The sequence below is a fragment of the Plantibacter sp. MMLR14_011 genome (assembly GCF_001865025.1).
GTDB lineage: Bacteria > Actinomycetota > Actinomycetes > Actinomycetales > Microbacteriaceae > Plantibacter > Plantibacter flavus_A.
This window is the reverse complement of sequence record NZ_MJGW01000017.1, coordinates 1-57,179: the sequence shown is the minus strand read 5'-3', so window position 1 is coordinate 57,179 and position 57,179 is coordinate 1. Positions and strand designations below refer to the sequence as shown.

Sequence of the window (57,179 nt, the reverse complement as noted above, 5' to 3'; positions counted from 1 at the left end):
CGGCCGAGCGCCGTGCGAGCAACCCACGGGATTCCACCCCCAGCACCTGCAGTGATTGAGAGTGACGTGTCAGACGAGCGCAACACCGACGACCGCCGAGACGGCGAGCGGTACGACTTCCAGGCGATCCAGGAGAAGTGGCTTCCCGTCTGGGACGAGCTGAAGCCCTTCGCAGCAGGAGATCCTGCCGACAAACGTCCGCGCAAGTACGTGCTCGACATGTTCCCGTATCCCTCGGGCGACCTGCACATGGGTCACGCCGAGGCGTTCGGTTTCGGCGACATCGTCGCGCGGTACTGGCGTCACCAGGGCTTCAACGTCCTGCACCCGATCGGCTGGGACTCGTTCGGTCTCCCCGCCGAGAACGCGGCCATCCAGCGCGGTGTCGACCCACGCGAGTGGACCTACGCGAACATCGCGCAGCAGAAGGCCAGCTTCCGTCAGTACGGCCCCTCGTTCGACTGGGACCGCGAGCTCCACACGAGCGACCCCGAGTACTACCGGTGGAACCAGTGGCTGTTCCTCCAGCTGTTCGAGAAGGGCCTCGCGTACCGCAAGGCGAGCCCCGTCAACTGGTGCCCGAACGACCAGACCGTGCTCGCGAACGAGCAGGTCGTCGACGGACACTGCGAGCGCTGCGGCGCCGAGGTGACGAAGAAGAAGCTCACCCAGTGGTACTTCCGCATCACCGACTACGCGGACCGCCTGATCGACGACCTCAACCAGCTCGAGGGCACCTGGCCGGCCAAGGTCCTCAGCATGCAGCGGAACTGGATCGGTCGATCCAACGGTGCGGACGTCTCGTTCTCGATCGAGGGTCGTTCAGAGCCGGTCTCCGTGTACACGACCCGCCCCGACACACTGTACGGCGTGACGTTCATGGTCGTGGCGCCCGACTCCGAGCTCGCAGCCGAGCTCGTCGCCGACACCTCCGACGAGGTCAAGGGGCGCTTCCAGGCCTACCTCGACAGCGTCAAGGGCGAGAGCGAGATCGCGCGGCTCGCGACCGACCGCCAGAAGACCGGCGTGTTCCTCGAGCGCTACGCGATCAACCCGCTGAGTGGCGAGCGCCTGCCGATCTGGGCGGCCGACTACGTCCTGGCCGACTACGGTCACGGGGCGATCATGGCGGTTCCCGCGCACGACCAGCGCGACCTCGACTTCGCGCGGGCGTTCGACCTGCCCGTGCGTGTCGTGGTGGACACCACCCAGCCCGTCACCGGTGCCATCCCGATCATCGTCGACGGTGAGCTGCCGGAGGACCTCCCGTCGATCGATCCCGCCAAGACGGGTGTCGCGCTGACGGGCGACGGTCGCCTGACGAACTCCGGCCCCTTCGACGGCCTGAGCAAGGCGAACGCGATCCCGAAGGTCACGGCTGCGCTCGCGTCGAGCGGTCTCGGCGCGAAGACGAAGAACTACCGCCTCCGCGACTGGCTCATCTCGCGACAGCGCTACTGGGGCACGCCGATCCCGATCATCCACTGCGACGCCTGTGGCGAGGTGCCGGTCCCCGAGGACCAGCTCCCCGTGCGGCTGCCGGACGCCGCGGGTCTCGACCTGCGTCCGAAGGGCATGAGCCCGCTCGCGGCGGCAGAGGACTGGATCAACGTGGACTGCCCGTCGTGCGGGAAGCCTGCGAAGCGCGACTCCGACACCATGGACACCTTCGTCGACAGCTCGTGGTACTTCCTCCGGTTCCTGAACCCGACCTCCGACGAGATCGCGTTCGACCCGAAGGAGGCCGACAAGTGGGCCCCGGTCGACCAGTACGTCGGTGGTGTCGAGCACGCGATCCTGCACCTGCTCTACTCGCGGTTCATCACGAAGGTCCTGTTCGACCTCGGCAAGGTCGGCTTCACCGAGCCCTTCAGCGCGCTCCTCAACCAGGGCATGGTCATCCTCGACGGTTCGAAGATGAGCAAGAGCAAGGGCAACCTGGTGGAGTTCGCCCAGGAGCTGCGGTCGTACGGCGCCGACGCCCTGCGCGTCACGATGGCGTTCGCCGGTCCTCCGGAGGACGACATCGACTGGGCGGACGTCTCGCCGGCCGGTTCGGCCAAGTTCCTGGCACGCGCCTGGCGGGTCGCGCACGACGTCACCAGCTCACCCGACGTCGCCTGGAAGGACGGCGACGAGAAGCTGCGGAAGGTCACGCACCACTTCCTCGCGGAGGCTCCAGGGCTCATCGAGGCGGGCAAGTTCAACGTCGTCGTGGCACGGCTCATGGAGCTCGTCAACGCGACGCGGAAGGCGATCGACGCCGGGCCCGGCGCGGGCGACCCAGCCGTGCGAGAGTCCGCCGAGGTCACGGCCATGGCGCTCGACCTCTTCGCGCCCTTCACCGCCGAGGACATGTGGGCCAAGCTCGGCTACCAGCCGTCCGTCTCGCTGGTGCCGTGGCGGAAGGCCGACCGGTCGCTGTTGGTCGAGGACCAGGTGACCGCGGTGGTCCAGGTCGACGGCAAGGTCCGCGAACGGCTCGAGGTGTCGCCGAAGATCTCCGGCGAGGAGCTCGAGCAGCTCGCACGCGCGAGTGCGGCAGTGCAGCGTTCCGTGGGCGACCGCGAGATCGTCAACGTCGTGGTGCGTGCGCCGCGCGTGGTGAGCATCGCCACGAAGGGTTGATGCGGTTCGGGGCGGGCCCTGTGGCCCGTCCCGAACACGCTCGGAGCGCTGGGCGCCACCCTCGAGTCCGATCCGCTTGTCCCATCCGGCGGCAGTCTGCCCTGCTTCCTCGGTAGCATGACCGGGTGATCGCTCCCGCCCCAGCCGTACGAACGCTCCGCGTGTTCCAGATCCTGTGGGTGGTCGGCTTCCTCGTCGGGACGACGACGCACACCGCGGATCTGATCCTCGGCGGGTTGGACGTCTACGGCGGCTTCCCTCCCGGCGTCCGGCTGTTCTGGGTGACACTCACGGTCTTGGACCCCATCACCGCGGTGCTGATCATCCTTCGACGGCGCTCCGGCATCGTGCTCGGTATCGCGGTGATCGTCGCCGACATCGCCGTGAACTGGACCGTCTTCGTGCTGCTCGGCGGACTCTCGTGGTTCGGCGTCATCAATCAGAGCCTGTTCGCGGTGCTCATCGTCGTGACCGCTCGCCCGCTGTGGATCTGGTTCGGGCAGTCTTCGACGCGAGAGCGGGCTGAGCCAGCCAGAGTGGCCTGACCCCCCGGTCGGAAGACGACCAGTCAACACCGAGGCGCTCGGTGAGCTGACTGCATTCTGCATCCCAGGCGAACGCGCTCCACAGGGGTCGTCGCGGTGCGGTCGGTGCCCATGGCGACGGCGAGCGTGTGGTGCGGGGCGTCCGGGCTCGTAGCGTTCGAGGATGACCATCGAACCGGAACCCACGTCCCACCCGGTGCCGTCCAGGCGTTCGTCCACGCGCCGTTTGCTCGGTGAGCTACCGCGCCCGGAGTTCCGCGCCGGGGCGGTCGTCGTGCTGGTGATCGCGGCGCTCGTGGTCGCCATCCTCGTCTCGCTGTTCACCTCAGGCGGGGCGGTCAGGACGATCGGTGGGGTGGAGCTGTCGGCTGACGCGAGCGCCGTGCCCGCCGTCACACCGGGATCGACCGCGCCCGCCGGCTCGGCGGCCGGGGAACTGTTCATCCATGTACTCGGAGCGGTCGCGGCCCCTGGTGTCTATCGGCTGCCGGACGGATCACGTGCGTTCGATGCGGTGGCGTCCGCCGGCGGCCTCCTACCGGAAGCGGACACCAGTGCCGTGAACCTCGCACGGTTCGTGAACGATGGCGAGCAGCTCTATGTCCCCGTGGTCGGCGAGGTGCCACCTGGCGGAGGCGCGAGCGGGTCGGCTGCCGGGAGTCCGTCCGGCTCGCAGCTCGTCAACGTGAACACGGCATCCGCGGCCGAACTCACCGCACTCCCGCGGATCGGGGAGGCCCTCGCTGCACGCATCGTCGACTGGCGGGAGGCGAATGGACCGTTCGCCACCCTCGACGACCTGAGCGCCGTCGAAGGCATCGGCGCGAAGACCCTCGAGGGGCTTCGCGCGGCGGCGACGGTGTGACCGTGGACGCGGACACCGGACCGACATCCGGGCGAGGTGGGAGCGCGACGCGGTTCCCACGCCTGCTGATCTCGGCGGCGGTCACCTGGGTCGGTGCGGCCGTCTGCAGCGCGGCTCCGACGCTGGCCTGGGGTGCGGTACTGGTCGCGTTCGTCGTCGCCTTCGCCTGCCTCGGGTGCAGCACGGTCGTCCGGCGTCGCCGTGCGGAGCATCGCCCCGGGGAGCGTCGGACAGGGGCTGTCATCATCACGACACTCTTGCTCTGCGCCTGCGCCGCGGCGCTGTTCGGCATGGTCGCCGCGTCGATCGCCGCACGCGCGCCTGACCGGCAGCCGGAGGCGCTGCTAGCGCTCGGGAGCACGCCCGTGGATGCCGAGGTCGTGGTGACCGGTGACGCGGTTCCTACCGGGTCGGTCACGGCTGCACCCACGGTTCGGTTCGCAGCCGACCTGGTGACGGTCTCGGACGACAGGGGAGTCCTGGAGGGACTCTCGGTCCCGGTCCTCGTCTTCGCGCCGGTGCCGGCGGATCGGGCGCCGAGGATCGGTGAGCGCTGGCGCGTCGACGGCCCCCTCCGATGGAATGCACCGGGTGATGCGCGGGCAGCGCTGCTCTTCGCGCGGGAGGAACCCGAGCTGCTGGGGGAGCCGCCGGCGATCCTCGACTGGTCGGCGTCGCTCCGTTCCGGCCTCGTCGGGCTCGCGTCCACCTTGCCCGGCCCGGGCGGGGAACTACTGCCCGGCCTTGCGATCGGCGATGTGAGCCAGGTGAGCGACGCGGTCACGGAGTCGATGCAGCGCAGTTCACTCTCACATCTGACGGCCGTGTCGGGCGCGAACTGTGCGGTCATCGTGTGGCTGGTCAGCGCAGCGGTCGCAGCGGTCGGCGGTGGGCGGAAGCTCAGGATCTCGTGCGCCCTGTTGTGCCTCATCGCCTTCGTCGTCCTCGTGACGCCCCAACCGAGCGTGCAACGGGCGGCACTCATGGCCTCCTTCGTGCTGGTGCTGGGCGGCTTCGGGCGGCCGATCAGGGGCCTCGCCGCGCTGTCGTTGGCAGTGGTCGTCCTCCTCGTCGCCGACCCTTGGCTGGCCGGGCAGTACGGCTTCGGGCTCTCGGTGCTCGCCACCAGCGGTCTGCTGCTCCTGAGCGGACCCCTGACGGACCTGCTCGGTAGGTGGCTGCCGCGGGGGATCGCGGCTCTCATCGCGATCCCGGCGGCCGCCCAGCTCGCCTGCCAGCCGATGCTCGTCCTCCTCGACCCAGCGATCCAGCTCGGCGGTGTCCCCGCGAACCTGCTCGCGGGTCCGGCCGCCGCGCCCGCGACCATGCTCGGGCTGCTCGCCTGCCTGCTGGTCCCGTTCGCACCACCACTCGCATTGCTCGTCGCGTGGCTCGGGTGGGTGCCCGCGACCTGGATCGCCGCGGTGGCCCGGTGGTTCGAGGGTGTCCCTGCTGCGCGGGTGCCGTGGCCGGAGGGGCCGCTGGGCGTCGTGCTCGTCACCGTGCCGACGGCCCTGATCGCCACGCTCCTGCTGTTCCGTCGGGGTCTGCCTCCGCGGTGGTCGAGGACGATCGGGGTGGCGGTGGTCGTGTCGCTCGTGGCACTGTGCGGTCGGGCGGTCGGGGACGGACTCGGCCCGGCCCTGCACCGGCCGGGCGACTGGATCGTCGCCGCCTGCGACGTCGGTCAGGGCGACGCGGTCCTCCTGCGACAGGGCACCGCCACCGCGCTCGTCGACGTCGGGCCCGACCCAGAACCGCTCCGCGCGTGTTTGGACGAGCTCGGGGTCTCTCGCATCGAGCTGCTCGTCCTCACCCACTACGACCTCGACCACGTCGGAGGCCTCGACGCGGTCGTCGGGAGGGTCGACGAGGTGCTGCTCGGGCCGGTGGACGACCCGGAGGACGAGCGCATCGCCCGAGTGCTCCGAGCGGCCGGTGCCGAGGTGCGACAGGCCGGCGCCGGAGACCAGGGGGTGCTGGGGGATCCGGAGAGCGCGGCGCCATGGCGCGTCCTGTGGCCGGACCCCGCGGCAGGCGGCGTCGAACCGGGGAACGACGCGAGCGTGGTGGTCCGGTTCGACCTGCTCGCCACATCGGTGCTGCTGCTCGGCGACCTCGGTGAGGAGGCACAGGACCGACTGCTCGGACGGCACGCACTCGGGGATGCTGTCGACATCGTCAAGGTGTCGCATCACGGTTCGGCCGATCAGAGCGACCGCCTGGCGCGCCGGGTGGGCGCGACGGTGGCGCTCGTCTCCGTCGGGGCCGACAACGGCTACGGGCATCCGACACGCTCAGCGCTCGAGCTCTACGAGGCCACCGGGGCCGAGGTCCTCCGCACGGACGAGTCGGGGACCATCGTCCTCGGCCCAGGCGACGGCGGCGGGTTCCGCGTGTGGTCGGAGCGCGGCGGGTGAGCCGCCGACCGCCCCGCCTGGCGTCGGCGGTCGCCGGTAGACTCGGACGGTCGAGAGGAGCCGCTGTGGCTGCACCACGTTCCGCCGGTCGCGGGAAGGCGAAGACGGCGGCCAAGGCCTCGGCGGCGATCCCGCAACTCGGCTGGTCGGAGATCCGCCCGGCGCCGATCGTGTTGGTGTCCGGCACGGAGTCCTTCCTGGCCGACCGGGCGATCCGCCGGCTGCGCGACTTCCTCGTCTCCGAAGACCCCTCGCTCGAGGTCAACGACGTCGCCGCCGACAGCTACGCCCCGGGCGAGCTGCTCACCGTCGCGAGCCCGTCGCTCTTCGGCGAGCCCCGGCTCGTTCGCGTCAGCCAGGTCGAGAAGTGCTCCGACCAGTTCCTCACCGAAGCCATCCGGTATCTCGAAGCACCGCCGGAGGGCGCCTACCTCGTGCTGCGGCACAACGGAGGCGTGCGCGGCAAGAAGTTGCTCGACGCCATCCGCTCAGGCACCGGTGGTGGTGTCGAGATCGTCTGCACCGAACTCAAGCGGGACAGCGACAAGGCCGACTTCGCCGCGGCTGAGTTCAAGACGGCCGGTCGGCGGATCACGCCCCAGGCGCTCCGTGCACTCGTCGGCGCCTTCTCCGACGACCTCGCCGAGCTCGCAGCCGCGTGCAGTCAGCTCATGGCCGACGCGTCCGAGGAGATCACCGAGCAGACGGTCAACAAGTACTACGGCGGTCGTCTCGAGACGAGCGCGTTCGACGTCGCCGACGCCGCGATCGCCGGGCGCCACGGGGAGGCGCTGCTCGCCCTGCGGCAGGCGCTCGACTCGGGTGCCGACCCGGTGCCGATCGTCGCCGCGTTCGCGATGAAGATCCGCACGATGGCCAAGGTGTCGTCGGCACGCGGCGGGTCCGGGCAGATCGCCCAGCAGTTCGGTCTCGCGCCGTGGCAGGTCGACCGCGCCCGTCGGGACCTGTCCGGTTGGACGGACGCCGGCATCGGCCGCGTGGTGCAGATGCTCGCAGAAACCGACGCCGGCGTGAAGGGCGCGAGCCGCGACCCGGTGTTCGCGCTTGAGCGGCTCGTCGGCGTCATCGCGGCACGCGGGGTCGATCTCTCAGAGCGGTAACCCGTCGAGGCGGTAGAACGTCGAGCTGGCCGTGGTGGCGGGCGGCCCTTCGACAAGCTCAGGGACCCGTGTGCGCTCAGGGACCCGTCTGCGCTTAGGGACGGGTGTGCGCTCAGGGACTGCGGTGTGCTCAGAGACGAGCATGCACCGGGGACGCGAAAGGCCCCGCACGTTCCGAGGAACGCCGGGGCCTTGCAGCTGGTGTCGCTTAGAGCGCGTTGACCTGCTTGGCGATGGCCGACTTGCGGTTCGCTGCCTGGTTCTCGTGGATGACGCCCTTGCTCACGGCCTTGTCGAGCTTCTTCGAGGCGAGCTTGAGTGCGGACTCGGCCTGAGCCTTGTCACCGGCGACGACGGCCTCACGGGTTGCGCGGATGGCAGTCTTCAGCTGGCTCTTGACGGCCTTGTTGCGCTCGTTGGCCTTCTTGTTGGTGCCGATGCGCTTGATCTGCGACTTGATGTTTGCCACGTTGGGTCAACTTTCGGTTCGAGGAAATGATGTTCGGTGCCGTCGGACGGAAGAGGGCGTCTTCAAGCGAGTTCTCGTGTGGTCTCAACTCACACGCAAGCCAACAGGCAACATTACCAGTCGGGCAGAGTTCTGGCAATCCAGGGTACCGCAGCGCGGGTGCTCCCCGCCGTGGGACAATGAGGGTTGCCCGATTCCACCCCTGACCCCGAGGAACGCGTGAGCCCCCAAGCAGTGAAGGCCCTCGAGCCGGCATCGACCGACCCGGCGTTCATCCGGAACTTCTGCATCATCGCCCACATCGACCACGGCAAGTCGACCCTCGCGGACCGTATGCTGCAGATCACCGGGGTCGTCTCGGACCGCGACATGCGGGCGCAGTACCTCGACCGCATGGACATCGAGCGCGAGCGCGGTATCACCATCAAGAGCCAGGCCGTGCGCATGCCGTGGTCGCTCAACGGCGAGACCTTCGCGCTCAACATGATCGACACCCCCGGGCACGTCGACTTCACCTACGAGGTCTCGCGGTCGCTCGCCGCGTGCGAGGGCGCGATCCTCCTCGTCGACGCCGCACAGGGTATCGAGGCGCAGACACTCGCGAACCTCTACCTCGCTCTCGAGAACGACCTCGAGATCATCCCGGTGCTCAACAAGATCGACCTCCCGGCGGCCGACCCCGACAAGTACGCGAAGGAGCTCGCGAGCCTCATCGGCGGCGAGCCCGAAGACGTCCTGCGGGTGTCCGGCAAGACCGGCATGGGTGTCGAGGACCTCCTCGACCGCGTCGTCGGACGCATCCCGAACCCCGTTGGCGACCCGGACGCACCCACGCGCGCCATGATCTTCGACTCCGTCTACGACACCTACCGTGGCGTCGTCACCTACGTCCGCATGATCGACGGCCAGCTGAGTCCGCGTGAGCGTATCCAGATGATGTCCACGCGCGCGGTGCACGACCTCCTCGAGATCGGCGTCAGCTCGCCGGAACCGACGCCCACCAAGGGCCTCGGCGTCGGTGAGGTGGGCTACCTCATCACGGGCGTGAAGGACGTCCGGCAGTCGAAGGTCGGCGACACCGTCACGACCGCGGTGAAGCCGGCGACCGACGCCCTCCCGGGCTACACCGACCCGAAGCCGATGGTCTTCTCCGGTCTGTACCCGATCGACGGCAGCGACTACCCGATCCTCCGCGACGCGCTCGACAAGCTGAAGCTCTCCGACGCCTCGCTCAACTACGAGCCGGAGACCTCCGTCGCCCTCGGCTTCGGGTTCCGCGTCGGCTTCCTCGGCCTCCTGCACCTCGAGATCGTGACCGAGCGGTTGCAGCGGGAGTTCGACCTCGACCTCATCGCCACAGCGCCGTCGGTCACCTACGAGGTGAAGACGGAGGACAAGCAGGTCGTCACGGTCACCAACCCGAGCGAGTTCCCCTCCGGCAAGATCCTCGAGGTGTCCGAGCCGATGGTCAAGGTGGGCATCCTCGCCCCCAAGGACTACGTCGGCACCATCATGGAACTCTGCCAGAGCCGTCGAGGAGCGCTGCTCGGCATGGAGTACCTCGGCGAGGACCGCGTCGAGCTGCGGTACACGATGCCGCTCGGTGAGATCGTCTTCGACTTCTTCGACCACCTGAAGAGCCGCACGCAGGGGTACGCTTCGCTCGACTACGAGCCCTCCGGCCAGCAGGCCGCGGATCTCGTGAAGGTCGACATCCTCCTGCAGGGCGACCAGGTCGACGCGTTCAGCGCCATCGTCCACCGCGAGAAGGCGTACGCCTACGGTGTGCTCATGACCGAGCGCCTGAAGAAGCTCATCCCGCGCCAGCAGTTCGAGGTGCCGATCCAGGCCGCCATCGGTGCGCGGATCATCGCCCGCGAGTCGGTCCGTGCCATGCGCAAGGACGTCCTGGCCAAGTGCTACGGCGGCGACATCACCCGCAAGCGCAAGCTCCTCGAGAAGCAGAAGGAGGGCAAGAAGCGGATGAAGATGGTCGGCAAGGTCGAGGTGCCTCAGGAGGCGTTCATCGCAGCGCTCTCCGGGGACGTGGAGACGAAGGACAAGAAGTGAACGCACGACGCAGTTCGTTCGAGGACGAAGCGGTCGACTACGCGGCCGTCGGCGCCACCCAGCGGACCGACCTCATGCAGTACCCGCCGGAGGGCTACGTGCCGTCGGAGGACGAGTTCCGCCTCGGGAGCGGTGATGAGCGGTTCGCCCTCGCGAGCAGCGCCCTCCTCACCTGGGGACTGCACCGCTCGAGCGGCGTGGAGATCTCCGAGGTGCACCCCGGCACGGGCGTGCAGTACGGCGGCATCGCCTTCGCCGAGGACGGTACGCCGCTGGAGCCCATCGAGACGCACGAGGAGCAGCGCTTCGCCGAGGACGGCACGCCGTTCATCACCCCGGGCACGACGGTCGTCTTCGCCGGCGCCGTCGGCGGGGAACCGCTCGTCGGGCCGCATCGCGTCATCTCCGTCACCGAGGAGCCGGGTCACGTGAGCCTGGCCATCGGCACGATGGAGGGCGATCCGGAGAGCGGCGAGCAGTCCTTCACGATCGAGCAGCGCGAGGACGACTCCGTCTGGATCGTCGTGCGCTCGTTCTTCCGCCCGACGAAGGGTGCAGCGAAGCTCGTCGGCTCCAAGCGTCGTCGCAAGACCATGAACGACGCCTACCTCCGCGCACTCCTGCCGTCGCGCGGCGTCTGAGCGACGGACCGTGCCGAGCGCCCTCCCACTCGCCGATCCGGCCCCGTCCGACGGACTCCTCCCGGAGACGGCGGCCGTCGGAGCCCACGAGCGCAACTTCGGGGTCTACCTGCACGTCCCGTTCTGCCGGGTCCGATGCGGCTACTGCGACTTCAACACCTACACGGCGACCGAGCTCCGCGGCGCGAAGCAGTCTGACTACGCCGACGAGGCGGTCGCGGAACTCCGCTTCGGCAAGTCCGTCCTGGCGTCATCGACCGTCCCCGACCGACCGGTCTCGACCGTGTTCTTCGGTGGCGGCACGCCGACCCTCCTGCCTGCTGACGACCTCGTCCGGATGCTCCGTGGCGTGACGGACAACTTCGACCTCGCGCCCGGCGCCGAAGTGACGACCGAGGCGAACCCCGACTCGGTCGACGCCGCCTACCTCCGCACGCTCGCCGAAGCCGGATTCACCCGGGTCTCCTTCGGGATGCAGTCCGCGGTGCCGAGCGTGCTCGCCACCCTCGAGCGCACGCACGATCCGGCTCGGGTGCCGCTCGTCGTGCAGTGGGCTCGCGAGGCCGGCCTCGGCGTCAGCCTGGACCTCATCTACGGGACGCCGGGGGAGACCCTGGCCGACTGGCGCGTCTCACTCGAGACGGCGATCGCCTGCGCACCGGACCATGTATCGGCCTATTCGCTCATCGTCGAACCCGGGACGAAACTGGCGCGCCAGATCCGCTCGGGCGTGGTGGGGACCCCCGACGAAGACCTGCAGGCCGACATGTACGAGCTCGCCGACGACCTCCTCACCGAGGCCGGCTACGGCTGGTACGAGGTCAGCAACTGGGCGACGGACGACACGCACCGCTCCCGGCACAACCTCTCCTACTGGACCGGCGAGGACTGGTGGGGTGTGGGCCCGGGGTCGCACAGCCACGTCGGCGGGGTGCGCTGGTGGAACGTCAAGCATCCAGCGGCGTACGCCCAGCGGATCGCGGCGGGGGAGTCGCCGGCCGCCGGGCGGGAGACCCTGGACGACGAGACCCGTGAACTCGAACGCATCCTGCTGCTCACCCGCACGCGGGACGGCATCCCCATCCGGACGCTCGCCCCCGAGGCTCGCACAGCGGTCGCCGGGCTCATCGCCGAGGAACTGGTCGACGCACGCCAGGCCCTGATCGGACGGCTGGAGCTCACGCGCCGCGGACGGCTCCTCGCCGACGCGGTCGTCCGCCGTCTGGTCGGCGACTGACGCCACCCGAGACGCAGAACAGCCCCGCCCGGCGGACCGGACGGGGCTGTTCTCAGGCGACTCGACGGATCAGGCCTTGATGAACTGGATCGTGAGCGGGTAGCTGTACAGCTCGCCCTTGTTCGCCTTGATCGCGGCGATGATGCTGAACACGATCACGACGACGTAGACGGCGATGATGATGAACAGACCCACGACGACGATCGTCAGGATCGAGCCGACCACGAGCGCGATCAGCATCGTCAGCTGGAAGTTCAGCGCGGTGAGCGTGTGCGCCTTGATGAACGGGCCACGGTCCTTGAGGACCAGGTAGCCGATCAGCGGGGGGATGAATCCGAAGAAGATCCCACCGATGTGGATGAGCGTCGACCAGAGCTTCTCGTCCGACGGGCTCATGGGCTGAGCGGCGGCGTACGGCTGCTGGTACTGCGGGGCGCCTGCGGGCGGCGGCGGGTAGGAGCCGGCAGCGGGCGGCGGCGGCGCGTAGCCACCGGCGGGCGGGGGCGGGTAGGCGCCTGCAGGCGGCTGCTGCGGAGCTGCGGGAGGGGGCGTCGCGCCGTCTCCTGCAGGCGGAACCGACCCGCCCTTCGCTGGGTCGACGGGCGGCTGAGCGTTCGGATCGGACATCTTCGCACCTTTCACGGAGAGTGATATTCAATTGGTCCAGCTGAGCGTATCGCACCAGGTGTCGCTCATCAGGGACCCACGCCTGCGGCCAACGGTATTCCTGGGGCACGGGGCCGCGCAAGGGACGGCTGCGCGGAGGCCACGATATGATTGGCAGTCAGGGTCTTCGAGTGCTGATGGTCGGCGCTCCGAGGTGGATGACGGGAGGAGATCGAGATGGTGTCGGATCGCGGTCTCGAAGTGCTCCGCGTCATCGTGCAGGACTACGTCGCCTCGCGAGAGCCCGTCGGGTCCAAGACGATCGTCGACCGCCACTCCTTCGGGGTCTCTGCAGCCACCATCCGCAACGACATGGCACAGCTCGAGGACGAAGAACTGATCGCCGCCCCGCACACCTCCTCCGGTCGGGTTCCGACCGACAAGGGCTACCGGATGTTCGTCGACCACCTCGCCGACCGCCGCCCGCTGAACAACGCCCAACGGACGGCGATCGAGACCTTCCTCGGTGCGTCCGGCGACCTCGACGAGGTCCTGCACCGCACGGTGCGGCTGCTCTCACAGCTGACGAACCAGGTCGCGCTCGTGCAGTACCCGATGTTCTCCCGGGCACGTGTCCGGCATCTCGAATTGGTGAGCGTCACCCCGAACCGCGTGCTCGCGGTCATCATCCTCGACAACGGCCGCGTCGAGCAGCGGCTCATCGAGACGGAGAGCCCGGTCGACGACGACCTCATCTCGCGTCTCCGCTCGCTGTGCAACGAGGCGGTCGCGGGCCGTCCACTCCTCGACGCCCACGACGCGATCGGCGACGTCCCCGCCGACATCGCCGATCTCGACCGCGCGGCGGCCGTCCGCATCGTCGACGCGGTGCGCGAACAGCTCTCGGCGCAGCGCCAGGACCGCCTCGTCATGGCCGGCGCCGCCAACCTCGCCCGCACCGAAGACGACTTCCCCGGCAGCATCTATCCGGTCCTGGACGCCATCGAGCAGCAGGTCGTGCTGCTCCGGCTCTTCGGTGAGATGGAGTCCGAGCGCGACGGCGTGGTCGCCAGCATCGGGCGGGAGAACGCGTCGTTCGGCCTCGAGACCACGAGCGTCCTCGCCGGGAACTACCGTTCCTCTGGTGGCGAAATCGCCCGGCTCGGCGTCCTCGGCCCCACGAGAATGGACTACGCGAGCAACATGGCTGCGGTCCGCGCCGTCGCCAGGTACCTCTCGCGCATCCTCGACGCCGAGTGACGCATCCTCATCGCGTCCCCCAACACCTTCCGCACCTCGAACGAAAGGCCCTCAGTGGCTGACTACCCCGACCACTACGCAGCACTCGGTGTCGCCAAGGAGGCGACGCCCGAAGAGATCAAGAAGGCGTACCGCCGCCTCGCTCGCGAACTGCACCCCGATGTGAACCCGGGTTCCGACGCCTCGGAGCGGTTCAAAGAGGTCACCCACGCCTACGACGTGCTGAGCGACCCCAAGCAGCGCCAGCAGTACGACCTCGGTCCGCAGGCGGGTGGGTTCGGCGGAGGTGACGCCGGGTTCGGCGGCTTCGGCGACATCTTCGACACCTTCTTCGGCGGGGGTGGCCAGCAGCGCGGACCCAAGTCCCGCCGCGCACGCGGCGAGGACGCCCTGTTGCGCGTCGAACTCGACCTCGACGAGGTCATCTTCGGCACCCACCGCGACCTCGAGGTCGACACCGCCGTGCTCTGCAGCACCTGCAACGGCTCCTGCTGCCAGCCCGGCACCTCACCGGTGACCTGCGACATCTGTCACGGCACCGGCTCCATCCAGCGGGCCGTCCGCTCGCTGCTCGGCAACGTCATGACCTCGGCGCCCTGCGGCACCTGCCGCGGCTACGGCACGATCATCGCGACCCCGTGCGTCACCTGCCAGGGTCAGGGCCGGCTCCGTGCCCGCCGCACCGTCTCGGTCGACATCCCGGCCGGTGTCGACACCGGTCTGCGTCTGCAGATGCCGGGGAGCGGCGAGGTCGGCCCGGCAGGCGGCCCGAACGGCGACCTCTACCTCGAGATGAAGGTCAAGCACCACGACGTCTTCAGCCGCGACGGCGACGACCTGCTGTGCACGCTCGAAGTCCCGATGACCGACGCCATCCTCGGCCGCCAGGTCACCGTCCACGCGCTCGACGGCGACGTCGAGGTCGAGCTGCGACCGGGCGTTCAGAGCTCGGAGGTCATCACGGTCAAGGACCGCGGCGTCACGCGCCTCCGCGGGAACAGCCGGGGTGACCTCAAGATCGGCGTCCAGGTCGTCACCCCGACGAAGCTCGACCACCGCGAACGCGAGCTGATCAAGAGCTTCGCCTCGGGACGACGCCAGGGTGCTCCGGCGCTCGCGCAGTTCCAGCAGGGCCTGTTCGCGAAGATCCGCGACCGCTTCCACGGCGTCGGTTGAGATGAGTTCGCTGTACCTCCGCGAGGACCTCGAATCGACCGGTGTCGGCGACTCGGTGACCCTCCGTGGGCCCGAGGCGAAGCACGCCGTCGCCGTGAGTCGGCTGCGGGTCGGCGAGACGACGTCGATCGGCAACGGTCGTGGCCTGATCGCGACCGGACCAGTCGTGCGCAGCGAGCCGGGCGAGTTGGAGATCCGCGTCGAATCGGTCGTGGTGCATCCGGAGAACCGTCCCGGGCTCGTCCTCGTGCAGGCGCTGGCCAAGGGCGATCGCGACGAACTCGCCATCCAGGCGGCAACCGAGCTGGGTGTCGACCGCATCGTCCCGTGGGGTGCCGAGCGCAGCATCTCCAGGTGGCAGGGCGACAAAGCGGTCAAGGGCCGTGCGCGCTGGCAGCTCATCGTGCGCGAGGCGTCGAAGCAGTCGATCCGCGCCCGGGTACCCGAGGTGGCCGAGGTCGTCGACACCCGTGGACTCGCGGCGATCGTCGCCGGCCGGACCGTCCTCGTCCTCGAACCCAGCGCGGCACTCGCGCTCTCGGAGCTCGACCCGTCGGCACTGCTCGCCGAGGAGCTCGTCCTCGTCGTCGGTCCGGAGGGCGGCATCTCGCCGACGGAGCGGGAGCGGCTCGAAGCGGCCGGCGCGATCGAGGTCCGGATCGGCTCGGGCGTCCTGCGCACCTCGACGGCAGGGCCTGCGGCGATCGCCGCGCTCAACGTGCTGCTCGGTCGGTGGTGACGATCCAACAGCCCGCGCACGAGGCCGCTACGAACCTTAGACTGGTGGACATGAGTGAAGCACCGTCGGTATTCAGCCGCATCGTGTCGGGGGAGATCCCGACGACCCTCCTCGCCGAGACCGATCGGGTGATCGCGTTCGCCGACATCGCACCACAGGCGCCCGTGCACCTCCTCGTCGTCCCGAAGACCGCCGAGTACCGCGACGTCGTGGAGTTGGCCGCTGGCGACCCCTCCTTGCTCGCTGAGATGGTCGAGGTGGCGTCGTCGCTCGCGAAGGAGCACACCGGTGGCGAGTTCCGACTCGTCTTCAACACCGGCGAGTCCGCCGGGCAGACGGTCTTCCACGTGCACGCGCATGTCCTCGGTGGTTCCCTGCAGGAGGGCACCCTTGGCGGAGCCTGAGTCCTCGAACCCAGACCACCCCACCGCCGCTCGGCCGGAGGAGGTCGAGCACGTCCTCCTGGTGGACGGGCTCGCCATGGTCCGTCTCCTCGGCCCACAGGACCGACTCCTGACGACCGTCGAGCGCGAACACCCCGGTGTCTCGGTGCACGTGCGCGGCAATGAGATCACCATCACCGGCCCGGCGCCGCAGGCCGACGCCGCCAGACGACTCGTAGAGGAACTCATCACCATGGTCCGAGAAGGTCACGACCCGGGGCCGGCGGAGGTCAGCACCTCCGCCCGCATGCTCGGGCAGGACGGCTCGGCCTCCCCGTCGGAGGTGCTCGGGCAGGTCATCCTCACCTCGCGTGGCAAGACGATCAAGGCGAAGACCGTCGGGCAGCGGGCGTACGTCGACGCGATCGACGAGAACACGATCGTGTTCGGCATCGGCCCGGCCGGTACCGGCAAGACGTATCTCGCGATGGCGAAGGCGGTGCAGGCGCTGCAACGCAAGGAGGTCAACCGGATCATCCTGACGCGCCCGGCCGTCGAGGCCGGCGAGCGACTCGGGTACCTCCCGGGCACCCTGACGGACAAGATCGACCCGTACCTGCGTCCGCTCTACGACGCGCTCAACGAGATGATGGACCCGGAGATCGTCCCGAAGCTCCTCGCGGCCGGCACGATCGAGGTCGCACCGCTCGCCTACATGCGCGGCCGGACCCTCAACGACTCGTTCATCGTCCTCGACGAGGCGCAGAACACCACGCCGGAGCAGATGAAGATGTTCCTCACCCGGCTCGGGTTCGGGTCCAAGATCGTCGTGACCGGCGACGTCACGCAGATCGACCTGCCGACCGGCGCGTCCGGTCTGCGACTCGTGACCCGCGTGCTCAAGGACGTCGACGACATCCACTTCGCCCAGCTCACGAGCGAGGACGTCGTCCGCCACACCCTCGTCGGTCGGATCGTCGACGCCTACGGCGAGTACGACGCCGTCCGACAGGCGCAGCGGTTCGAGCGCGAGCAGGCCGCCGAGTTCGCCAACCGCGCCGAGCGTCGCGGCGCCGCCAGAGACCACCAGCCGAAGCGAGGACGCTCATGACCATCGAGATCAACAACGAGTCCGGCGTCGCCGTCGACGAATCGCGCATCCTCGCCCTGGCGTCGTTCGCGCTCGACGCGATGCATGTGAGCCCCGATGCCGAGCTCGCCATCGTCCTGGTCGACGAGGGCGCCATGGAGCAGTTGCACGTCCAGTGGATGGACGAGCCGGGACCGACCGACGTCCTGAGCTTCCCGATGGACGAGCTCCGTCCCGGCACCGAGGAGAACCCGACGCCGCCCGGGCTGCTCGGCGACATCGTGCTCTGCCCGCAGGTCGCCGAGACGCAGGCGGCCGCCGCGAAGCACTCGACGATGGACGAACTCCAGCTCCTCACCTGCCACGGTGTGCTCCACCTGCTCGGGTACGACCACGCGGAGCCCGACGAGGAGAAGGAGATGTTCGGCATCCAGCGGGACATCCTCCTCGCCTTCGCGCTCCAGGAGAGACGACGCAGCAGCTGATGTCCCTCGTCGCCGTCTTCGTCATCGTCGCGTTCCTGCTCGTCGCGTTCGCGGGTCTCATGGCCGCAGCCGACGCCGCGATCGGCGTCCAGTCGGGTGCGGACATCCTCGACCTCGCAGAGGGCGCCCGCTCGGGATCCGCGCTCCGCGCCATCGCGGCCGATCCGGGTGCGCACGTCAACGCGATCAACTTCATCCGGATCCTGGCCGAGACCACGGCCGCCGTCCTCGTCACCCTCGCACTGGCCTCGTCGATCGACGAGTTGTGGCTCGTCCTCGTCCTCGCGGTCGTCATCATGACCGGCACCTCCTTCGTGCTCGTCGGTGCGAGCCCCCGAGGCGTCGGCCGGACCCACGCGAGCGGAGTGCTGCGTTTCAGTGCCCCCGCCATCCGTGCCGCACGCGTGGTCCTCGGCCCGGTCGCGAACGTCCTCGTCTCCCTGGGCAACCGGGTGACCCCGGGGTTGCCCCGTTCGGTCTCCTTCACCTCGGAGGAGCAACTGCTGAGCATGGTCGACGAGGCCGCCGCGCACTCGGTCCTCGAGGAGGACGACCGCGAGCTCATCCACTCGATCTTCGAGTTCAATGAGACGCTCGTCCGCGAGGTGATGATCCCGCGCACCGACCTCGTGAGTCTGCAGCGCGATCTCAGCGTGCGCGAGGCGCTCGAGGTGTTCCTGGAGACGGGGATCTCGCGGGCGCCCGTCAGCGACGGCGACATCGACGATCTGGTCGGCATCCTGTACCTGAAGGACCTGGTGCGCGCGATGTTCGGTGGCGACGGCGTCACCGAGGTGGGTTCGATCGAGCCGCTCCTGCGGCCGGCGAGCTTCGTACCCGAGTCCAAGAAGGCCGATTCGCTTCTGCAGCAGATGCAGAAGGAGTCCAACCACATCGCGATGGTCGTCGACGAGTACGGCGGCATCTCCGGTCTCGTCACCCTCGAGGACCTCATCGAGGAACTCGTCGGCGACATCTCCGACGAGTACGACACCGACACCCCCGAGATCACCGATCTGCACGACGGACGGTTCCGGGTCGACGCCCGCCTGCCGGTCGACGAGCTGGGGGAGTTGTTCGGCCTCGAACTCGACGACGACGACGTCGACTCCGTCGGCGGGCTCCTCGCGAAGGCCCTCGGGAGGTTGCCCGTGGTCGGATCGACGGTGTCGACCAACGGTCTCGAACTCACCGCCGAGCGGGTCGAGGGGCGGCGGGGACGCATCCTCACCGTCATCGCCCAGCGCGACGACCAGCTGCAGGACGCCCAGCAGGCGTCCACCGACCATCGGGAGCACCCATGAACGACACCACCCCTCCGTCCGACTTCCGAGCGGGGTTCGTGTCCTTCGTCGGGCGTCCGAACGTCGGCAAGTCCACGCTGACCAACGCCCTCGTCGGCGAGAAGGTCGCGATCACGAGTTCGAAGCCGCAGACCACGCGTCGCGCGATCCGCGGGGTCGTGCACCGCGACCACGGCCAGCTCATCGTCGTCGACACCCCCGGCATCCACCGCCCGCGCACCCTGCTCGGCCAGCGACTGAACGACCTCGTGCAGTCCACGCTCTCCGACGTCGACGTCATCGGGTTCTGCATCCCAGCCAACGAGAAGCTCGGCCCGGGCGACCGCTTCATCAACGAGTCGCTCGACGGCTTCCCGCGCGCGAAGAAGGTGGCGATCGTCACGAAGACCGACACCGCCAGCCGGACGACGATCGCGGAGCAGCTGCTCGCGATCTCGGGACTCCGAGACTGGGACGCGGTCATCCCGCTGTCCGCGGTGACCGACGACCAGCTCGACATCCTCGTCACCGAGGTCACGAAGCTCATGCCGCTGTCGGAACGCCTCTACCCGACCGAGGCCACCACCGACGAGACGGTCGTCGACCGCGTGTCCGAGCTCATCCGCGAGGCCGCGCTCGAGGGCGTCCAAGACGAGCTGCCCCACTCGCTCGCGGTGACCATCGACGACATGATCCCGCGCGAGGGGACCGACCTGCTCGACATCTACGCGAACGTGTTCGTGGAGCGCGACAGCCAGAAGGCGATCATCATCGGGAAGGGCGGTTCCAGGCTCCGAGAGGTCGGTGCCCGGGCCCGCGCCGGGATCGAGCCGCTCGTCGGATCTCGGGTCTTCCTCTCCATCCGCGTCAAAGTCGCGAAGGACTGGCAGCGCGACCCGAAACTGCTCGGTCGCCTGGGATTCTGACCGGGATCCGGTCGACCGTCGGCGCCGTGCGCCCGCGCGGGTCTGCGCGGGAGTTCTCCGTTACCTGAACGTGACTTGCGTGTCTGCTTTGGGCCCGCTGTGGAACCAGTCGTCTGGCCGACAGGCTCGCAGGCCCGCGGACATACTGGTCCTCGGGGTCGCGAGAAGGAGTCCGAGTGTTCGACTGGTTGCTGGCCATCAGGCTGGATCGTCCGGAGCTCCTCGTCTGGGTCGGCGGTGCCGCCGTTCTCCTGGCGATCGTCCTGTTGACCGGGCGCCGAACGGTTCGCGGCTGGATGACGATGCTGCTCGTGGCGAGCGGTGGAGCGCTCCTCGCCTATGCCACTGCCTGGTTGCTCGGTGACGTGTTCGACGTCTTCGGGATCGAACTGACGCCGGTCACCCGTGCGTGGGCGGCGGTCGGGTTCGCCGGTGCCGCCCTCGCGATCGCGGCGATCGTGCGGACCCGCGCGTGGCGGGTCGTCGTGGCGAGCCTCGCCATCCCCGCCTTCCTGCTCATCGGGGCGGTCGGCGTGAACCAGGACTTCGGTGAGTTCGCGACGGTGCGGGCGGCGCTGGGGATCAGCCCGTACCAGTCGTTCTCGGCCCTGCCGGCCGCCCGGGGGACGACCACGACGTGGCAGCGACCCGCCGACCTGTCGAGCGAAGGCCGGGTCGAACATGTCGACATCCCGGCCACGACCTCGGGGTTCGCCCACCGGGACGCGCTCGTCTATCTGCCACCGGCCGCCCTGACCGCCCACCCGCCGGCACTGCCGGTCATCGAGGCGTTCAGCGGTCAGCCGGGAGAGCCTGCCGACCTGTTCGCGTCGGCTGGGATCGCCGGGATCCTCGACCGCTTCGCCGCCTCGCATGCGGGTCTCGCACCGATCGTGGTCGTGCCTGACCAGCTCGGCGCTCCTGACCGCAACCCGATGTGCGTCGACGGGCCGCTCGGCAACTCGGCGACGTACCTCACGGTCGACGTGCCCGCGTGGATCTCGGCGCACCTCCCGGTGTCCGCATCGCGGACGGACTGGTTCATCGCCGGGTTCTCGCAGGGAGGGACCTGTTCCATCCAGCTCGGTGCCGCGCACCCTGGACGCTACGGCGGCATCCTCGACATCTCGGGGGAGGTCGTCCCGTCCATCGGACCGACGACGATCGCACAGGGCTTCAGCGGGTCGGCGACGGCGTACGAGGCTGCGGCCCCCTCCGCGATCCTCGCCGCACACACCCCGTACGCGGACACCGTCGGCGTCTTCGGCTACGGCAGCGACGACAGCCGCTACGGTCCCGGCGTCCGGCGGGTCGCCGCGATGGCCTCGGCCGCCGGCATGCGGACGACGACCTTCGTGTCCGACGGGACCGCGCACGACTGGCATACCGTCCACACGGTGTTCGAGCGGGCGCTCCCCGTCATCACCGCACGATTCGGGCTCGCCTGATGCGCGCGGGGAGGGCGACGCCGTTCGGCCGACTCGTGACCGGCGTGATCCGGTCGGTGCCGATGAGTATCGGGATCACGGCGCTGGTGCTCGTCGTCAGTGCGTTCGTGTGGCGCACGCCGCCGGCGGCGACGCCCGCCTGGCGGTCGGCGATCCGCGAGGCGGCCGGCGTGGGGTATGAGCAGGTCGTGGTCGACGGACACTGGTGGGCGCTCCTGACCGGTGCCCTGGGAACCGACGGGGTGCTCGGGCTCCTCGCCTTCCTGCTGATCGGCGTCCCCGCGCTGGTGCTCGCCGAGCGACGGTTCGGCGCCGCCAAGACGCTCCTGGCGGTGCTGGTGACCGCGGTCGCCGGGAACGCGCTCGCCATCGGGCTCCAACTCCTCGGCACGCTCGGCGGCGAGTTCTGGAGCGGCGAGGTCGCCCGCATCGTGGCGTTCGACCCCGTGGCCGGGGCGCTCGGCGCCCTTGCCGCGTCGAGTGCGTTCCACGGGCCGCTCTGGCGTCGACGGATCCGCGCGTTCGTCGTCGTCGGTGCCCTGATCGTGCTGCTGTACTCGGGACTCCCGCAGGATCTCGCACGACTGTTCGCAGCGCTGGTCGGCGTCCTGCTCGGGGTCGTGCTCGCCGGGGCCAGCCCGTCGGTGCGACGCGTGCGGAGCTCGCACCACGAGACCCGGGTGCTCCTGGCGTCCGTCGTCGCGATGATGGGCGTGGGACCGCTCATCACCTTCCTCTCCGGCCGGCACCTCGGTCCGCTCGCGCCGCTCGTGCTCCTGCTCGAACAGAACATCCCGGACGCCGGACGGGTCATCGGCCAATGCCGCACGGTCGGCGTGTCAGCACAGTGCCTGCGCGACCTCACGCTGGTACGCGTCGACGGCCTCGGAGCGGTGCTCCTGTCGGTGGTCCCCATGATCGCCCTGCTCTTCGCAGCGTGGGGCCTGCTCCGCGGCAGACGCTTCGCGGTCTGGTTCGCCACGGCGATCATGGTGTCCTTCGCCGTCCTGAGTGCGCTGTCGCTCGGAGCGGGAGTGCGACTCCACCCGACGGGACACCCCTCCTCGTTGCTCGGGACGGGGCACGGCGCGCAGCAGCGGTCCGTCGAGATCGCGATCGCGCTGTGGGCGGCGATCCTGCTGCCGCTCGTCGTGGCGGCGCTCCTGGTCGTGCTCCGTCGTGGGTTCCCCGTGCGGGCCACCCGACGCAGCGCCTTGGGGTATCTCGCCCTGGTCGGCGCGTCGTGGGTCGTGCTCGCCGCGCTCTTCGTGGTCGTCGCCCTGCTCCAGCCTGGAGGATTCTCGCCGAGGCCCGACGTGTGGGAGGTCCTCCGTGCGGCGCCGGAGCGCTTCGTCCCCGCCGCGTACCTGCGGAACGTCCTTCCGGGCTTCGTGCCGGTCGCCCCGCTCACCGGCGTGGTGTTCCACGCCGTCGGACCCGTCTGGTGGAGCATCATCCTGCTCGGCGCGGTCTGGCCGCTGAGCCGGGTCGCGAACGCCATCGCGCCGGCCGACGAGCGCCGGCTGCGCGAGCTCCTGGCCGAGGGTAGCGACTCCATCGGGCACATGGCCACCTGGCCGGGCAACCTCACCTGGTTCGACCCGCAGCGCAGTGCGGGCGTCGCCTACCGGATCGTCGCCGGGGTCGCGGTCACCACGGGCGGCTTCTTCGGGAGGGACCGCCACGAACAGGGGGTCCTCGAGCGGTTCATCGAGCACTGCGAGGACTCGGGCCTGACGGTGGCGTTGTACAGCGTGGACGAGGAGACCGCAGTAGCGCTCCACCGGATCGGTTGGCGCACCGTCCAGGTCGCCGAGGAGACGGTCCTGCACCCGCAGGGCTGGAGCATGGTCGGCAAGCGCTGGCAGGACATCAGATCCTCCGTCAACCGGGCCGACCGCGCGGGGATCACCGCCGTCTGGTCCACCTACGGGGCGCTCGGCGTCGGGCTCGCGGCGCAGATCGCCGAGATCTCCGAGGAGTGGGTCGCCGAGCGGAAGCTGCCCGAGATGGGGTTCACCCTCGGTGGGATCGACGAGCTCGTCGACGAGGAGGTCCGGCTCCTGCTCGCGGTCGACGAGCAAGGACGGCTGCACGGCGTCACGAGTTGGCTCCCGGTGCGGCGCGACGGTCAACTGGTCGGTTGGACCCTCGACTTCATGCGCCGTCGGACGGACGGCATGAACGGCGTCATGGAGTTCCTCATCGCCGAAGCCGCCGCTCGGTTCAAGGAGGACGGCATCGAGGAGATGAGCCTCTCCGGGGCTCCGCTCGCGCGCTCGAGGAGCACCGAGCAACCGGAGACGGACGGGATCGACCGGGTCCTGACGTACCTCGGGAACGTGCTCGAACCCGTCTACGGGTTCCGCTCGCTCCTCGCCTTCAAGGGCAAGTTCCAGCCGGAGGAGCGTCCGCTCGTGCTCGGCTACGCGGACCCGCTGACCCTCCCGGCGATCGGCATCGCGGTCGGGCGCGCCTACCTCCCGGACGTGTCCGTGCGAGACCTCGCCTCGCTGGTCACCTGACCGGCGGCGCGGGGGAGTGCTATGCTAACGACGTGTTCTCCGGTCTGCTCCTCCTTAGCTGCCGCGACGAGTCCTAGTTCCAGGCCTCCCTCGTCGCGGAGTTCGTCGTTGGCTCACCCCCAATCCCACGAGGAGATCCCAGGATCATGAAGAACACCCAGACCCCATCAGGCATGCCGGTCCACCGCTACCGCGCCTACCAGGACCAGTTCAGCGTCTCGCTGCCCGACCGCACGTGGCCGGACCGTCGGATCACCGAGGCCCCGCGCTGGTGCGCCGTCGACCTCCGCGACGGCAACCAGGCCCTCATCGACCCGATGAGTCCGGAACGTAAGCGCATCATGTTCGACCTGCTCGTGAAGATGGGCTACAAGGAGATCGAGGTCGGGTTCCCGAGCGCGAGCCAGACCGACTTCGACTTCGTCCGCAGCCTCATCGACGAAGGAGCGATCCCCGAGGACGTCACCATCCAGGTGCTGACCCAGGCCCGCGACCACCTCATCGAACGCACCTACGAGTCGCTGCGCGGCGCGAAGCAGGCGATCGTGCACTTGTACAACTCGACGAGCGTCCTGCAGCGCGACGTCGTGTTCCGCAGCGACAAGCAGGGCATCATCGACCTCGCCCTCCACGGTGCCCGGAAGTGTCGCGAGATGGAGTCGACGGTCCCCGGAACGCAGATCTACTACGAATACTCGCCGGAGAGCTACACCGGTACCGAGCTCGAGTTCGCCGTCGACATCTGCAACCAGGTGGTCGAGGTCCTCGAGGCGACGCCCGACCGCAAGGTCATCATCAACCTGCCGTCGACGGTCGAGATGGCCTCGCCGAACGTCTACGCCGACTCGATCGAGTGGATGAGCCGCAACCTCGCCAACCGCGAGAACATCATCATCTCCCTGCACCCGCACAACGACCGCGGCACCGCGATCGCGGCAGCCGAGCTCGGCTACCTGGCCGGCGCCGACCGGATCGAAGGGTGCCTCTTCGGGAACGGTGAGCGCACGGGCAACGTCGACCTCGTCGCGCTCGGCATCAACATGTTCACGCAGGGTGTCGACCCGCAGATCGACTTCAGCGACATCGACGAGGTCAAGCGGACGGCCGAGCACTGCAACCAGCTCCCGGTGCACGAGCGGAGCCCGTGGGCGGGCGACCTCGTCTTCACGGCCTTCAGCGGTTCTCACCAGGACGCGATCAAGAAGGGCTTCGAGGCGATGTCCGTCGACGCCGTCTCCCAGGGCAAGGACGTCGCCGACCTCGAATGGGCCGTGCCGTACCTGCCAGTCGATCCGCAGGACCTCGGGCGCAGCTACGAGGCGGTCATCCGCGTGAACTCCCAGTCGGGCAAGGGCGGCGTCGCCTACCTCCTCAAGACCGATCACGCGATCGACCTGCCGCGTCGCCTGCAGATCGAGTTCTCCGGCGTCGTCCAGGCGAAGACCGACGCCGAGGGCGGCGAGGTGACGAGCGGCCAGATCTGGTCGATCTTCCAGGACGAGTACCTGCCGGCGACGGTCGCGGACGCGAAGTGGGGTCGGTTCGAACTGCAGTCCACGAAGACGTCGAGCGACCTCACCGGCACCGTGGTCCTCGAGGTCGCCCTTCGCGACGGCGAGCAGGTCGAGGAGCGCACCTCGACCGGCAACGGACCGATCGCGGCCTTCCTCAACCTGCTCTCCGGGCGCGGCATCGAGGTCACGCTGTACGACTACGTCGAGCACACGCTGAGCGCCGGGGGCGACGCCGAGGCGGCCGCCTACGTCGAGCTCCAGGTGAACGACCAGCGCCTCTGGGGCGTCGGCATCGACGGCGACATCGCGACGGCCTCGCTCAAGGCAGTGGTCTCGGCGGTCAACCGGGCCGTGCGCACGCAGGTCGAGGCGCGGGAACTGGCCTCCATCTGACGATCCCGCTGCGCCGGGTCGGCCTTCGGGTCGGCCGGGCGCAGCGTCCCGCTCCGCGGCGTACGCCGGGAGGATGATCTTTCCGGGTGACGACCGATCCGTCAGCGGTCAGGTCGTACGGTTGGAGGATGTTCCGCACGCTCCGGCCCGGCCAGCTGGCCCTCGACATCGCGCTGCCGTCGGTGCTGTTCATCCTCACCGCCGCTGCGTACACGACGCGCCCGGCCGGGTACACCATCGTCCTGCTCGGCATGTGCGGTGCACTGGCGCTCCGCCGGCTCGCTCCGGCGATCGCGCTGTCCGTGGCCTGGGCCGCTGCGCTGCTGCAGCTCATCCTCCTGCTCGCGCCGGATCCCGCGAACTTCGCGATCCCGGTCGTGCTCTACGCCGCGGCGAGTTACGGCGGCCGGGTGGTTCGATGGGTCTCCTTCGCATCCGCGTTCGTCGGTGCCGCGCTCATCGCGTTCTACGTGATCGTCGTCCCGAGTTGGACCACGGGCATCGGCGCGGAGATCAGTACCTTCGGTCTGGCGAACGACATGACACCGGTCGCGCAGGTGACGGTCGGACTGTTCATGTTCCTCGCGTTCGCCGCCTTCTTCGGCCTCGCTTGGACCGCAGGCGTCCTCATGCGCACGTGGCGGCTCGCCCGCGAAAGCCGCCAGGCGCAACTCCTGGCCGAGCGCGACGTCGCCGTGGAGCAGGAGCGCAACCGGATCGCGCGCGACATGCACGACGTGGTCGCGCACTCCCTCGCCGTCGTCATCGCCCAGGCCGACGGGGCCCGCTATGCGCTGGCCGCGGACCCGGATTCGGCCGACCAGGCCTTGCGGACGATCTCGAGCATCTCCCGAGAAGCCCTCGCCGATGTCCGGGTGCTCCTCGCGCAGTTGCGGTTCCAGCAGACCGAAGGCCCGCAGCCGGTCCTGGCCGACCTCGAGCGGCTCTACGAGCAGTTGCGCGGAGCCGGACTCGACGTGGTGGTCCAGAACCACGGTCAGGAACGACCGGTGGCGACCGGTTCGCAGCTCGCCGTGTACCGCATCATCCAGGAGGCACTCACGAACGCGCTCCGACACGGCGACCATCGTGGGCCGATCGACGTCCATCTCGACTGGACCGGACCCGAGCTGCAGCTCTGGGTCGTCAACCGGGCGAAGCTCGAACCGCCGAAGGCCGGCACGGGGCACGGCCTCGCCGGGATGAACGAGCGCGCTACGCTGGCAGGCGGCAGGTTCGGGACGACCCTGGTGGACGGTCTCTTCACCGTCTACGCATCGATCCCGTACGCGACGGTGGGAGTGACGAGATGACCGATCCGAGTGACGCGACGGCAGCGGGGGCGATCACGATCGCGCTGGTCGACGACCAGGCGCTCTTCCGAGGCGGGATCCGGATGCTCATCGGTTCGCAGCCGGACCTGCGCGTCGTCGGCGAGGCCTCCGACGGGCGTCAAGCGGTCGAACTGGCCGCACGGACACGTCCGCAGGTCATCCTCATGGACGTCCGGATGCCGGTCATGGACGGGATCGAGGCGACGAAGACGATCCTGGCGGAGGCGGATGCGCGCGGGAGCGAGCGTCCTCGGATCGTCGTGCTGACCACCTTCGACCTCGATGAGGCGGCCGCGACGGCCATCCGAGCAGGTGCCAGCGGATTCCTCCTCAAGGACGCGGAGCCGGAATTCCTCCTCGCAGCGATCCGCACCGTCCATGCCGGGAACGCGGTCATCGCCGCGTCGGCCACCCGCGAGCTGTTCGAGCACTTCCAGCAGGCGCCGGCCGCTCCGGCCGCACCGCAGCGCTATGCCGAGCTCACGGCGCGCGAGCGCGAGATCTTCCTCCTCGCGGCGCGCGGATTGAGCAACTCCGAGATCGCCGCCGCCGAGTTCCTCAGCGAGGCGACCGTGAAGACGCACATCAGCCGGATCTTCGCGAAGCTCGAGGTGCGCGACCGGGTCCAGCTCGTCGTGTTCGCCTTCGAGCACGGCCTGGTCTGACGGCGGTCCAACGGGCAACCGCGGAGTGATCCAGGATCATCCCCAGGATGTACCCGGGTCGCTCGTGCGCCCGACGCGCACCCGGCACCTCGCTCCGTAGCTTCGGAGTATGACCACTTCAGCACAGCCGTCCGTCGTCGCCAGCGTCCACGGACTCAGGAAGAGCTACGGACCCGCCGACAACCAGGTCGTCGCCCTCGACGGCGTCGACCTCGAGATCGAACGGGGCCGGTTCACCGCCATCATGGGCCCGAGCGGCTCGGGCAAGTCGACGCTCATGCACATCATGGCGGGCCTCGATCAGGCCACAGCGGGGCGGGTGCGTCTCGGCGACCAGGACATCACGGACCTCGACGACGGGCAGCTCACGATCCTCCGTCGGCGTCGTGTCGGGTTCGTGTTCCAGGCGTTCAACCTGGTGCCGACGCTCGACGTCGCGGCCAACATCCGGCTGCCCTTCGAACTCGACGCCCGCCGTCCGACCGGTGAGGAGCAGAGCTGGATCGACGTGCTCGTGAGCACGCTCGGACTCGCGTCCCGACTCGGGCACCGTCCGCACGAACTCTCGGGTGGACAGCAGCAGCGCGTCGCGATCGCGCGTGCCCTGGCCACGCGGCCCGAGCTGCTCTTCGCGGACGAACCGACCGGCAACCTCGACTCCCGCACCGGGCGGAGCGTCCTGGCCCTGCTGGCGGCGGCCAGCACCGAATACGGGCAGAGCATCGCGATGGTGACGCACGACCCGATCGCCGCGAGCTACGCGGACCGGATCGTGTTCCTCGCGGACGGCCGGGTGATCGAGGACCGTCCCCGATCGACCCCCGAGCAGATCTCGGCGCTCATGCTCGGCATGGAGCGTGCGGCATGAGCCGGGCGGATCTCGGGCCCCGGGCCCGCGAGCATCGCGCGAGCCTTCTCGTCGCGACGCTCAGCGCCTCGTTCGGTGTCCTGTTGCTCATGGTGACGAGTGTGCTCTCGACGTTCATCCTGGCCGACGATGTGACCGGGTCCAGCGGCACCGTGGTGATCATGCTCATCCTCGCGGCCGCCGTGTTCGTCTCATTGGCGGTGTACGTCGGCGCGATCGTCACGGCGAACACCTTCGCCACGATCGTCGCCGGGCGGACGAGGACGATCGCGCTGCTCCGCCTGATCGGTTCGACGGCGCGATCGCAGCGTCGCGCCGTCGCGAGGGAGGGCGTCGTCGTCGGCCTGCTCGGTGGCGGAGCCGGGTTGCTCGTCGGGCTCCTCGCGACCTTCGCGCTCGTCCGGATCGGGGTCGCGACCGGTGTGCTGCCCGAGTTGCCGTACGCGATCGTCGAACCGGCCGTGCTCCTGCCGGTCGTCGCGGTCGTCCTGACCACCTGGCTCGCGTCCTGGATCGGCGCGCGTCGCGTCCTGACGGTCACCCCGATGCAGGCGATCGGCGGATCGCAGGAGTTGAGTCGGGAGGAGGCCACCGCCCGGCCCGCCCGGAACGCGGTCGCGATCGGTCTCTTCGTGGTCGGTGTCCTGCTCCTGCTCGCCGGGGTCGGTGTCGGGCTCGTGTCGCCGCTCGGCGTGCTCATCGGCATCGTCGGCGGGATCGTCTCCTTCTCCGGCCTCGTGCTCGGTGCGCACCTCGTGATGCCGCCGGCACTGCGGCTGGTCGGCCGCCTGTTCGGCACCTCCGCGACGGCTCGACTCGCCGCCGAGAACGCCGTCCGCTACCCGGAGCGCAGTTCACGCACGACGATCGGACTGGTGATCGGCGTGACCCTCGTGACGATGTTCGCGGTCGCTGCGGCCAACTTCCAGGAGTTCGTGTTGAACGCACAGGCCGCGAATCCGGAGGTCTACGAGGGCACGCAGGCCGTGGTCGCGACGACCGTCGGCGTCTTCTCCGCCCTCATCGGACTGAGCGCGCTCATCGCCGCGGTCGGGATGGTCAACAACCTCTCGCTCAGCGTCCTGCAGCGCACTCGCGAACTCGGACTGCTCCGCGCCCTCGGGTTCTCCGCGGCGCAGATCCGTCGCATGATCGTGATCGAGGCGGCGCAGCTGACCATCGCGGCCGTCGTCGTCGGACTCGTCCTCGGGACGTTCTACGGGTGGGCCGGCGCTCAGTCGATGCTCGGCGCGATCAACGGCTCGCCCGGCCTCATCTTCCCGGTCATCCCGTGGGCCATCGTCGCGGTGATCGTCGTGCTCGCCGCACTCCTGACGGCCGCGGCCTCGGTGGCCCCGTCACGTCGGGCGACCCGCATCGCACCCGTCGCGGCACTCGCGGTCGACTGAGCCGACTCAGCCTCGCGTCGAGCGGCGCCAGATCCGCCATCCGCCGATCTGGCGCTGCTCGGGCAACGTCCATCCGAACCGGACGGCCAGGAGGCGGATCACCGCGGTCGAGGAGACACCGACGATCGCCGCGACCCCGAGTGGCGCACCGAAGGTCACGGCGAGGACGAGGAGGGCGGTCCCGACCGCGGCCGCCACGGCGTAGAGCGACCCGACGTGCATGAGGGCGACGGGGACGCCGAGCATGACGTCGCGGAGGACCGATCCACCGACGGCCGAGACGGTGCCGACGAAGATCGCCGGGATGACCGGCAGACCGGCTGCCAGGGCCTTGGTGGAGCCGATCGCTCCGAACATGCCGATCGTCAGAGCGTCGAGCCCGATGATGACGGGCCCGAGCCTCGTGATGGTGCGCAGGAGGAACATGCCGAGCAGTGCGGCCCCCGAGGCGACGGGGAGGTACCAGTTGTTCTGGAGGGACGCCGGCACCTGTCCGAGGAGGATGTCGCGGATGAGACCACCACCGAGTCCGACGACGACGCCGATGATGGCGACGCCGAGCCAGTCGAGCTGACGATCCTGGAACCTGGCCGCGAACATGGCACCCTGGACGGCGCCGATCGCGACCGCCGAGAGGTCGACCCACAGCGGAACGACGAAGAGGACCTCGTTCACGGCTTCATCTCTCCAGGCGCTCCTTCGATCCCCGACGGCGGTTCCCGGGTCACGTTGTCGGTGCGAGGCGGGATAATCGATGCGTGCCGGTATATCGAGACGAAGTGGTGGTGTTGCGGACCCACAAGCTCGGCGAGGCCGATCGCATCGTCACCATGCTCTCACGCAGCAGGGGCAAGATCCGGGCGGTCGCGAAGGGTGTCCGTCGCACGGGCTCGAAGTTCGGGTCCCGGCTCGAGCCGTTCATGGTCGCAGACGTGCAGTTCTACGAGGGCCGTAGTCTCGACACCATCACCCAGGCCGAGTCGCTCGGTTCGTACGGCGCCGAGATCAGCGCCGACTACGGAAGCTACACGGCCGCGAGCGCGATGGTGGAGACGGCCGATCGCCTGACCGAGTCCGAGGGCTCCCTCCAGCAGTACCTGCTCCTCGTCGGCGCCCTGCGGTCGCTCTCGAAGCACGAGCACGGTCCGCGGCTCACGCTCGACTCCTACCTGCTCCGGGCCTTCTCGCTCGCCGGTTGGGCACCGAGTTTCGGGGCCTGCTCGCGGTGCGGCACGGAGGGCGAGTACTCACACGTGGTCGTGCAGCTCGGCGGGGTCGTCTGCGACGACTGCGCGCCCTCGGGCAGCCCTCGGCTGGACGCCGACACCCTCTCGCTCCTCGGAGCACTGCTCTCCGGTGACTGGGAGTACGCGGAGGCCGCCGCCGAGCAGACGGCTTCACGCGCGAGCGGGTTCACCGCCGCCTACGCGCAATGGCATCTGGAGCGCGGCCTGCGGTCGCTCGCGCACCTCGAACAGGATCGGAGCCGCGGGTGACCCCGAAGCCCTACACCCACCGCGACGCGGTGCCGTTCAAGCCGATCGATTGGACGGGGGAGGTCCCGCCATCGTTCGCGAAGGGTGAGGTGCCGTCGCACGTCGCGATCGTCATGGACGGCAACGGCCGGTGGGCGAACCGACGCGGGCTCACACGGGTCGAAGGGCACAAGGCGGGCGAGGCCGCACTCCTCGACGTCGTGGCCGGTGCCCTGCAACTCGGGATCAAGCACCTGTCGGTGTACGCGTTCTCGACGGAGAACTGGAAGCGCTCACCCGACGAGGTCCGCTTCCTCATGGGGTTCAACCGCGAGGTGCTCCATCGACGGCGCGACCAACTGAACGAGTGGGGCGTGCGCGTGCGCTGGTCGGGGCGTCGGCCGCGGTTGTGGACCTCCGTCATCAAGGAGCTCCAGACGGCGGAGGAGCTGACGCGCGGCAACGACCGCCTGACGCTCACCATGTGCGTCAACTACGGCGGGCGCAACGAGATCGTCGACGCGGTCCGCAGCATCGCCGACGACGTCGCCGCCGGCCGCATCAAGCCGTCGGCCGTCTCGGAGCGTCTCGTCCAGAGCCGGCTCTACCTGCCCGACCTGCCGGACGTCGACCTCTTCGTCCGGAGCTCCGGAGAGCAGCGCACCAGCAACTTCCAACTGTGGCAGTCGGCCTACGCGGAGATGGTCTTCCTCGACACCCTCTGGCCCGACTTCGGTCGGCGTCAGCTCTGGGAGGCCGTCGAGCGGTACGCCGGACGCGACCGTCGCTTCGGCGGGGCGCGCGACGTGCCAGACGCCCCGGCGCCCCCGGGGGAATGAGCGACGGGTGTCGGTGGTTGGCCCTGACATGAGTGAACCCATCAAGATCGACATCTGGTCCGACATCGCCTGCCCGTGGTGCTACATCGGCAAGCGCAAGTTCGAGCGGGGTGCGGCGGAGTTCGCACAGCTCGGCGACGGACGCGAGGTCGAGGTCGAGTACCACTCCTTCGAGCTGGCACCCGACACCCCGGTCGACTTCGACGGCACCGAGATCGACTTCCTCGTGAAGCACAAGGGCATGCCGGCCGACCAGGTGCAGCAGATGCTCGATCAGGTGACGGGGATCGCCTCGGACGCCGGTCTCGAGTACGATTTCGGCATCCTCCAGCACACGAACACGGTGAAGGCGCACGAGCTCCTGCACCTCGCCAAGGCGGAGGGGAAGCAGCTCGAGATGACCGAGCGCCTCCTGCGTGCCTACTTCACCGAGGGCCGTCATGTCGGTCGCATCGAGGACCTCGCCGACCTCGCCGTCGAGGTGGGGCTCGACCGGTCCGCCGTGGTCTCGGCGCTGGAATCCGGCCAGTACACGCAGGCGGTCCGCGAGGACCAGGCGACGGCACAGGGGTACGGCATCCAGGGCGTCCCGTTCTTCGTCATCGACGGTGCCTACGGGGTGTCCGGGGCGCAGGAGGCGGCCGCGTTCACGCAGGTCCTCGAGCAGGTCTGGACGGAACGCGCGAGCACCGAGCCGGTGCAGGCGTGAGCACGGAGACGACGTCGCCTGAGCGCAGCGTCGGCGATCGACAGCCGGCGACGGTCCGGCCGGCGCTCCGACTCCTCGGGGGCGACGCCGTCGTCTGCGAGGGCGACAGTTGCCTCGTGCTCCCGTCGGAGCCGGCTCAGGACTGAGGGTCCTCCGGCTCGGTGAGGTCGGCGGTGACGGCGCCGATGGCGGCGAGGTACTCCGCCGCATCGACGAAGGCGCTCCACCCGTGCTCCCCGGCGCCGATCGAGATGCGCCCACCGCGCTCGAGGATGCGCTCGTCCGCGTAGACGGGGAGCGGAGCACTCGCGCCGAGGACGGTGATGGTGCCGCGCTCGTAGCCGGTCTCCTGGAAGGCTGTCGCCGCGTCGGGCATCGCGAGCTTGTTCACGCCGAGCAGCGTGCGGAACGGCGGCCAGGAGATCTTGCGGCCGCCCGGCACGAGGGCGAAGAGGTAGTCGCCGCTGCGACGCTTCACGACGATCGTCTTGACGATGTCTGCGGGCTCGATGCCGAGCAGCTCCGCCGCCTCGTGGAGACTGCGCGCGGGCGGTCGCTCGATCAGCTCCACATCGAGACCGAGTGCGGCGGCCGCTGCTCGGACTCGCTCGCGGCCGGACGGCTGGAGGTCGGCGGGCGGGACGGCGTCTGACATGTGGTCCTCACTGGGCGCGGGAGCGCCGATCATCTGGGAGAATCGAGGGTGATGTCTCTTCCTACCACGCTCTCGCAGCGCCCGAGCCTCGCGATCGGGCCCATCGTGCTCGACTCGCCGGTCGTGCTCGCCCCCATGGCCGGGATCACCAACACGGCGTTTCGTCGACTGTGCCGCGAATACGGTGCCGGCCTGTACGTCAGCGAGATGATCACCTCGCGCGCGCTCGTCGAACGCACGCCGGAGACCATGCGGCTCATCCAGCACCACGAGAGCGAGACGCTCCGCTCCATCCAGCTCTACGGTGTCGACCCGAAGACGGTCTCAGAGGCCGTCACCATGCTCGTCGCCGAGGATCGCGCCGACCACATCGACCTCAACTTCGGCTGCCCGGTGCCCAAGGTCACCCGCAAGGGCGGGGGAGCGGCGCTGCCCTGGAAGACCGGGCTCTTCCGCGACATCGTCGAGGGCGCGGTCCGTGCCGCAGGCGACGTCCCGCTCACGATCAAGATGCGCAAGGGCATCGACTCCGGCCACCTCACCTACCTCGAGGCCGGCCGGATCGCCGAGGGCGCCGGCGTGGCGTCGATCGCGCTGCACGCCAGGACCGCCGCCGAGTTCTACTCCGGCCACGCGGACTGGTCGGCGATCACCAAGCTCAAGGAGACGGTCACCTCGGTGCCGGTCCTCGGGAACGGCGACATCTGGTCGGGCGAGGACGCCCTCCGGATGGTCGACGAGACGGGTTGCGACGGCGTCGTCGTGGGCCGCGGTTGCCTCGGTCGCCCCTGGCTCTTCGGCGACCTCAGCTCGGCGTTCGCCGGCGAGGGTGGCAAGGCAGAGCCGTCCCTGGGCGACGTCGCGGCCGCGTTCCGGCGTCACGCCGAGCTCCTGGCCGAGTTCTTCGAGAGCGAGGAGCGCGGCTGCCGCGACATCCGGAAGCACGTCGCCTGGTACTTCAAGGGCTACCCCGTCGGTGGTGACCTCCGCGCGAGCCTTGCGACCGTGGAGTCGCTCGACCAGCTCGACGACCTGCTCGCGACCCTCGACTGGACGGCCCCTTACCCGGGCGCCGCAGCCGAAGGGCAGCGCGGGCGCGCCGGTACGCCGAAGCGACCGGCACTGCCCTACGGCTGGCTCGACTCGCAGTCGCTGGGAGCCGACGAGCAGACCGAGATCGCGGGAGCAGAACTGGACCACAGTGGCGGATAGCATCATCGAGCAGGGGAGCGTCTCCATGGACCGGGACGGCTACACCCCGCACGACGAAGAACGCTGGATGCCCGAGCACCACTCGACGCGACGCTCCGACTTCGCGCGCGATCGTGCACGGCTGTTGCACTCCAGCGCCCTCCGGCGACTCGCCGCCAAGACCCAGGTGCTCAGCCCGACGAGTGGGGTCGACTTCGCCCGGAACCGGCTGACCCACTCCCTCGAGGTGGCGCAAGTCGGTCGCGAGCTGGCGGCCAGCCTGGACCTCGCGCCGGACGTCGTCGACACGGCGTGCCTCGCGCACGACCTCGGTCATCCGCCGTTCGGTCACAACGGCGAACGAGCACTCAACGACTGGTCCGCCGGGATCGGCGGGTTCGAGGGCAACGCCCAGACCCTGCGCATCCTGACGCGCCTCGAATCCAAGGTCTTCGGTCCCGACGGCGAGCCGTACGGTCTGAACCTCACCCGCGCGAGCCTCGACGCCAGCTGCAAGTACCCGTGGCCGGCCGCCCAGTCGGTGCCGGATCCCGGTGGTCGCGCCAAGTTCGGGTTCTTCGACGAGGACTCTGCGGCCTTCCGCTGGTTGCGAGCAGGCGCTCCCGAGCGCGTCCGCTGCGTCGAGGCGCAGGTCATGGACCTCGCGGACGACATCGCCTACTCCGTGCACGACTTCGAGGACGCCGTCGTCGGGGAGTACATCGACCCGGCGTTCCTGAACGCGCGCGCAGGACACGACCGCCTCATCGACACCGCGCTGTCCTGGGCCGGCGACGACTTCACCCACGACGACCTCGCCGCCGCCTTCGACCGGCTGCAGTCCTCGCACACCTGGATCACCGCCTGGGACGGCTCCCGGCGCGACCTCGGTCGCCTCAAGAACTTCACGAGCCAGATGATCGGTCGGTTCGCCGGTGCGGCGACCGCGGCGACCCGCGAGGCCTTCCCGCAGGCCAGCCTCGTGCGGTTCGGGGCCGACGTCGTGGTGCCCCACGGCATCCAGGCCGAGATCGCCCTCCTCAAGGGAATCGTGGCCGCGTTCGTGATGTACAGCGACTCCCGCCAGCCGCTGTACGTCCGGCAGCGGGAGATCCTCATCGAACTGTCGGACGCGGTGTTCGCGCTCGGCGAGTCGGCCCTCGACGTCGGCTTCGCGGCGGACTGGCGCGCAGCCGGTTCCGACGCGGAACGCCGTCGCGTCGTCGTGGATCAGATCGCGAGCCTGACCGATCAGAGCGCCCTCTCCTGGCACGAACGGCATGTCGGCGCCTGACGCTCCTCCACACAGGAGCGGGACTCGGACTCCGCTGCGCGGAGGCCCTCAGGGATGGACGATGGACGCACGAGACTAGGATCGAAGCATGGCCGGACGGATTCGACAGAGCGATGTTGAAGAGGTCAAGGCACGCACCAACATCGGCGACGTCGTCGGCGACTACGTCTCGCTGAAGTCCGCCGGTGTCGGCTCGCTGAAGGGCTTGTGCCCCTTCCACGACGAACGCAGCCCGAGCTTCCACGTGCGCCCCACGGTCGGACTGTACCACTGCTTCGGCTGTGGCGAGAGCGGCGACGTCTACAGCTTCCTGCAGAAGATGGACCACGTGACGTTCGCGGAGTCGGTGGAACGTCTCGCGCAGCGCATCGGGTACCCGCTCAGCTACGAGGAGGGCGGTGGCAAGGTCGACCACGGCAACCGAGCGCGGCTCTTCGCCGCCAACCAGGCTGCCGCCGAGTACTTCCATCAGCAGCTCCACGACGGCGACGCCGACCTCGGGCGGCGGTTTCTCGGCGAACGCGGCTTCGACGCCGCCGCCGCCGACCACTTCGGGATCGGGTTCGCGCCTGCCGGCTGGGACCACCTCATGAAGGCACTGCGGTCCCGCGGATTCTCCGACGAGGAGATGCTCGCGGCCGGTCTCGTGTCGAGCGGCGACCGCGGGGTCTACGACCGGTTCCGCGGACGCCTCATCTGGCCGATCCGCGATACGACCGGGCAGGTGCTCGGCTTCGGAGCCCGGCGCCTCCGCGACGACGACAAGGGGCCGAAATACCTCAACACCCCGGAGACGGCGATCTACCACAAGGCGCAGGTCCTCTACGGCCTCGACCTCGCCAAACGCGACATCTCGCGCGGCAAGCGGGTCGTCGTCGTCGAGGGGTACACCGACGTCATGGCCTGCCACCTGGCAGGGGAGACCACCGCGGTGGCGACCTGCGGGACCTCGTTCGGGGTCGACCACATCAAGATGATCCGCCGCGTCATGGGCGACGACTCCGCCACCGGCGAGGTCATCTTCACCTTCGACCCTGACGAGGCGGGGCAGAAGGCCGCGACGCGTGCGTTCGGTGAGGAGAAGCGCTTCTCCGCCCAGACGTACGTCGCGGTGTCCTCCGACGGCCTCGACCCCTGCGACCTCCGCCTCAACCGCGGCGACGGCGCCATCCGGAAGCTCGTCGACGGCCGTGAGCCGATGTTCGAGTTCATCATCCGGCGGACGCTGGCGGGCTTCGACCTCGAGACGGTCGAGGGCCGCGTCGGCGCACTCCGTGCGGCCGCGCCGGTCGTCGCCGAGATCCGCGACCCCTCGCTCCGTCCCGGGTACACCCGCGTGCTCGCGAAGCAGCTCGGCATGGAACTCGACGAGGTGGCCCGCGCCGTGCGGGCCGCCGGCGGTGCCGCCGCAGGAGGCTCGCAGAACGCCGCACGAGACGCCCGCCAGCAGGCCCCTGGCGCACTCGCTGCCGAGCCGCCGCGCGAGCGACAGGCCTCGCTCAACGACCTGCCCAAGGACCCGTCGACGCGGCTCGAGCAAGATGCCCTCCGTGCGATCCTGCAGCTGCCCCAACACCTCGAACGTCCCATGCTGGAGCGCGCGGTCCAGAGCTCGGTCGCCAACAGTTCCCTCGCCGTGGTGCGCGACGCCATGAGTGTGAGCCTCGACCACCTCGGGACCAACGCCTGGCTCGAGACCGTCATCGCACAGGTCCCACCCGGCTTCGACGGACTGGTACGCGAGCTCGGAGTGTCCCCATTACCCGAGACGAACGAGGAGAAGCTGCCGAGTTATGTCCGGGACATCGCGCGGGCGTTGATCGACCGCGACCTCCTCGGTCGTAAGGCGGCGCTGCTCGGGTCGTTGCGTCGCACCGACCCCCGCGACGAGTCCCATCGGGAGATCACCCGGCAGCTTGCAGACGTCGAGGCGGAACGGCGAGCGCTCCGCGCCGAGGCCTGACGCGGTCGGCTTCCACCGAGCGTGGCACGTGGCCCCGCCGGGATCGCCGGATACACTCGATGGCGATCCGGTGGCTCCCGTGCACCGGAAGGAGAGGTCTCATGAAGCACCCAGAGCAGGACGGCCCCGCGGTCCGGGCGAGTGATCTGAGCGTCGACTACGCCGCGCACGGCGTGAGTCCGAGCAATCGAGCGCTGGACGGCATCAGCTTCGAGCTGCCCGTCGGTGGCTCGCTCGGGGTCATCGGCAGCTCTGGGTCGGGGAAGAGCACGCTCCTGCGGGTGCTGTCCGGACGCCACCTGACCGGAGCGGACTCCCGTCCGTTCGTGTCCGGCGGCGATGCGAGTACGCTCGGTCGCTCCATGCGCAAGGTGGGCCGCAGAGAACTCACGAAGCTCACGTTCGAGGTGTCGCTGCTCGAGCAGGAAGCCGGTGCGCACCTGAAGCCCGAGCTCACCGTCACGGAGCTCATCTCGGAACCGGTCCTGGCGCGCGACAAGAAGTTCAGCGAGCAGGCGCTCGGCGTCCGGGTCGCCACCTTGCTGGACGCCGTGCAGATGCCGCTCTCCAGTCTCGACAAGTACCCGTACGAGCTGAGTGGTGGTCAGCGGCAGCGGATCGCCATCGCGCGCGCCCTCGTCCTCGGCCCGAAGGTGTTCATCGCCGACGAACCGACGGCCGGCATCGACATCACGGTCCGGCATACGGTGACCGAGTTGCTCGACGGGTTCCGACGCGACGGCGGTACGGTCATCGTCGTGACACACGACCTCGCCATGCTCCGCGAGGTGACCGACGACGTGCTGGCGCTCCACCAGTCGCGGGTCGTGGGCTACGGCCCGATCGACGCGATGCTCGCCGATCCGCCGCACGAGTTCCTCGCGGCGCTCGCCCAGTCGGGCGGCACCGAGACCCAGTACGAGACGCCCGAGGCCGTCGGCATCGATTGATCGCGTGTCGATTTGGCGTCTGCGAATCCTTTGCTACAGTAGATACGCGCTGCAACGCAGAGGCCGGATTCGTCCGGCCGGTCGAAGCACGTATTCCTCGATAGCTCAATTGGCAGAGCAATCGACTGTTAATCGATAGGTTGTTGGTTCGAGTCCAACTCGAGGAGCTGCACAGAGTCCCCCGGTCCATACGGACCGGGGGATTCGTCGTTCGAGGCCGGTTTCACGAAACCGGCGGGGACGCCGTAGACTGGACCACGAGGCCCGAAGACTCCACTCTTCGGGCCTCGTTGCATGTCCGGACACCCTGTCGAGGTGACGCCGTATCGATCGTGCCGGCGTCGTGTCCCCGTCGAGGCGGTTCAGCCCTCGAGGTCGTCGCGACCCGGCAGCCAGGAGATCCCGGGCACGCCCCAGCCCGCCTTGCGGATCGCCTTCGCCGCTCGGCGCGAGTGCGGCAGTTCGAGGCGGTCCACGTAGAGCACGCCGTTGAGGTGGTCGAACTCGTGCTGCAGGATGCGTGCGCGCCAGCCGACGACCCGCAGCTCGACCGGATCACCCTCGAGGTCGGTCCCGATGAGCATGGCTGCTTCCGCGCGACGGAGCGGGTGCCGCTCGCCTGGGACGGAGAGGCAGCCCTCCGACTCGGCCTCCTCGTCGAGTTCGCCCACCGGCGGGGGACTGATCCACAGCACCGGGTTGATCGCGACGCCGCGCCACGGCTGGCCGTCGTCGTCCTCGTAGCTGTAGACGAAGAGGCGGAGCGGGACGCCGACCTGCGGGGCCGCGAGTCCGACGCCGGGAGCGAGGTCCATGGTCTCGTACATGTCGGCTACGAGCCGACGAAGATCGTCGTCCACCGTGGTGACCGGCCGGGCGACGGAGTGGAGCACCGGGTCACCGGTCACACAGATCTCGAGAATTGCCATTGCTCGAGCCTATCCGCTGGGCTCGGCCTGCCGCGCCGGGATCGGCGGGGCTGCGGGGTACCCTCGACGGGTGATCCCCTCCGCCATCGACATCGCCGACCTCGCGGACGACTTCACCCGGAACCCCTCCCAGCTGCTCGGCATCCCGTTCGCACTCCTCGGCGCGGTCTTCCTCTCGCTCGGGGCGCAATTGCAGCATCGGGGCGTGGCGAAGGTCGAGTCGTCGAGCGGCACCGACGCGACCTCAGGGCTCAACGTCGCCCAGCTCCTGGCGCTGCTCAGTCGGCCGTCCTGGGTGACCGGAACGGTGATGCTCGGGCTCGCGATCGTGCTCCAGCTCGGCAGCCTGTCCCTCGCGCCGATCACCCTCGTCCAGCCGTTGGGCGCGGTCGCGCTCGTCATCACGGCGGTGGTGAACAGCAGGATCAGCGGTGTCCGGTTGAACCGTCGATCGGTCGTCGCGATCGTCGCCTGCGTCGGCGGCGTCGGCCTGTTCGTGACGATCGCCGCGGTCTTCACGGGCGAGCACCGGATCACCGAGGCCGAGCTCGTCACGATCCTGGTGATGCTCGGCGTCGTACTCCTGGTGTTCGGGCTCGGCTTCATGGTGTTCCGCGCCCGCTTCACGGCCATCTTCTACATCGTCGGGACCGGCGTGCTCTACGGCTTCGTCGCGACGCTCGCCAAGGTCATCATCGGACGGCTGCAGCAGGGCGAGTTCGACTGGCTCACGTTCCTCTGCGGGCTCGGCCTCGTCGCCGCGAGTGCGCTCGGCGGCTACTTCGTGCAGACCGCCTACTCCTCGGGACCTCCCGACCTCGTCATCGCGGGTCTGACGGTCATCGACCCGATGATCGCCGTCGGCATCGGCATCATCGTGCTGGGGGAGGCGAGCAACGCACCGTTCTGGGCGGGCTTCGGCTTCGTCGTGGCCGGCGCGATCGCCGTGTGGGGCGTCTTCCAGCTCGCTCGCCATCACCCGCAGGTGAGCCAGACGCCGGCGGCCGCAGCAGCTGCGAAGGCCCTCGCGACCGGCGACGCGCCCGCCTGAGCCCTGGAGCCCGAACGGGCTGCAGGTATGCTTGAGCATGGCGTTCCGCGCCGCATCAGGGTCGTGAGCGACCGCCCGCACCCCCTCACATCACTGGCCAAGCACAGAGGAATCACCGATACCTTGACTTCTCCCGACGACCAGCACCTCGCGAAAGCGTCCAGCACGACGCCGACCCCCGACACCCACAAGCCGCTGCGGGTGGTCATCGGCGCCGACACCTTCTCGCCCGACGTGAACGGCGCCGCACGCTTCGCCGAGCGCCTCGCGGCCGGACTCGTCCGCCGAGGCCACGACGTCCACATCGTGGCGCCCGCGGGCTCGCGCAAGTTCGGCACGTGGAAGGAGACCCACGAGGGTCAGACGATGACGGCGCACCGCCTCTTCAGTCTCCGGTGGTACCCGCACGACTGGCTGCGCTTCGCGATGCCGTGGTCGATGCGACGGAACGCCCGGAAGATCCTCGACCGCGTCAAGCCCGACGTCGTGCACCTGCAATCGCACATCGTGGTCGGCCGTGGTCTCTCGATCGAGGCCGAGCAACGAGGCATCCGCATGGTGGCGACGAACCACATTATGCCCGACAACATCCTCGACTTCACCGTCATCCCCAAGCGCACCCAGGAGTGGCTCGTCCGGACGCAGTGGGCTGCCGCCCGTCGCGTGTTCGATCGTGCCTTCGCCGTGACGACCCCGACGCGCAAGGCCGCCGACTTCCTGGAGCAGTTCACGGGCCTGACCGGTGTGCACGCGATCTCCTGCGGGATCGAGGCCGGACAGTACACGCCGTCGTTCGAACCGCGGAAGCGGAACACCATCCTCTTCGTGGGTCGCATCACGAGCGAGAAGCAGATCGACGTGCTCCTGCGCGCGCTCACGAAACTCCCGAAGGAACTCGACGCCCACGTCGACGTCATCGGTGGCGGCGACCAGGCGAAGAACCTCGAGCAGCTGACCCAGCAGCTCGGCATCGGTGACCGCGTCCGATTCCTCGGCAAGGTGTCCGACGATGAGGTGAAGCAGGCCTACACGAACGCCACCGTCTTCGCGATGCCGTCCATCGCCGAGCTGCAGAGCATCGCGACGATGGAGGCCATGGCCTCCGGTCTCCCGGTGGTCGCGGCCGACGCCATGGCGCTGCCCCACCTCGTGCACGATCAGGTCAACGGGTACCTGTTCGAGCCGGGCAACGTCGACGCCCTGGCCGAGCGGCTCGCCACGGTACTCAGCGCCTCGCCCGAGGAGTACCGCCGGATGCAGGACGCATCGTTGGAGCTCGTCTCCGCACACGACATCGAGCGCACGCTCGACACCTTCGAAGCGCTCTACCGCGGCGAGCAGGTCGTCGACCCGACGACCGAGCGTCACACGGCGACCGCAGACCGCCAGGAATCCGCGGACTGACTCCCGCCCGGCGGGCCACTCGGTACACTGGGTTCCGCGCGGGGCGGTAGCCAAGCTGGTGAAGGCATTCGGCTCATAACCGAACGATGCGTGGGTTCAAGTCCCACCCGCCCTACCGATATCCGGTCCATGAGCTTGTCGAAGGGGCCCTTCGACAGGCTCAGGGACCGGTGCGGGGTTGCTCAGGGACCGGTGCGGGGTTACTCAGGGACCGGTGCGGGGTTACTCAGGGACCGGGATGGGGCGGCTCGGGGACCGGTGGCGTTCCGGATCGGGACGTGCGCGTTCAGTCCGCGAGGACGAGGGCGGCAGCGCCGATGAGCGGCCCGTCGGCGTCGAGCCCGGCCGGGACCACGCGCAGCTCACGGGCGTAGGCGTGCAGCGCAGCCGCGGTCGCAGCCTCTTGGACGAGGTCGAGGTAGTCGGCGGAGACCCGCGAGAAGCCGCCGCCGATCGCGACGCGTTCCAGGTCGAGCAGGGTGGTGATGCTGCAAAGGGCTTCGCCGACGGCCTCGGCGGAACGTCGGACGGCGCGGATCGCGATCTCCGTTCCCGCCGCGTAGTCGGCCCCGAGCTGTTCGCCCGTCGCGCCGGTCCATCCCTGGGCGCGCGCCCAGGCGACCGTCGCGGTCCCTGACGCAATGCCCTCCAACGTCCAGCGAGTGCCGACGGCATCCGGTTCGCGTCGGCGGAGCTGCATCTGTCCGAGGTGGCCGGCGTTGCCCGAGGTGCCGGAGACGAGTCGGGATCCGAGGATGATCCCGCCACCGATCCCGGTGGAGACGACGATGCCCATACTGTTCTCGGTTCCGCGGAGTGCGCCCTGCCAGTGCTCGGCCAGGGCGATGCAGGTGCCGTCGAGTCGGAGTTCCACCGGACCGGACGTGAAGCGCCGGACCTCCGCCACGACGGGGAAGTCGGCGAGTCGGGGGAGGTTGATCGGCGAGACGGTGCCGTGGGTCCTGCCGATGGGGCCGGCCGAACCGATCCCGACTCCGGACACCGGCCCGCCATGGGCCGAGACGCTCCGTTCGGCGGTTCGGAGGATCGACGCCGCGAGCTCCTCGCGGGTGGCCGCGGCGCCCGTCGGACCGCGGAACCGAGTACCGGGCATGATTCGTCCCTCGGCGTCGACGACGGCCGCTTCGACCTTCGTGCCGCCGATGTCGATCGCCAGGGCCTCGTGCATCACCGCTCCATCCTGGATGGCCCTCGGTCCGGGCCGGCTCCCGATCCAGCGTACTGGGAACGACACGGTTGTCATTCCTCCAGGTCATGGGGCATAATGCTCGTATCGGCGCGAGTCGAACAACTGCATACACGGAGGTCCGGTCAGCCGGACACCGACATGGATCACACTGCATGGGTCGTTGGGGAAGACGCACCCGGACGCAGTGGAGGAATCATGTCGACACCGATGACGAAGGGTGTGCTGTTCGTGCACTCGTCGCCTCGCGCGCTCTGCCCGCACCTCGAATGGGCGGCAGGTCGCGCTCTTGGCCGTGCCATCAGTTTCGACTGGGAAGACCAGCCGATCCTCCGTGGTGCGCAGCGTGCCGAGGTCTTCTGGGAAGGCCCGCACGGCACCGGAGCCGCACTCGCCTCAGCCCTGCGCGGCTGGGAGCACCTCCGCTACGAGGTGAGCGAAGACCCGGCCCAGGGCGTCGACGGTGCCCGGTGGATGCACACGCCCGACCTCGGGATCTTCTACGCACAGACCGACAGCATCGGCAACGTCGTCGTCCCGGAGGATCGCATCCGGTACGCCATGGAGGTCGGCGCCGGGAACGCCGCCGAACTCCAGCGCGAACTCCGCGTCGCGCTCGGACAGCCGTGGGACGACGAACTCGAGCCGTTCCGTCACGCCGGCGACGGGTCCTCCGTCATCTGGCTGCACAACGTGGGCTGATCCGGCCCCGCCGGCGCGGCGGCACCGCGCACGCGAGACAACTGCACAGACGACAGGGTGCCCACGTGGCGTGGACCGTGCGAGGTCGGTGGCACTCCCGGCAGACACGAGGTGACGAAACGGCGGCACCCTGGTCAGTAGACGACGACGGGTCGTGGTGCATGCACCACGACCCGTCGTCGTCTCCGTCGCGGACGGCTCAGTAGCTCCGGAACGCGACGACCGCGTTGTGGCCGCCGAACCCGAACGAGTTGCTGATGGCGAGCAGGTCGCCGGACCCGAGCTCACGCGGCGTCGTGACGACGTCGAGCGGGATCTCCGGGTCCTGGTTGTCGAGGTTGATGGTCGGTGGGATGACCCGGTGGTGCAGGGCGAGCGCCGTGTAGGCCGCTTCGATGGCACCCGCGCCGCCGAGGAGGTGGCCGGTCGAGGCCTTGGTCGCCGTCACGGCGATGTCGTCGAGGTGGGCACCGAAGACCCGACGCAGCGCGTTGTACTCCGCGATGTCGCCGACAGGCGTGCTCGTGGCGTGTGCGTTGACGTGCACGACGTCGTCGAGCGACGCGCCGCCGTTCTCGACGGCCGCACGCATGGCGCGGGCCGCAGCCGAACCCTCGGGGTCGGGAGCGGTGATGTGGTAAGCGTCGCTCGTCACCGCACCACCGAGGAGCTCGGCGTAGATGCGGGCGCCACGGGCCTTGGCGTGCTCCTCTGTCTCGACGATGAGTGCTGCCGCGCCCTCACCGAGGACGAAGCCGTCGCGGTCGACGTCATAGGGACGCGAGGCGATGGCGGGGTCGTCGTTGCGCTTGGACAACGCCTGCATCGCTGCGAAGGACGCGAGCGGGAGCGGGTGGATGGCGGCTTCGGAGCCACCGGCCACGACGATGTCGGCGAGGCCGGCCTGGAGGTGGTCGTAGGCGTTGGCGAGCGACTCGGTGCTGGAGGCGCAGGCCGAGACGACGGTGCGCTCTCCGCCTCGGGCACCGAGGTCCATGCCGATCGCCGCCGCCGGGCCGTTCGGCATGAGCATCGGGACGGTCATGGGGAGGACGCGGCGGGGGCCCTTCTCGCGCAGGGTGTCCCAGGCGTCGAGGAGCGTCCACACGCCGCCGATGCCGGTGGCCCAGTCGACGAGGAGTCGCTCCGGGTCGACCTCGGGGGCGCCGGCGTCCTGCCAGGCCTCGCGCGCGGCGATCAGGGCGAACTGGCTCGACGGGTCGAGGCGCTTGACCTCACGGCGATCGAGGATGTCCGCGGTGGGGACGGCGGCCTGTGCGGCGAAGCGTACGGGCAGCTCGAGTTCTTCAGCCCACGGCTGCTCGAGACGGCTCGCACCGCTCTTGCCGGCGAGGAGGTTGTCCCAGGAGTCGGTGGCGTTGCCGCCGAGGGGAGTGGTGGCACCGATGCCGGTGATGACGATGCGTTTGGTGGTCATTCAGTCAAACCTTCTGTGGAGACGACGAGGGGGTCCGAGCCCTGCGGCGGTCGAGCCCGTGTCCGGACGGACGAGCCGCCTCGAACGCCGAAGGGCCGGTCGGCCAACTGCCGGCCGACCCTTCAGCACTGCGCTGGGACTAGCCCTGAGCCTTGACGATGAAGTCGACGGCGTCGCCGACGGTCTTCAGGTTCTTGACCTCTTCGTCCGGGATCTTCACGTCGAACTTCTCCTCCGCGTTGACGACGATGGTCATCATGGAGATCGAGTCGATGTCGAGGTCGTCGGTGAACGACTTGTCCAGCTCGACGGTGTCGGTCGCGATGCCGGTCTCGTCGTTGATCAGCTCGGCCAGGCCGGCGAGGACTTCTTCGGTGGACAGTGCCATTGTTCTACTCCTTGGGTGAGGTTTGACCGTAGTCGAGTGTAGTCGCGTCGGGCGTCCTGCTACGGCAGGACGACGACCTGAGCGCCGAAGACCAGTCCGGCACCGAACCCGATCTGCAGGGCGAGGCCGCCGCTGAGCTCGGGGTGCCCCTGGAGGAGCCGGTGGGTGGCGAGCGGGATGGATGCCGCCGAGGTGTTGCCGGTGGTCTCGATGTCGCGCGCGATGACGACGGTCTCCGGCAGCTTGAGCTGCTTGGCGAACTCGTCGACGATGCGCATGTTGGCCTGGTGGGGGATGAAGGCTGCGAGATCGGAGGCTTCGACGCCCGCTTCCTCCAGGGCCTGCTTGGCGACCTTGGCCATCTCCCAGACCGCCCACCGGAAGACCGTCTGGCCCTCCTGGCGCAGGGTCGGCCAGGCGGCGGTGCCGTCGCGGAACTCGGTGAGCGTGCCGCTCATGCCGACGGCGTCGGCCTTCGAGCCGTCGGATCCCCACACGGTGGGGGAGATGCCGGGGAATTCGCTCGGGCCGACGACGGCCGCGCCTGCTCCGTCGCCGAGGAGGAACGAGATCGACCGGTCGGTCGGATCGACGATGTCGGACAGCTTCTCGGCGCCGATGACGAGCGCGTAGTGGGCCGCGCCCGATCGGATGAGCGCGTCGGCCTGGGCGATCGCGTAGGCGTATCCGGCACACGCGGCGTTGAGGTCGTAGGCGGCAGCAGGGTTCGCTCCGACGCGGTCGGCCACGACGGCCGCCATCGACGGGGACTGCTGGACGTTGCTGATCGTCGCGATGAGGACGAGGTCGACCTGCTCGGCCGAGATGCCTGCGGCCGCGATGGCCTCCGCACCGGCTTCGGCTGCGAGGTCGACGGCGCTGACGTCCGCGGACGCCCGCGTGCGGGTGACGATGCCGGTACGCTGCTGGATCCACTCGTCGGACGAGTTGATCGGACCGACGAGGTCGTCGTTCGGGACGCTGAGGTCTCCGCGAGCTGCGCCGAGGCCGAGGATGCGGGTGAACTCGGGACCGCGCGACTGCTTGAGGGTGGGGGTGGTCATTGACTGGTTCTCCGTCTGCGCTACTGCTGGGCGATGAGGTCGAGGGCTGCCGGCAGGTCGTCGGGGGTCTTGATGGCGACCGTCGGCACGCCCTTCAGGCCGCGACGTGCGAGTCCGGTGAGCGCCCCGGCGGGGGCGAGCTCGATGAGTCCGGTGATCCCTGCGGCGCTGAACGCGTCCATGCACAGGTCCCAGCGTACCGGGGAGGCGACCTGGCCGATGAGGAGGTCGAAGAACGCCGTACCCGAGGTGACCTCGGTGCCGTCGTGGTTCGTCCAGATGCGGAGCGTCGGGTCCTGGGGCTCGACCGTGCGGCTCGCGCCGGCCAGCCAGTCGCGGGCCGACTGCATGTAGCTCGTGTGGAAGGCGCCTGCGACCTGCAGCGGGATCACCCGAGTGCCCTTGAGCGGCTCGTCGGCGAGGCGGGCGAGGGCGTCGTGCGCGCCGGCGACGACGATCTGGCCGCCGCCGTTGTAGTTGGCGGGCTCCAGCCCGAAGGAACGGACGTGCGCGACGACGGCGTCCTGGTCGCCACCGAGGACGGCACTCATGCCCGTCGGGGTGGTGGCTGCGGCTTCGGCCATGGCCACGGCGCGTTCGCTCACGAAGCTCATCGCGTCGCTGTCCGACAGGATGCCGGCGCCATAGGCCGCGGTGATCTCGCCGACGGAGTGTCCGGCGATGCCGCCGAACGGCGCGGCGTCGGTGGGGAGGGCCTTCCGCAGGGCGTCCAAGGCGACGATGCCGGCCGCGACGATGAGTGGCTGGGCCACCGCGGTGTCGCGGATGGTGTCGGCGTCGGAGACGGTGCCGTGCTTGACGAGGTCGAGTCCGGCTTCGTCGGAGAAGCGCGCGAGCGCGTCCTTCGCGGAGGCGTCCTGCAACCAGGGGTCGAGGAAGCCGGGGGTTTGGGAGCCCTGTCCAGGGCAGGCGATGACGATCACCGCTCTAGTCTGCCAACCGGAGGACGCCCAGCAGTGGAGCAACACCACGAACCTTTCGAAAATGTGTTGTGTGGACTCCACAACACGGACCGGTCGAACGGCCGAGCGAGCGTCAGGAGGTCAGCCGGCGTCGGGACGGCTCGGGCTCAGCGATGGCACCGAGGATGAGGGCCGCCTGCAGGATGAGCGACTCGCGGGCACCGGTCGCGTCCCAGCCGATGACCTCGGAGACCCGCTTGAGGCGGTACCGGACCGTGTTGGGGTGCACGAACAGCTCGCGCGCCGTCGCTTCGAGCGAGCGGCCGTTGTCGAGGTAGCACCAGAGCGTCGTCACGAGCTCGCCGGAGTAATCCTTGAGCGGGCGGTAGACCCGCTCGATGAGCGTGGTCTTCGCGAGGTTGTCGCCGGCGAGGGCGCGCTCCGGAAGGAGGTCGTCCGCCGCGACCGGTCGAGGTGCGTGACGCCAGGACTTCGCCACGGCGAACCCGGCGAGGGCGGCCTTCGCGCTCCGTGACGCCTCGATGAGGGAGGGCACGGCGTGACCGAGCACCAGGTGCCCCGGACCGAACCCGTGCTCGAGCTTGGCGGCGATGTCGAGGAAGGTGAGTTGTGAGCTCGTGCGGGCGTCTGCGGCCGCCTGTTCCGCCTCGTCGACGGGCTCACCGTCTCCGGGCTCGGTGCTGGGCAGCTCGGCGCGACCGAGGACGAGCACGAGCCGGTTGCCCTGGACGCCGATGAGGACGTCGGCGTCGAGGTGTCGGGCGGTCCGGCGGAGCATGTCGACATCGAGCACCCGTGGGGTCGTCCCGACCAGGACGCAGGCCTCCCCGTGACCGTGCCACCCGAGGGCGGCGATCCGGCTGGGCAACTCGTCGTCGGCCTCGCCACTGAGGATCGAGTCGACGACGAGGGCCTCGAGGCGGGCGTCCCAGAGTCCGCGGGCTTCGGCCGCACGGGCGTACACATCGGCCGAGGCGAACGCGATGTCGCGTGAGTAGAGGAGGATCGCCTCGCGGAGGTCGACGCTCCCGGACGCGACGCGCTCCTCGACGACCTCGACGGTGACCTTGATGAGTTGCAGCGTCTGCTGCAGGCTGACGGAACGGAGCAGCTCGCGAGGAGCCGCCCCGAACACGTCGGCGGCGATCCACGGTGTCGACCGGGGATCGTCGAACCACGAGATGAACGAACTGATGCCCGCCTGAGCCACCAGGCCGACCGCTGAGCGGCGGCCTGGTGGCATCTCGGCGTACCAGGGAAGGGTGTCCTCGAGGCGTTTGAGCGTCGCGGTCGCGAGCTCGCCCGAGATCCGGCGGAGCCAGTCGAGTGTCTCGGCCTTCGTCTTCGTCTTCGTCACCGTGGTAGCGATGGAATCAGCTCTCGCCACCCGCGTTGCCGGTGTTGCCGGCGTTCACGTCGTGGAGGCGGTAGCGGTCGATCGCCTGCTGCGGGAGGCTCGCATCGACCTCACCTCGAGCAGCGAGCTGCTGGAGGGTGCGGACGACGAGCGACGGGCCGTCGATCTTGAAGAAGCGACGGGCAGCGGCGCGCGTGTCGGAGAAGCCGAAGTCGTCGGCCCCCAGCGTCGCGAAGTCGCCCGGCACGAACTGACGGATCTGGTCCGGCACGGCGTGCATGTGGTCGGTCACGGCGACGAACGGGCCTGCGGCACCGCTCAGCTTCTCCGTGACGTAGGGCACACGACGCTCCTCCTGCGGGTGCAGGAAGTTGTGCTGGTCGGCGGAGAGACCGTCGCGACGGAGCTCGGTCCAGCTGGTGACGCTCCAGACGTCTGCGGAGACACCCCAGTCGTCGGCGAGGAGCTGCTGCGCCTCGATCGCCCACGGGACCGCTACGCCGGAGGCCATGAGCTGGGCCTTCGGGCCCTGCTTGTCGCTCGTGCTGATGCGGTGGATGCCGCGCACGATGCCGTCGACGTCGACACCCTCGGGTTCGACCGGCTGGACGAGCGGCTCGTTGTACACCGTGAGGTAGTACATGACGTTCGGGTCCTGGTGCTCGCCGCCGTACATGCGCTCGATACCGCTCCGCACGATGTGCGCGATCTCGTAGCCGTAGGCCGGGTCGTAGCTCACGACCGCGGGGTTCGAGGAGGAGAGGAGCAGCGAGTGGCCGTCGGCGTGCTGGAGGCCCTCACCCGTGAGCGTCGTGCGACCGGCGGTCGCGCCGATCATGAAGCCGCGGGTCATCTGGTCGCCGGCTGCCCAGATGGCGTCTGCGGTGCGCTGGAAACCGAACATCGAGTAGAAGACGTAGACCGGGATGAGCGGCTCGCCCTGCACCGAGTACGAGGTTCCGATCGCCGAGAAGGCCGCGATGGCACCCGCCTCGTTGATACCGACGTGCACGATCTGACCCTGCGGGCTCTCCTTGTAGGCGAGGAGGAGTTCGCGGTCCACCGAGGTGTAGTGCTGACCGTTCGGGTTGTAGATCTTCGCACTCGGGAAGAACGCGTCCATGCCGAAGGTGCGTGCCTCGTCGGGGATGATCGGGACGATCCGGTTGCCGAAGTCCTTGGCGCGGAGGAGGTCCTTCAGCAGTCGGACGAACGCCATGGTGGTGGCGATCTCCTGCGTGCCGGAGCCCTTCTTCGCCGCCGCGTAGGCGGAGTCGTCGGGCAGGTTCAGCTGCGTGTACTTGCTGCGACGCTCGGGGACGTAGCCGCCGAGCGCGCGGCGACGCTCGTGCAGGTACTGGATCGCCTCGTCGTCCTCGCCCGGGTGGTAGTACGGCGGGAGGTAGGGGTTCTCCTCGAGCTGCGAGTCGGTGATCGGGATGCGCATGGTGTCCCTGAAGGTCTTCAGGTTGTCGAGCGTCATCTTCTTCATCTGGTGGGTCGCGTTGCGGCCCTCGAAGCTCGGGCCGAGGCCGTAGCCCTTGATGGTGTGCGCGAGGATGACCGTCGGCTGGCCCTTGTGCTCGCTCGCCGCCTTGAACGCCGCGTAGACCTTGCGGTAGTCGTGTCCGCCGCGCTTGAGGTTCCAGACCTGGTCGTCGCTGTAGCCCTCGACGAGCTTCAGGGCGCGCTCGTCGCGGCCGAAGAAGTTCTCGCGGACGTAGGCGCCGTCTTCCGTCTTGTACGTCTGGAAGTCGCCGTCGGGCGTGACGTTCATGAGGTTGAGGAGTGCGCCGTCGGTGTCGCGGTTGAGGAGGTCGTCCCATTCGCGGCCCCAGATGACCTTGATGACGTTCCAGCCGGCACCGCGGAAGAAGCTCTCGAGCTCCTGGATGATCTTGCCGTTCCCTCGGACGGGGCCGTCGAGGCGCTGCAGGTTGCAGTTGATTACGAAGTTGAGGTTGTCGAGGCCCTCGTTCGCCGCGACCTGGAGCTGACCGCGGCTCTCGACCTCGTCCATCTCGCCGTCGCCGAGGAAGGCCCAGACCTGCTGGTCGCTGGCGTCCTTGATGCCACGGTTCGTGACGTACTTGGCGAGGTGCGCCTGGTAGATCGCGTTGATCGGGCCGAGACCCATGGAGACCGTCGGGAACTGCCAGAAGTCCGGCATGAGGCGCGGGTGCGGGTATGAGGAGAGCCCGTGCGGCGCGTGCGACTTCTCCTGGCGGAAGCCGTCGAGCTGGTCGGTGCTGAGGCGGCCCTCGAGGAAGGCGCGGGCGTAGGTGCCGGGGGAGGCGTGGCCCTGGATGTAGATCTGGTCGCCACCGCCCGGGGCGTCCTGGCCGCGGAAGAAGTGGTTGAAGCCGACCTCGTAGAGCGCGGCCGAAGACGCGTAGGTGGAGATGTGTCCGCCGACACCGATGCCGGGGCGCTGCGCGCGGTGCACGGTCATGGCCGCGTTCCAGCGGATCCAGGCACGGTAGCGGCGCTCGATGTCCTCGTCGCCCGGGAAGTCGGGCTCGTTCTCCGAGGCGATGGTGTTGATGTAGTCGGTGGTGGGCACCATCGGCACACCGAGGTGCAGTTCCTTCGAGCGCTTGAGGAGGCTCAGCATGATGTCGCGGCCGCGCCCGCGGCCACGTTCGTCGACGAGGGCGTCGAGGGACTCATTCCACTCGGACGTCTCCTCAGGATCGGCGTCTACGTGGTTGGACGAGTATGGATCCTGGTCGTGAACAGTCACCGTCGACCTTTCTCTCGTGGCAGATCGTGCCTGGGTTGTGATGGTGAACTCCATGCGTCCTGATGGGTATGGACGCGGGCGCCACCTTTCACCCTATCCGGTCACCCCAGGGAACGGTGACCGAGCGGCGCACCCCTCCGGGTTTGTGCAGCTGCGGTGCGGGGTTAGGATGTGTGACCGGATCGGACCCGTCCACCGCTCGGGCGATCCGGAGCAGGCGAACCCGCCTGAAAGGACCCTCATGGCACTCGAGAACGACACCCTGGCACCCGACTTCGAACTGGCGAACCAGTTCGGCGAACTCGTCAGGTTGAGTCAGTTCCGCGGCAGTTCGGCTGTCGCCCTCGTCTTCTTCCCGCTGGCGTTCTCGGGGACCTGCACGGGGGAGCTGTGCGAGCTCCGCGACAACCTCAGCCTGTTCACGGACGACCAGGTCACGCTCGTCGGTATCTCCGTCGACTCCAAGCACACGCTGCGGGCGTGGGCGGAGCAGGAGCAGTACGGCTTCCAGCTGCTCGCCGACTTCTGGCCGCACGGCCAGGTCGCCAAGGAGTACGGGGTGTTCCTGCAGGAGAAGGGGTTCGCGAACCGCGCGACCTTCCTCATCGACCAGCAGGGCATCATCCGTGAGAGCTTCATCACGGCACCGGGCGAGGCTCGCTCGCTCGCGGCCTACCGCGCCGCGCTCGAAGAGCTGCGTCAGCCGGCCTGAGCCGTCTCCCGCGCCGGTCGATCCGGTTCGCCGGGCGTCTCAGCCGGTGATGGCGATCTCGGGCGCGCGCTCGTATCGGATGAACCGGTAGGGGACACCGGTCCGAGATTCCGACCAGCCGTGTGCCGGGTCGATCGTGACCGGCACCCACTCCTCGCCGATGGTCGGTGCGAAGGTGTCGCCCGCGACGTCGAGGTCGAGTTCGGTCACCTCGAGGCGGTCGGCGAGCGCGAGCGCTTCGGCGAAGAGACCGGCGCCGCCGGTGACCCACGCTCGGCCGTCTCCGGCAAGCTGCGCCGCTTCGAACGCGTCCTTGAGGGAGTGCGCGACGATGGCGCCGTCGGCGGACCAGGCGTGATCGCGGGTGACGACGATGTTCGGGCGTCCTGGGAGCGGACGGAACCGCGGGGGGAGTGAATCCCAGGTGCGACGTCCCATGATCACCGCGTCCGAGCCGGTGAGCGCCTTGAAGTGCGCGAGGTCCTCGGGGACGTGCCAGGGCATGTCGCCGTCGGCTCCGATGACGCCGTTGTGGGCCTGAGCCCAGATGAGCGCCAGGCTCATACGGCGACGGCCGCGCGGATGGCGGGGTGGTGCTGGTAGTCGACGATCTCGAGGTCGTCGTACTCCACGGCGAAGATGCTGTCGCGCTTCGTGTTGATGCGCAGCTGTGGGTAGGGGAACGGTGCGCGCGTGAGCTGCTCCGTCACCTGCTCGACGTGGTTGTCGTAGATGTGGCAGTCGCCGCCGGTCCACACGAAGTCGCCGACCTCGAGGCCGACCTGCTCCGCGACGAGGTGGGTGAGGAGCGCGTAGCTGGCGATGTTGAAGGGGACGCCGAGGAAGAGGTCTGCGCTGCGCTGGTAGAGCTGGCAGGAGAGCTTGCCGTCGGCGACGTAGAACTGGAAGAAGGCGTGGCACGGGGCGAGCGCCATGTTGGGGATGTCGGCGACGTTCCACGCGGAGACGATGATCCGGCGCGAGTTCGGGTCGGTGCGCAGCTGGTCGATGACCTGCGAGATCTGGTCGATGTGCGAGCCGTCGGGGGTCGGCCAGGACCGCCACTGCACGCCGTACACGGGGCCGAGTTCGCCTTGGTCGTCGGCCCATTCGTCCCAGATGGACACGCCGTGTTCCTGCAGCCAGCGGACGTTGCCGTCGCCGCGGAGGAACCAGAGGAGTTCGTAGGCGATGGACTTCCAGTGCACCCGCTTGGTGGTGATGAGCGGGAAGCCCTGGGAGAGGTCGAAGCGGAGCTGGCGGCCGAACACACTGCGCGTGCCGGTTCCGGTGCGGTCGCCTTTGGCGGCGCCGTGCTCGAGCGTGTCGCGCAGGAGGTCTTCGTACGGGGTGGGGATCGTCGTATCCATCCCCTCGATCGTACGGCCAGCGACCGTCACCGCGCCCGACCGATCGTCCGGTGTCGTGTCGGAGCCATGAGACCGGGGTCGTGGAGCGTTCCGGCTTCGACGGAGACTCCGGCTAGACTCGACGAGTCGCATCGGATGATTCCATCCGATCGCGGGCCTTTAGCTCAGCTGGTAGAGCGCCACGTTTACACCGTGGATGTCGTCGGTTCGATCCCGGCAGGGCCCACCGGAGAAGAAGCCCCGAGATCATGCGGATCTCGGGGCTTCTTCGTATCCACGGCCCGCCGGCAGGGCTTGGCTCCCCCTGTCGGCCGGTTCCCATGGCGTCCCCGCGGTTTGACTGGCGTGTGGTCAAGATCCTCGAGTCATGTTCATTTGTTAAGACATTCTGTGTATGCTGGTTCTGGCCGCATCGAACAGCTCACAGAAAGTTGTACAGAGACGTATGACCGCTCCATCAGCCATCACGTACGACGTCGTCACCATGGGACGCGTCGGCGTCGACATCTACCCGTTGCAGGACGGCATCGGCCTCGAGGACGTCGACACCTTCGGCAAGTACCTCGGGGGGAGCGCCGCCAACGTCGCTGTCGCCGCCGCCCAGCACGGGCACCCGACGGCGCTCATCAGCAGAACGGGTGACGACCCCTTCGGTCGATACGTCCACCGCGAACTCGGACGCCTCGGCGTCGCTGACGAGTTCGTCGGTTGGGAGACGGACTTGCAGACACCGGTCACCTTCTGCGAGATCTTCCCGCCGGACGACTTCCCGTTGTACTTCTACCGGAAGCCGAAAGCGCCTGATCTGACGATCACGTCGAAGTCCCTCGACCTCGACGCGATCTACCGCGCCAAGGTGTTCTGGGCGACGGTGACGGGGCTCAGCGAGGAACCGAGCCGCTCGGCCCACTTCACCGCGTGGGAAGCCCGCGCCCGCCGGCCGCTGACGATCCTCGACCTCGACTACCGTCCGATGTTCTGGAACTCGGCCGAGCAGGCTTCCACCCAGGTCGGGCGAGCGCTCGAACACGTCACGGTCGCGGTCGGCAACCGCGAGGAATGCGAGGTCGCTGTCGGCGAGACGGAGCCCCACCGCGCTGCAGACGCCTTGCTGGAACGCGGCGTCGAACTCGCCATCGTCAAACAGGGTCCGAAGGGGGTCCTCGCCAAGACGCGCGACGAGACCGTCGAGGTCCCGCCGTACTTCGTGGACGTCGTGAACGGACTCGGCGCGGGGGACAGCTTCGGTGGCGCCCTCTGCCACGGACTCATCGAAGGGTGGGGTCTCGAGAAGATCCTGCGGTTCGCCAACATCGCCGGAGCGATCGTCGCGTCGCGGCGTGAGTGCTCGACAGCCATGCCGAACTCCGCCGAGGTGCTCGAGATCCTCGACACCATCAGCGCCGTCGGTGCAGCAGACCTCGGAGGTGCCCGATGACCATCGTGAACAACGCCAGGACATCGCGGTTCCTCCGCGAAAGTGAATTCGAGCGCCTGCGCGAGGTCCGCGCATCCGACCCGGCCGCCATCGCCCGCGCCCATGCCGGCCGACGTCGGCGCGAGCTGATCCGCGGCGACGGCCGACTCTTCATCGTCGCTGCCGACCACCCGGCTCGCGGAGCCCTCGGTGTGCGCGACGAGTCGATGGCCATGGCCGACCGGTACGAGCTCCTGGACCGCCTTGCGCTCGCGCTCTCGCGTCCTGGTGTCGACGGCGTGCTGGGCACCCCGGACATCATCGACGACCTCTCCCTCCTCGGTCTGCTCGACGACAAGGTCGTGGTCGGATCGATGAACCGGGGTGGGCTGCGCGGCGCCGCGTTCGAGATGGACGACCGGTTCACCGGCTACGACATTCCCGGGATCGTCCGAGACGGTCTCGACTTCGCCAAGACACTCCTCCGAGTGAACCTCGGCGATGCCGGATCGGTCGCGACCATTGAAGCGAACGCCCGTGCCGTCGATCAGGCGGTCGAAGCTCGCGTGCCGATCATGCTCGAACCGTTCATGAGCGAGTGGCGCGAGGGACGGATCGTCAACGACCTCTCAGTCGAGGCGGTCATCACCTCGATCGCCATCGCGTCCGGCCTCGGATCGAGTTCGGCCTACACCTGGATGAAACTGCCGGTCGTCGAGGACATGGAACGCGTCATGGCTGCCACCTCGATGCCGACACTCCTGCTCGGTGGCGAGCCGAACGGCCATCAGGACGACGTCTACTCGTCCTGGGAACGAGCCCTCGAATTGCCCGGTGTCCGCGGGCTGGTCGTCGGACGCACCTTGATCTACCCCGCCGACGGCGACGTCTCCGCTGCAGTCGACACCGCGGCGGGGCTCGTCCACGCCGACCTCCCCTCCTGAGCCTCCCGATCCGCCGCGATCGCTGATCCTTCACAGATTGGAACCACCCGCATCATGAGCACTGACTCCCTCCCCGTCGTCCCGCACTGGATCGACGGAGCCGAAGCCCCCTCCAGTTCCGGTCGCACCGCCCCGGTCTACGACCCGGCACTCGGTGTCGCGACGAAGCACGTCGCGCTCGCGAACCAGGACGAGATCGCAGCAGCTGTCGCATCGGCTGCCAAGGCGTTCCCGGCCTGGCGCGACCTGTCGCTCGCGAAGCGTCAGCAGATCGTGTTCAAGTTCCGTGAGCTGCTCGAGGCGAAGAAGGGTGAGCTGGCGGAGATCATCACC

General features: G+C 69.1%; 52 protein-coding genes and 3 tRNA genes. 41 read left to right on the top strand and 14 right to left on the bottom strand.

All coding sequences use genetic code 11. The features are described from left to right. The first annotated feature begins 66 nt into the window (after nt 1-66). From leuS to holA, 5 genes are all read left to right on the top strand, one after another. Nucleotides 67-2,628, top strand: a complete 2,562-nt coding sequence (gene leuS, locus BIU99_RS08650; RefSeq protein WP_071260817.1) for a leucine--tRNA ligase — start codon at nt 67-69, stop codon at nt 2,626-2,628. A 125-nt stretch (nt 2,629-2,753) separates the two neighbouring features. After that, nucleotides 2,754-3,173 carry a hypothetical protein gene (locus tag BIU99_RS08645; RefSeq protein WP_139205388.1) on the top strand — a complete coding sequence of 140 codons (420 nt, stop codon included), beginning with the start codon at nt 2,754-2,756 and terminating at the stop codon, nt 3,171-3,173. 163 nt (nt 3,174-3,336) lie between these two features. Next, nucleotides 3,337-4,038, top strand: a complete 702-nt coding sequence (locus BIU99_RS08640) for a helix-hairpin-helix domain-containing protein (protein WP_083397264.1) — start codon at nt 3,337-3,339, stop codon at nt 4,036-4,038. Nucleotides 4,039-4,040: 2 nt separating this feature from the next. Next, a complete protein-coding gene (locus tag BIU99_RS08635; RefSeq protein WP_071261199.1) occupies nt 4,041-6,458 on the top strand; it encodes a ComEC/Rec2 family competence protein in 2,418 nt (805 codons plus the stop codon). A 65-nt stretch (nt 6,459-6,523) separates the two neighbouring features. Next, a complete protein-coding gene (gene holA / locus BIU99_RS08630; protein ID WP_071260815.1) occupies nt 6,524-7,579 on the top strand; it encodes a DNA polymerase III subunit delta in 1,056 nt (351 codons plus the stop codon). A 208-nt stretch (nt 7,580-7,787) separates the two neighbouring features. Here holA and rpsT read toward each other — a convergent pair whose 3' ends face one another. After that, nucleotides 7,788-8,048: a 30S ribosomal protein S20 gene (rpsT, locus tag BIU99_RS08625; protein ID WP_064295571.1), complete on the bottom strand. Its 261-nt coding sequence runs from the start codon at nt 8,046-8,048 to the stop codon at nt 7,788-7,790. A gap of 219 nt (nt 8,049-8,267) precedes the next feature. Between rpsT and lepA the strand changes: the two genes are divergently transcribed. The 3 genes from lepA to hemW are packed head-to-tail and all read left to right on the top strand — an operon-like array spanning nt 8,268 to nt 11,996. Next, nucleotides 8,268-10,118, top strand: a complete 1,851-nt coding sequence (lepA, locus tag BIU99_RS08620) for a translation elongation factor 4 (RefSeq protein WP_064295570.1) — start codon at nt 8,268-8,270, stop codon at nt 10,116-10,118. Next, nucleotides 10,115-10,759 (top strand): DUF1990 family protein, encoded by a 645-nt coding sequence (locus BIU99_RS08615; RefSeq protein WP_064295569.1) that lies wholly within the window; start codon nt 10,115-10,117, stop codon nt 10,757-10,759. Before lepA ends, BIU99_RS08615 begins: the two co-directional genes overlap by 4 nt. A 10-nt stretch (nt 10,760-10,769) precedes the next feature. Beyond that, the gene (gene hemW, locus BIU99_RS08610) at nt 10,770-11,996 is read left to right on the top strand and encodes a radical SAM family heme chaperone HemW (RefSeq protein ID WP_071260814.1); all 1,227 of its coding nucleotides are present in this window, start codon (nt 10,770-10,772) and stop codon (nt 11,994-11,996) included. Nucleotides 11,997-12,065: 69 nt separating this feature from the next. Here the strand turns inward: hemW and BIU99_RS20250 are convergent, their stop codons facing one another. Next, complete coding sequence (locus BIU99_RS20250) at nt 12,066-12,623, bottom strand: DUF4870 domain-containing protein (RefSeq protein WP_234993956.1); 558 nt, start codon at nt 12,621-12,623, stop codon at nt 12,066-12,068. A 216-nt stretch (nt 12,624-12,839) separates the two neighbouring features. On the opposite strand from BIU99_RS20250, the gene hrcA reads away from it, so the two are divergent. The 15 genes from hrcA (at nt 12,840) to BIU99_RS08530 (ending at nt 30,100) form a co-directional block, all read left to right on the top strand. Then, nucleotides 12,840-13,862 (top strand): heat-inducible transcriptional repressor HrcA, encoded by a 1,023-nt coding sequence (gene hrcA / locus BIU99_RS08600; RefSeq protein ID WP_064293628.1) that lies wholly within the window; start codon nt 12,840-12,842, stop codon nt 13,860-13,862. A 54-nt stretch (nt 13,863-13,916) separates the two neighbouring features. Beyond that, nucleotides 13,917-15,038: a molecular chaperone DnaJ gene (dnaJ, locus tag BIU99_RS08595; RefSeq protein ID WP_064293629.1), complete on the top strand. Its 1,122-nt coding sequence runs from the start codon at nt 13,917-13,919 to the stop codon at nt 15,036-15,038. 1 nt (nt 15,039) lies between these two features. Then, nucleotides 15,040-15,777, top strand: a complete 738-nt coding sequence (locus BIU99_RS08590) for a 16S rRNA (uracil(1498)-N(3))-methyltransferase (protein ID WP_064293630.1) — start codon at nt 15,040-15,042, stop codon at nt 15,775-15,777. Nucleotides 15,778-15,827: 50 nt separating this feature from the next. Further along, on the top strand, nt 15,828-16,181 hold the full coding sequence (locus tag BIU99_RS08585; protein ID WP_064293856.1) for an HIT domain-containing protein: 354 nt from the start codon (nt 15,828-15,830) through the stop codon (nt 16,179-16,181). Nucleotides 16,182-16,257: 76 nt separating this feature from the next. Further along, on the top strand, nt 16,258-17,271 hold the full coding sequence (locus BIU99_RS08580) for a PhoH family protein (RefSeq protein WP_228501858.1): 1,014 nt from the start codon (nt 16,258-16,260) through the stop codon (nt 17,269-17,271). Beyond that, nucleotides 17,268-17,735 (top strand): rRNA maturation RNase YbeY, encoded by a 468-nt coding sequence (gene ybeY / locus BIU99_RS08575; RefSeq protein ID WP_064293631.1) that lies wholly within the window; start codon nt 17,268-17,270, stop codon nt 17,733-17,735. Before BIU99_RS08580 ends, ybeY begins: the two co-directional genes overlap by 4 nt. Further along, complete coding sequence (locus tag BIU99_RS08570) at nt 17,735-19,039, top strand: hemolysin family protein (protein ID WP_064293632.1); 1,305 nt, start codon at nt 17,735-17,737, stop codon at nt 19,037-19,039. Before ybeY ends, BIU99_RS08570 begins: the two co-directional genes overlap by 1 nt. After that, nucleotides 19,036-19,944, top strand: coding sequence for a GTPase Era (gene era, locus BIU99_RS08565; protein ID WP_071260812.1), 909 nt, complete (start codon nt 19,036-19,038; stop codon nt 19,942-19,944). Before BIU99_RS08570 ends, era begins: the two co-directional genes overlap by 4 nt. A gap of 176 nt (nt 19,945-20,120) precedes the next feature. Then, nucleotides 20,121-21,392: an esterase family protein gene (locus tag BIU99_RS08560; RefSeq protein ID WP_083397261.1), complete on the top strand. Its 1,272-nt coding sequence runs from the start codon at nt 20,121-20,123 to the stop codon at nt 21,390-21,392. Continuing rightward, entirely contained in the window at nt 21,392-23,917 is a 2,526-nt protein-coding gene (locus BIU99_RS08555) for a bifunctional lysylphosphatidylglycerol flippase/synthetase MprF (protein WP_071260810.1), read from the top strand. The genes BIU99_RS08560 and BIU99_RS08555 overlap by 1 nt, the downstream gene beginning before the upstream one ends. Before the next feature lie 146 nt (nt 23,918-24,063). Continuing rightward, the gene (gene leuA, locus BIU99_RS08550; protein ID WP_071260806.1) at nt 24,064-25,824 is read left to right on the top strand and encodes a 2-isopropylmalate synthase; all 1,761 of its coding nucleotides are present in this window, start codon (nt 24,064-24,066) and stop codon (nt 25,822-25,824) included. A 128-nt stretch (nt 25,825-25,952) separates the two neighbouring features. Beyond that, nucleotides 25,953-27,137 carry a sensor histidine kinase gene (locus BIU99_RS08545; RefSeq protein ID WP_064293859.1) on the top strand — a complete coding sequence of 395 codons (1,185 nt, stop codon included), beginning with the start codon at nt 25,953-25,955 and terminating at the stop codon, nt 27,135-27,137. Further along, entirely contained in the window at nt 27,134-27,823 is a 690-nt protein-coding gene (locus tag BIU99_RS08540) for a response regulator transcription factor (RefSeq protein ID WP_071260804.1), read from the top strand. Before BIU99_RS08545 ends, BIU99_RS08540 begins: the two co-directional genes overlap by 4 nt. Nucleotides 27,824-27,932: 109 nt before the next feature. Beyond that, on the top strand, nt 27,933-28,691 hold the full coding sequence (locus BIU99_RS08535) for an ABC transporter ATP-binding protein (RefSeq protein WP_071260803.1): 759 nt from the start codon (nt 27,933-27,935) through the stop codon (nt 28,689-28,691). Beyond that, a complete protein-coding gene (locus BIU99_RS08530; RefSeq protein ID WP_064293638.1) occupies nt 28,688-30,100 on the top strand; it encodes an ABC transporter permease in 1,413 nt (470 codons plus the stop codon). Before BIU99_RS08535 ends, BIU99_RS08530 begins: the two co-directional genes overlap by 4 nt. A gap of 6 nt (nt 30,101-30,106) precedes the next feature. On the opposite strand, the gene BIU99_RS08525 is transcribed toward BIU99_RS08530, so the two are convergent. After that, nucleotides 30,107-30,775 (bottom strand): trimeric intracellular cation channel family protein, encoded by a 669-nt coding sequence (locus BIU99_RS08525; protein ID WP_064293639.1) that lies wholly within the window; start codon nt 30,773-30,775, stop codon nt 30,107-30,109. Between the two features lie 83 nt (nt 30,776-30,858). On the opposite strand from BIU99_RS08525, the gene recO reads away from it, so the two are divergent. From recO to BIU99_RS19945, 4 genes are read left to right on the top strand one after another with little or no spacing between them, the layout of a single operon-like run. Continuing rightward, nucleotides 30,859-31,596: a DNA repair protein RecO gene (gene recO / locus BIU99_RS08520; RefSeq protein WP_064293640.1), complete on the top strand. Its 738-nt coding sequence runs from the start codon at nt 30,859-30,861 to the stop codon at nt 31,594-31,596. Continuing rightward, on the top strand, nt 31,593-32,414 hold the full coding sequence (locus tag BIU99_RS08515) for an isoprenyl transferase (protein WP_064293641.1): 822 nt from the start codon (nt 31,593-31,595) through the stop codon (nt 32,412-32,414). The genes recO and BIU99_RS08515 overlap by 4 nt, the downstream gene beginning before the upstream one ends. A 28-nt stretch (nt 32,415-32,442) precedes the next feature. Continuing rightward, the gene (locus BIU99_RS08510) at nt 32,443-33,123 is read left to right on the top strand and encodes a DsbA family protein (protein ID WP_071260801.1); all 681 of its coding nucleotides are present in this window, start codon (nt 32,443-32,445) and stop codon (nt 33,121-33,123) included. After that, nucleotides 33,120-33,269, top strand: coding sequence for a hypothetical protein (locus BIU99_RS19945; RefSeq protein WP_157583269.1), 150 nt, complete (start codon nt 33,120-33,122; stop codon nt 33,267-33,269). The genes BIU99_RS08510 and BIU99_RS19945 overlap by 4 nt, the downstream gene beginning before the upstream one ends. Here BIU99_RS19945 and BIU99_RS08505 read toward each other — a convergent pair. After that, complete coding sequence (locus BIU99_RS08505; RefSeq protein WP_071261197.1) at nt 33,260-33,778, bottom strand: aminoacyl-tRNA deacylase; 519 nt, start codon at nt 33,776-33,778, stop codon at nt 33,260-33,262. The two genes, BIU99_RS19945 and BIU99_RS08505, sit on opposite strands and share 10 nt — an antisense overlap. 51 nt (nt 33,779-33,829) lie before the next feature. Here BIU99_RS08505 and dusB point away from each other — a divergent pair, with 51 nt between their 5' ends. From dusB to BIU99_RS08480, 5 genes are all read left to right on the top strand, one after another. Further along, entirely contained in the window at nt 33,830-34,990 is a 1,161-nt protein-coding gene (dusB, locus tag BIU99_RS08500; RefSeq protein WP_071260799.1) for a tRNA dihydrouridine synthase DusB, read from the top strand. Between the two features lie 25 nt (nt 34,991-35,015). Continuing rightward, complete coding sequence (locus BIU99_RS08495) at nt 35,016-36,263, top strand: deoxyguanosinetriphosphate triphosphohydrolase (protein WP_083397300.1); 1,248 nt, start codon at nt 35,016-35,018, stop codon at nt 36,261-36,263. 88 nt (nt 36,264-36,351) lie between these two features. Further along, on the top strand, nt 36,352-38,226 hold the full coding sequence (gene dnaG / locus BIU99_RS08490; RefSeq protein ID WP_071260795.1) for a DNA primase: 1,875 nt from the start codon (nt 36,352-36,354) through the stop codon (nt 38,224-38,226). Between the two features lie 101 nt (nt 38,227-38,327). Then, entirely contained in the window at nt 38,328-39,176 is an 849-nt protein-coding gene (locus BIU99_RS08485; protein ID WP_071260793.1) for an ATP-binding cassette domain-containing protein, read from the top strand. Nucleotides 39,177-39,270: 94 nt separating this feature from the next. After that, nucleotides 39,271-39,343, top strand: a tRNA-Asn gene (locus tag BIU99_RS08480). A gap of 195 nt (nt 39,344-39,538) precedes the next feature. Here BIU99_RS08480 and def read toward each other — a convergent pair. Beyond that, a complete protein-coding gene (gene def / locus BIU99_RS08475) occupies nt 39,539-40,105 on the bottom strand; it encodes a peptide deformylase (RefSeq protein WP_071260789.1) in 567 nt (188 codons plus the stop codon). Between the two features lie 70 nt (nt 40,106-40,175). On the opposite strand from def, the gene BIU99_RS08470 reads away from it, so the two are divergent. From BIU99_RS08470 to BIU99_RS08460, 3 genes are all read left to right on the top strand, one after another. Beyond that, the gene (locus tag BIU99_RS08470) at nt 40,176-41,156 is read left to right on the top strand and encodes a DMT family transporter (protein WP_071260787.1); all 981 of its coding nucleotides are present in this window, start codon (nt 40,176-40,178) and stop codon (nt 41,154-41,156) included. A gap of 123 nt (nt 41,157-41,279) precedes the next feature. Continuing rightward, entirely contained in the window at nt 41,280-42,560 is a 1,281-nt protein-coding gene (locus tag BIU99_RS08465; RefSeq protein ID WP_369808434.1) for a glycosyltransferase, read from the top strand. 40 nt (nt 42,561-42,600) lie between these two features. Continuing rightward, nucleotides 42,601-42,675, top strand: a tRNA-Ile gene (locus BIU99_RS08460). Between the two features lie 171 nt (nt 42,676-42,846). Here BIU99_RS08460 and BIU99_RS08455 read toward each other — a convergent pair. Continuing rightward, nucleotides 42,847-43,749: an ROK family protein gene (locus BIU99_RS08455; protein ID WP_071260785.1), complete on the bottom strand. Its 903-nt coding sequence runs from the start codon at nt 43,747-43,749 to the stop codon at nt 42,847-42,849. A 216-nt stretch (nt 43,750-43,965) separates the two neighbouring features. Here BIU99_RS08455 and BIU99_RS08450 point away from each other — a divergent pair, with 216 nt between their 5' ends. Further along, a complete protein-coding gene (locus BIU99_RS08450) occupies nt 43,966-44,469 on the top strand; it encodes a DUF3145 domain-containing protein (RefSeq protein WP_064293650.1) in 504 nt (167 codons plus the stop codon). A 199-nt stretch (nt 44,470-44,668) separates the two neighbouring features. Here the strand turns inward: BIU99_RS08450 and BIU99_RS08445 are convergent, their stop codons facing one another. The 6 genes from BIU99_RS08445 to aceE all read right to left on the bottom strand — a co-directional run bounded on the left by BIU99_RS08445 (nt 44,669) and on the right by aceE (nt 52,403). Then, nucleotides 44,669-45,907, bottom strand: coding sequence for a beta-ketoacyl synthase (locus tag BIU99_RS08445; protein ID WP_071260783.1), 1,239 nt, complete (start codon nt 45,905-45,907; stop codon nt 44,669-44,671). 139 nt (nt 45,908-46,046) lie between these two features. After that, a complete protein-coding gene (locus tag BIU99_RS08440; protein ID WP_056006457.1) occupies nt 46,047-46,295 on the bottom strand; it encodes an acyl carrier protein in 249 nt (82 codons plus the stop codon). A 59-nt stretch (nt 46,296-46,354) separates the two neighbouring features. Further along, entirely contained in the window at nt 46,355-47,359 is a 1,005-nt protein-coding gene (locus BIU99_RS08435) for a beta-ketoacyl-ACP synthase III (protein WP_071260782.1), read from the bottom strand. Between the two features lie 20 nt (nt 47,360-47,379). Beyond that, on the bottom strand, nt 47,380-48,303 hold the full coding sequence (locus BIU99_RS08430) for an ACP S-malonyltransferase (protein WP_071260780.1): 924 nt from the start codon (nt 48,301-48,303) through the stop codon (nt 47,380-47,382). A 112-nt stretch (nt 48,304-48,415) separates the two neighbouring features. Continuing rightward, nucleotides 48,416-49,660 carry a CdaR family transcriptional regulator gene (locus BIU99_RS08425; protein WP_175484370.1) on the bottom strand — a complete coding sequence of 415 codons (1,245 nt, stop codon included), beginning with the start codon at nt 49,658-49,660 and terminating at the stop codon, nt 48,416-48,418. Nucleotides 49,661-49,676: 16 nt separating this feature from the next. Then, nucleotides 49,677-52,403: a pyruvate dehydrogenase (acetyl-transferring), homodimeric type gene (gene aceE, locus BIU99_RS08420; protein WP_071260776.1), complete on the bottom strand. Its 2,727-nt coding sequence runs from the start codon at nt 52,401-52,403 to the stop codon at nt 49,677-49,679. A gap of 241 nt (nt 52,404-52,644) precedes the next feature. On the opposite strand from aceE, the gene BIU99_RS08415 reads away from it, so the two are divergent. Next, nucleotides 52,645-53,115: a peroxiredoxin gene (locus BIU99_RS08415; protein WP_064293656.1), complete on the top strand. Its 471-nt coding sequence runs from the start codon at nt 52,645-52,647 to the stop codon at nt 53,113-53,115. Nucleotides 53,116-53,154: 39 nt separating this feature from the next. Here the strand turns inward: BIU99_RS08415 and BIU99_RS08410 are convergent, their stop codons facing one another. Then, on the bottom strand, nt 53,155-53,679 hold the full coding sequence (locus BIU99_RS08410; protein WP_071260775.1) for a dihydrofolate reductase: 525 nt from the start codon (nt 53,677-53,679) through the stop codon (nt 53,155-53,157). Further along, complete coding sequence (locus BIU99_RS08405; protein WP_064293658.1) at nt 53,676-54,485, bottom strand: thymidylate synthase; 810 nt, start codon at nt 54,483-54,485, stop codon at nt 53,676-53,678. The genes BIU99_RS08410 and BIU99_RS08405 overlap by 4 nt, the downstream gene beginning before the upstream one ends. Nucleotides 54,486-54,638: 153 nt before the next feature. Here BIU99_RS08405 and BIU99_RS08400 point away from each other — a divergent pair. The 4 genes from BIU99_RS08400 to BIU99_RS08385 all read left to right on the top strand — a co-directional run. After that, nucleotides 54,639-54,711, top strand: a tRNA-Val gene (locus tag BIU99_RS08400). 219 nt (nt 54,712-54,930) lie between these two features. Next, complete coding sequence (iolC, locus tag BIU99_RS08395) at nt 54,931-55,923, top strand: 5-dehydro-2-deoxygluconokinase (RefSeq protein WP_071260773.1); 993 nt, start codon at nt 54,931-54,933, stop codon at nt 55,921-55,923. Further along, the gene (locus tag BIU99_RS08390) at nt 55,920-56,846 is read left to right on the top strand and encodes a class I fructose-bisphosphate aldolase (RefSeq protein WP_071260771.1); all 927 of its coding nucleotides are present in this window, start codon (nt 55,920-55,922) and stop codon (nt 56,844-56,846) included. The genes iolC and BIU99_RS08390 overlap by 4 nt, the downstream gene beginning before the upstream one ends. Nucleotides 56,847-56,900: 54 nt before the next feature. Further along, the coding region (locus BIU99_RS08385; RefSeq protein ID WP_139205387.1) for an aldehyde dehydrogenase family protein at nt 56,901-57,179 on the top strand (279 nt) is incomplete at its 3' end.

What these genes read in the sequence shown, in the direction of transcription:
- BIU99_RS08640 (WP_083397264.1), top strand. Translation starts at nt 3,337, where the DNA reads ATGACCATCGAACCGGAACCCACGTCCCACCCGGTGCCGTCCAGGCGT.
- BIU99_RS20250 (WP_234993956.1), bottom strand. Translation starts at nt 12,623, where the DNA reads ATGTCCGATCCGAACGCTCAGCCGCCCGTCGACCCAGCGAAGGGCGGG.
- hrcA (WP_064293628.1), top strand. Translation starts at nt 12,840, where the DNA reads ATGGTGTCGGATCGCGGTCTCGAAGTGCTCCGCGTCATCGTGCAGGAC.
- BIU99_RS08590 (WP_064293630.1), top strand. Translation starts at nt 15,040, where the DNA reads ATGAGTTCGCTGTACCTCCGCGAGGACCTCGAATCGACCGGTGTCGGC.
- BIU99_RS08585 (WP_064293856.1), top strand. Translation starts at nt 15,828, where the DNA reads ATGAGTGAAGCACCGTCGGTATTCAGCCGCATCGTGTCGGGGGAGATC.
- BIU99_RS08580 (WP_228501858.1), top strand. Translation starts at nt 16,258, where the DNA reads ATGGTCCGTCTCCTCGGCCCACAGGACCGACTCCTGACGACCGTCGAG.
- ybeY (WP_064293631.1), top strand. Translation starts at nt 17,268, where the DNA reads ATGACCATCGAGATCAACAACGAGTCCGGCGTCGCCGTCGACGAATCG.
- BIU99_RS08570 (WP_064293632.1), top strand. Translation starts at nt 17,735, where the DNA reads ATGTCCCTCGTCGCCGTCTTCGTCATCGTCGCGTTCCTGCTCGTCGCG.
- era (WP_071260812.1), top strand. Translation starts at nt 19,036, where the DNA reads ATGAACGACACCACCCCTCCGTCCGACTTCCGAGCGGGGTTCGTGTCC.
- BIU99_RS08555 (WP_071260810.1), top strand. Translation starts at nt 21,392, where the DNA reads ATGCGCGCGGGGAGGGCGACGCCGTTCGGCCGACTCGTGACCGGCGTG.
- leuA (WP_071260806.1), top strand. Translation starts at nt 24,064, where the DNA reads ATGAAGAACACCCAGACCCCATCAGGCATGCCGGTCCACCGCTACCGC.
- BIU99_RS08545 (WP_064293859.1), top strand. Translation starts at nt 25,953, where the DNA reads ATGTTCCGCACGCTCCGGCCCGGCCAGCTGGCCCTCGACATCGCGCTG.
- BIU99_RS08540 (WP_071260804.1), top strand. Translation starts at nt 27,134, where the DNA reads ATGACCGATCCGAGTGACGCGACGGCAGCGGGGGCGATCACGATCGCG.
- BIU99_RS08535 (WP_071260803.1), top strand. Translation starts at nt 27,933, where the DNA reads ATGACCACTTCAGCACAGCCGTCCGTCGTCGCCAGCGTCCACGGACTC.
- BIU99_RS08530 (WP_064293638.1), top strand. Translation starts at nt 28,688, where the DNA reads ATGAGCCGGGCGGATCTCGGGCCCCGGGCCCGCGAGCATCGCGCGAGC.
- BIU99_RS08510 (WP_071260801.1), top strand. Translation starts at nt 32,443, where the DNA reads ATGAGTGAACCCATCAAGATCGACATCTGGTCCGACATCGCCTGCCCG.
- BIU99_RS08505 (WP_071261197.1), bottom strand. Translation starts at nt 33,778, where the DNA reads ATGTCAGACGCCGTCCCGCCCGCCGACCTCCAGCCGTCCGGCCGCGAG.
- dusB (WP_071260799.1), top strand. Translation starts at nt 33,830, where the DNA reads ATGTCTCTTCCTACCACGCTCTCGCAGCGCCCGAGCCTCGCGATCGGG.
- BIU99_RS08495 (WP_083397300.1), top strand. Translation starts at nt 35,016, where the DNA reads ATGGACCGGGACGGCTACACCCCGCACGACGAAGAACGCTGGATGCCC.
- dnaG (WP_071260795.1), top strand. Translation starts at nt 36,352, where the DNA reads ATGGCCGGACGGATTCGACAGAGCGATGTTGAAGAGGTCAAGGCACGC.
- BIU99_RS08485 (WP_071260793.1), top strand. Translation starts at nt 38,328, where the DNA reads ATGAAGCACCCAGAGCAGGACGGCCCCGCGGTCCGGGCGAGTGATCTG.
- def (WP_071260789.1), bottom strand. Translation starts at nt 40,105, where the DNA reads ATGGCAATTCTCGAGATCTGTGTGACCGGTGACCCGGTGCTCCACTCC.
- BIU99_RS08455 (WP_071260785.1), bottom strand. Translation starts at nt 43,749, where the DNA reads ATGCACGAGGCCCTGGCGATCGACATCGGCGGCACGAAGGTCGAAGCG.
- BIU99_RS08450 (WP_064293650.1), top strand. Translation starts at nt 43,966, where the DNA reads ATGTCGACACCGATGACGAAGGGTGTGCTGTTCGTGCACTCGTCGCCT.
- BIU99_RS08445 (WP_071260783.1), bottom strand. Translation starts at nt 45,907, where the DNA reads ATGACCACCAAACGCATCGTCATCACCGGCATCGGTGCCACCACTCCC.
- BIU99_RS08440 (WP_056006457.1), bottom strand. Translation starts at nt 46,295, where the DNA reads ATGGCACTGTCCACCGAAGAAGTCCTCGCCGGCCTGGCCGAGCTGATC.
- BIU99_RS08435 (WP_071260782.1), bottom strand. Translation starts at nt 47,359, where the DNA reads ATGACCACCCCCACCCTCAAGCAGTCGCGCGGTCCCGAGTTCACCCGC.
- BIU99_RS08415 (WP_064293656.1), top strand. Translation starts at nt 52,645, where the DNA reads ATGGCACTCGAGAACGACACCCTGGCACCCGACTTCGAACTGGCGAAC.
- BIU99_RS08410 (WP_071260775.1), bottom strand. Translation starts at nt 53,679, where the DNA reads ATGAGCCTGGCGCTCATCTGGGCTCAGGCCCACAACGGCGTCATCGGA.
- BIU99_RS08405 (WP_064293658.1), bottom strand. Translation starts at nt 54,485, where the DNA reads ATGGATACGACGATCCCCACCCCGTACGAAGACCTCCTGCGCGACACG.
- iolC (WP_071260773.1), top strand. Translation starts at nt 54,931, where the DNA reads ATGACCGCTCCATCAGCCATCACGTACGACGTCGTCACCATGGGACGC.
- BIU99_RS08390 (WP_071260771.1), top strand. Translation starts at nt 55,920, where the DNA reads ATGACCATCGTGAACAACGCCAGGACATCGCGGTTCCTCCGCGAAAGT.